Annotated in this window: 35 protein-coding genes; 17 read left to right on the plus strand and 18 right to left on the minus strand. The window is 63.2% G+C overall.

All coding sequences use genetic code 11. The features are described from left to right. Together BLQ10_RS21105 and BLQ10_RS21110 are read left to right on the plus strand one after the other, a co-directional pair. The coding region (locus tag BLQ10_RS21105) for an NAD-dependent succinate-semialdehyde dehydrogenase (RefSeq protein WP_139164304.1) at positions 1–1,437 on the plus strand (1,437 nt) is incomplete at its 5' end. Between the two features lie 192 nt (positions 1,438–1,629). Beyond that, the gene (locus BLQ10_RS21110; RefSeq protein ID WP_091564952.1) at positions 1,630–2,262 is read left to right on the plus strand and encodes a flavin reductase family protein; all 633 of its coding nucleotides are present in this window, start codon (positions 1,630–1,632) and stop codon (positions 2,260–2,262) included. A gap of 54 nt (positions 2,263–2,316) precedes the next feature. Here BLQ10_RS21110 and BLQ10_RS21115 read toward each other — a convergent pair whose 3' ends face one another. Beyond that, the gene (locus tag BLQ10_RS21115) at positions 2,317–3,699 is read right to left on the minus strand and encodes an SLC13 family permease (protein ID WP_091564953.1); all 1,383 of its coding nucleotides are present in this window, start codon (positions 3,697–3,699) and stop codon (positions 2,317–2,319) included. A 12-nt stretch (positions 3,700–3,711) separates the two neighbouring features. Beyond that, positions 3,712–4,530 (minus strand): maleate cis-trans isomerase family protein, encoded by an 819-nt coding sequence (locus tag BLQ10_RS21120; protein ID WP_091564954.1) that lies wholly within the window; start codon positions 4,528–4,530, stop codon positions 3,712–3,714. A 187-nt stretch (positions 4,531–4,717) separates the two neighbouring features. On the opposite strand from BLQ10_RS21120, the gene BLQ10_RS21125 reads away from it, so the two are divergent. Continuing rightward, complete coding sequence (locus tag BLQ10_RS21125) at positions 4,718–5,497, plus strand: IclR family transcriptional regulator (RefSeq protein WP_091564955.1); 780 nt, start codon at positions 4,718–4,720, stop codon at positions 5,495–5,497. A 554-nt stretch (positions 5,498–6,051) separates the two neighbouring features. Here BLQ10_RS21125 and BLQ10_RS23000 read toward each other — a convergent pair. Beyond that, the gene (locus BLQ10_RS23000) at positions 6,052–6,186 is read right to left on the minus strand and encodes a hypothetical protein (RefSeq protein ID WP_302847342.1); all 135 of its coding nucleotides are present in this window, start codon (positions 6,184–6,186) and stop codon (positions 6,052–6,054) included. A 586-nt stretch (positions 6,187–6,772) separates the two neighbouring features. On the opposite strand from BLQ10_RS23000, the gene BLQ10_RS21135 reads away from it, so the two are divergent. From BLQ10_RS21135 to BLQ10_RS21145, 3 genes are all read left to right on the plus strand, one after another. Then, on the plus strand, positions 6,773–6,991 hold the full coding sequence (locus tag BLQ10_RS21135) for a hypothetical protein (RefSeq protein ID WP_091564957.1): 219 nt from the start codon (positions 6,773–6,775) through the stop codon (positions 6,989–6,991). 401 nt (positions 6,992–7,392) lie between these two features. Continuing rightward, positions 7,393–8,625 carry a sensor domain-containing phosphodiesterase gene (locus tag BLQ10_RS21140; RefSeq protein WP_175558719.1) on the plus strand — a complete coding sequence of 411 codons (1,233 nt, stop codon included), beginning with the start codon at positions 7,393–7,395 and terminating at the stop codon, positions 8,623–8,625. A gap of 111 nt (positions 8,626–8,736) precedes the next feature. After that, positions 8,737–9,486 (plus strand): PH domain-containing protein, encoded by a 750-nt coding sequence (locus tag BLQ10_RS21145; protein ID WP_091564959.1) that lies wholly within the window; start codon positions 8,737–8,739, stop codon positions 9,484–9,486. 77 nt (positions 9,487–9,563) lie between these two features. On the opposite strand, the gene BLQ10_RS21150 is transcribed toward BLQ10_RS21145, so the two are convergent. The 10 genes from BLQ10_RS21150 to BLQ10_RS21195 all read right to left on the minus strand — a co-directional run bounded on the left by BLQ10_RS21150 (position 9,564) and on the right by BLQ10_RS21195 (position 19,785). After that, positions 9,564–10,610 carry a helix-turn-helix domain-containing protein gene (locus BLQ10_RS21150; protein ID WP_091564960.1) on the minus strand — a complete coding sequence of 349 codons (1,047 nt, stop codon included), beginning with the start codon at positions 10,608–10,610 and terminating at the stop codon, positions 9,564–9,566. Positions 10,611–10,720: 110 nt separating this feature from the next. After that, positions 10,721–11,701 (minus strand): ROK family protein, encoded by a 981-nt coding sequence (locus BLQ10_RS23170; RefSeq protein WP_091564961.1) that lies wholly within the window; start codon positions 11,699–11,701, stop codon positions 10,721–10,723. Beyond that, positions 11,587–12,582: a sugar phosphate isomerase/epimerase family protein gene (locus tag BLQ10_RS21160; RefSeq protein ID WP_091564962.1), complete on the minus strand. Its 996-nt coding sequence runs from the start codon at positions 12,580–12,582 to the stop codon at positions 11,587–11,589. The genes BLQ10_RS23170 and BLQ10_RS21160 overlap by 115 nt, the downstream gene beginning before the upstream one ends. Position 12,583: 1 nt before the next feature. Continuing rightward, entirely contained in the window at positions 12,584–13,762 is a 1,179-nt protein-coding gene (locus BLQ10_RS21165; protein ID WP_091564963.1) for a Gfo/Idh/MocA family protein, read from the minus strand. A gap of 135 nt (positions 13,763–13,897) precedes the next feature. Next, positions 13,898–14,767, minus strand: a complete 870-nt coding sequence (locus BLQ10_RS21170) for a sugar phosphate isomerase/epimerase family protein (protein ID WP_091564964.1) — start codon at positions 14,765–14,767, stop codon at positions 13,898–13,900. Beyond that, on the minus strand, positions 14,768–15,607 hold the full coding sequence (locus BLQ10_RS21175; RefSeq protein ID WP_091564965.1) for a sugar phosphate isomerase/epimerase family protein: 840 nt from the start codon (positions 15,605–15,607) through the stop codon (positions 14,768–14,770). It abuts the gene before it with no gap. 40 nt (positions 15,608–15,647) lie between these two features. Next, a complete protein-coding gene (locus tag BLQ10_RS21180; RefSeq protein ID WP_091564966.1) occupies positions 15,648–16,484 on the minus strand; it encodes a carbohydrate ABC transporter permease in 837 nt (278 codons plus the stop codon). A gap of 11 nt (positions 16,485–16,495) precedes the next feature. Continuing rightward, positions 16,496–17,425 carry a carbohydrate ABC transporter permease gene (locus tag BLQ10_RS21185; RefSeq protein ID WP_091564967.1) on the minus strand — a complete coding sequence of 310 codons (930 nt, stop codon included), beginning with the start codon at positions 17,423–17,425 and terminating at the stop codon, positions 16,496–16,498. Beyond that, positions 17,425–18,777, minus strand: coding sequence for an ABC transporter substrate-binding protein (locus BLQ10_RS21190; RefSeq protein WP_091564968.1), 1,353 nt, complete (start codon positions 18,775–18,777; stop codon positions 17,425–17,427). The genes BLQ10_RS21185 and BLQ10_RS21190 overlap by 1 nt, the downstream gene beginning before the upstream one ends. A gap of 45 nt (positions 18,778–18,822) precedes the next feature. Then, on the minus strand, positions 18,823–19,785 hold the full coding sequence (locus BLQ10_RS21195; protein WP_175558721.1) for a zinc-binding dehydrogenase: 963 nt from the start codon (positions 19,783–19,785) through the stop codon (positions 18,823–18,825). 646 nt (positions 19,786–20,431) lie between these two features. Between BLQ10_RS21195 and BLQ10_RS21200 the strand changes: the two genes are divergently transcribed. Together BLQ10_RS21200 and BLQ10_RS21205 are read left to right on the plus strand one after the other, a co-directional pair. Next, positions 20,432–21,676, plus strand: a complete 1,245-nt coding sequence (locus BLQ10_RS21200; protein ID WP_091564970.1) for an ROK family transcriptional regulator — start codon at positions 20,432–20,434, stop codon at positions 21,674–21,676. A 339-nt stretch (positions 21,677–22,015) separates the two neighbouring features. Further along, entirely contained in the window at positions 22,016–23,038 is a 1,023-nt protein-coding gene (locus BLQ10_RS21205) for a helix-turn-helix domain-containing protein (RefSeq protein WP_091564971.1), read from the plus strand. A gap of 307 nt (positions 23,039–23,345) precedes the next feature. Here BLQ10_RS21205 and BLQ10_RS21210 read toward each other — a convergent pair whose 3' ends face one another. The 4 genes from BLQ10_RS21210 to BLQ10_RS21225 all read right to left on the minus strand — a co-directional run bounded on the left by BLQ10_RS21210 (position 23,346) and on the right by BLQ10_RS21225 (position 29,082). After that, entirely contained in the window at positions 23,346–24,455 is a 1,110-nt protein-coding gene (locus BLQ10_RS21210; protein WP_091564972.1) for a hypothetical protein, read from the minus strand. A 296-nt stretch (positions 24,456–24,751) separates the two neighbouring features. Further along, the gene (locus BLQ10_RS21215; RefSeq protein ID WP_091564973.1) at positions 24,752–26,380 is read right to left on the minus strand and encodes a PucR family transcriptional regulator; all 1,629 of its coding nucleotides are present in this window, start codon (positions 26,378–26,380) and stop codon (positions 24,752–24,754) included. Between the two features lie 644 nt (positions 26,381–27,024). Then, positions 27,025–28,794 carry an FAD-dependent oxidoreductase gene (locus tag BLQ10_RS21220; protein ID WP_091564974.1) on the minus strand — a complete coding sequence of 590 codons (1,770 nt, stop codon included), beginning with the start codon at positions 28,792–28,794 and terminating at the stop codon, positions 27,025–27,027. A gap of 24 nt (positions 28,795–28,818) precedes the next feature. Beyond that, on the minus strand, positions 28,819–29,082 hold the full coding sequence (locus BLQ10_RS21225; RefSeq protein ID WP_091564975.1) for a UBP-type zinc finger domain-containing protein: 264 nt from the start codon (positions 29,080–29,082) through the stop codon (positions 28,819–28,821). A gap of 485 nt (positions 29,083–29,567) precedes the next feature. Here BLQ10_RS21225 and dnaK point away from each other — a divergent pair, with 485 nt between their 5' ends. From dnaK to trxA, 6 genes are read left to right on the plus strand one after another with little or no spacing between them, the layout of a single operon-like run. Next, a complete protein-coding gene (gene dnaK, locus BLQ10_RS21230) occupies positions 29,568–31,466 on the plus strand; it encodes a molecular chaperone DnaK (RefSeq protein ID WP_091564976.1) in 1,899 nt (632 codons plus the stop codon). An 8-nt stretch (positions 31,467–31,474) separates the two neighbouring features. After that, entirely contained in the window at positions 31,475–32,017 is a 543-nt protein-coding gene (locus tag BLQ10_RS21235; RefSeq protein WP_091564977.1) for a nucleotide exchange factor GrpE, read from the plus strand. Continuing rightward, the gene (locus tag BLQ10_RS21240) at positions 32,010–32,951 is read left to right on the plus strand and encodes a DnaJ C-terminal domain-containing protein (protein ID WP_091564978.1); all 942 of its coding nucleotides are present in this window, start codon (positions 32,010–32,012) and stop codon (positions 32,949–32,951) included. Before BLQ10_RS21235 ends, BLQ10_RS21240 begins: the two co-directional genes overlap by 8 nt. Further along, positions 32,948–33,262, plus strand: a complete 315-nt coding sequence (locus BLQ10_RS21245) for a chaperone modulator CbpM (protein WP_091564979.1) — start codon at positions 32,948–32,950, stop codon at positions 33,260–33,262. Before BLQ10_RS21240 ends, BLQ10_RS21245 begins: the two co-directional genes overlap by 4 nt. Next, positions 33,259–35,895: an ATP-dependent chaperone ClpB gene (clpB, locus tag BLQ10_RS21250; RefSeq protein WP_091564980.1), complete on the plus strand. Its 2,637-nt coding sequence runs from the start codon at positions 33,259–33,261 to the stop codon at positions 35,893–35,895. The genes BLQ10_RS21245 and clpB overlap by 4 nt, the downstream gene beginning before the upstream one ends. After that, a complete protein-coding gene (gene trxA / locus BLQ10_RS21255; RefSeq protein ID WP_091564981.1) occupies positions 35,892–36,320 on the plus strand; it encodes a thioredoxin in 429 nt (142 codons plus the stop codon). The genes clpB and trxA overlap by 4 nt, the downstream gene beginning before the upstream one ends. A gap of 57 nt (positions 36,321–36,377) precedes the next feature. Here trxA and BLQ10_RS21260 read toward each other — a convergent pair whose 3' ends face one another. Next, positions 36,378–37,340: a LysR family transcriptional regulator gene (locus BLQ10_RS21260; protein ID WP_091564982.1), complete on the minus strand. Its 963-nt coding sequence runs from the start codon at positions 37,338–37,340 to the stop codon at positions 36,378–36,380. A 216-nt stretch (positions 37,341–37,556) separates the two neighbouring features. On the opposite strand from BLQ10_RS21260, the gene BLQ10_RS21265 reads away from it, so the two are divergent. The 3 genes from BLQ10_RS21265 (at position 37,557) to BLQ10_RS21275 (ending at position 40,513) form a co-directional block, all read left to right on the plus strand. Next, complete coding sequence (locus tag BLQ10_RS21265; protein WP_026536895.1) at positions 37,557–37,964, plus strand: hypothetical protein; 408 nt, start codon at positions 37,557–37,559, stop codon at positions 37,962–37,964. Between the two features lie 18 nt (positions 37,965–37,982). Then, positions 37,983–38,843 (plus strand): alpha/beta fold hydrolase, encoded by an 861-nt coding sequence (locus tag BLQ10_RS21270; protein ID WP_091564983.1) that lies wholly within the window; start codon positions 37,983–37,985, stop codon positions 38,841–38,843. Between the two features lie 188 nt (positions 38,844–39,031). Further along, positions 39,032–40,513: an NAD-dependent succinate-semialdehyde dehydrogenase gene (locus tag BLQ10_RS21275; RefSeq protein WP_091564984.1), complete on the plus strand. Its 1,482-nt coding sequence runs from the start codon at positions 39,032–39,034 to the stop codon at positions 40,511–40,513. Positions 40,514–40,515 lie beyond the last annotated feature (2 nt).

Genomic DNA, 40,515 nt, shown 5'->3' on the forward strand with positions numbered 1-40,515 from the left:
CCGACGGGCCTGCTGATCAACGGTGAGTGGCGTCCGGCCGCTTCCGGCAAGACCTTCGACGTCGAGGACCCGGCCACCGGAAAGGTCCTGCTCAGCATCGCCGACGCCGGTCCCGAAGACGGCGCCGCCGCCCTGGACGCGGCCGCGGCCGCGCAGGAGTCCTGGGCGAAGGTCCCGCCCCGGGAGCGCGGCGAGATCCTGCGCCGGGCCTTCGAGATGGTCACGGCCCGCGCGGAGGACTTCGCGCTGCTGATGACTTTGGAGATGGGCAAGCCGTTGGCCGAGGCCCGCGGCGAGGTCACCTATGGTGCGGAGTTCCTGCGCTGGTTCTCCGAGGAGGCCGTGCGCGCCTTCGGCCGGTACTCGGTGTCCCCGGACGGGAAGTCCCGGCTGCTGGTGACCAAGAAGCCGGTGGGCCCGTGCCTGTTGATCACGCCGTGGAACTTCCCGCTCGCGATGGCGACCCGCAAGATCGCCCCCGCGGTCGCGGCCGGCTGCACCATGGTGCTGAAGTCCGCGAACCTGACCCCGCTGACCTCCCAGCTGTTCGCGGCCGTGATGGTCGAGGCCGGGCTGCCCGCCGGTGTCCTGAACGTCATCCCGACCTCCACCGCCGGCGCCACGACCGGTCCGCTGATCAAGGATCAGCGGCTGCGGAAGCTGTCCTTCACCGGTTCCACCGAGGTCGGCCGCCGGCTGCTCGCGGACGCCTCCGAGACCGTGCTGCGGACCTCGATGGAGCTCGGCGGGAACGCCCCGTTCGTGGTGTTCGAGGACGCCGACGTCGATGCCGCCGTGGCCGGGGCGATGCTGGCGAAGCTGCGGAACATGGGCGAGGCCTGCACCGCGGCGAACCGGTTCATCGTGCACGAGTCCGTCGCCGGGGAGTTCGCGGAGAAGTTCGCCGCGAAGATGAAGGGCATGACGACCGCCCGCGGGACCGAGGCCGGGTCCAAGGTGGGCCCGCTGATCGATGCCAAGAGCCGGGACAAGGTCCACGAGCTCGTCACTGACGCCGTCGCCGCCGGCGCGGTCGCGGTGACCGGCGGCTCCGCGGTGGAGGGCCCGGGCTACTTCTACCAGCCCACCATCCTCACCGGCGTCACCGAGGGCACCCGGATCCTGTCCGAGGAAATCTTCGGACCCGTCGCCCCGATCATCACCTTCGGCACCGAGGACGAGGCCATCCGGCTCGCGAACAACACCGAATACGGGCTGGTGGCCTACGTCTTCACCCGGGACCTGAACCGCGGCATCCGGATGGGCGAACGCCTGGAGACCGGCATGCTGGGCCTGAACGCAGGCGTCGTCTCCAACGCCGCCGCCCCGTTCGGCGGCGTCAAGCAGTCCGGCCTGGGCCGCGAAGGCGGCCTCGAGGGCATCGAGGAATACCTCTACACCCAGTACATCGGCATCGCCGACCCCTACGCCGGCTAACCATCGCGCGACCCCAGCCAGCCGGCGCGGGGCAAAGCCTCCGACAGAGGCGATTCAACAATCGTTTGCTTTCGGCCAGTAGCCCTAAAGAGCGTGGGCTGGTGATGGGAAGACGAATGCTCTCGCAACCAGAGGGATGCGGAACGCCATACGATTGCCTTCGCCGTCATGTTGCCCGCGTAGGCTGAAGTCATGCGAAAAAACTTTGATCCCGGCGAACTGCCTTCACGGGATTTTTACCGGCTGTTGACGGCCGTTGTCGTTCCCCGTCCGATTGCGTGGGTGTCGAGCAGGTCGGCCGAGGGCGTGGACAATCTTGCTCCGCATTCGTTTTTTACTGTTGCATCAGTAAATCCTCCGATCGTCCAGTTCACGTCGGTAGGCGAGAAGGATTCGCTGCGGAATATCCGCACGCGGGGAGAGTTTGTGGTGAACCTGGCGCCTGCCGGGCTGATCGCCGAGGTCAATGCGACGGGCACGAACTTCCCCCCGGACGTGAGTGAGTTCGACGCGACCGGCTTGACGCGCGAAACAGGTCGCACCGTGGGGGTGCCCAGGGTTGCAGAGTCCCCTGTGGCCTTGGAGTGCCGGCTGCACACTACGCTGCCGATCGGTGACTGCGTTCTGGTCTTCGGGGAGGTCACCCATGCCGTGGTTGATTCAGACATTCTCGATGGCAGCCACCCGCGGATCGACCTGCTGGAACCGCTGGCACGGTTGGGGCTTGATGAATGGGGCACCACGGGGTCTGTCACGGAGCTGAAGCGAATCCGCAGGGCCGATTGGCCTGGCGGGTTCCGCCGGAAGAACCGCTCCGAGGGCTGAGCCGTTGCGGGGTTCCCGGATGGTCCCGGGCACCCCGCAACGGGGGCTTGTTGGTTAGCCGAGGCCGAGCTGGACGAAGATGAGCCAGACGAGGAGCGGCACGATACCGATCATCGCGATCGCCCAGAGAAGCAAAGCCCGGAAGAACATCCGCTCATCCTTCGGCTGGGCGCTGGCCATGAGAAGCGCTCCGCTGGTGGACATCGGACTGACATCCACGACGGAGGAACTGATGGCGATGGCTGTGATCACGCCGATGGGGGAGAGCATCGGGTCCATTGCGATGGGGGTGACAATCGGGCTGACCACGCCAAGAGTGCCGGTAGTGGATGCGAAGGCGGAGACAACCGCCACCACGTAGCTGGCGATCAGGGCGGCTAGGGAACTGTCACCCAAGCCCGCGATACCTGCCTCCAGTTCCTTCAGGGCTCCCATTTCTTCAAGCAAGCCCACGTAGGTGACGATGCCGGTGACCAGGATGATGGCGGACCAGGGCATGCTCTCCACGGCAGGCTTCTGCTCGCCGGGGTTCACGCAGATCAGCACCAAGGCGACGACGAGGGACGCCACTCCGACGTCGATGCCCAGAACTGTCGTCAATACCAGCAGCGCTGCCAGACCGATCAGGGTCAGGATCCGCATCGGTGTTGCCGCCACCTTGACAGGGCCCTTGTGCAAGGCGGGGTCCGTTGCCACCTGTGCCGGAGCTGCAACGGTGAGCACCGAGCTCCCCGACTCACCGGCCAGGCTCCCGGCTGACCCGGAATTTACGGAGCCAGAGTTGGAGTCGGCTCCGGCGGCGCCTGTCTCACTGCCGCTCCCACGTGTAATGCGGCGTTTCATGATCCACTGAATCAGGACGTAGGCGATGACTGCCAGGATTGCGTTGAAGACGAAGCAGTAGACATACAGCTTCAAGGAATCCGCGGATGCTCCTGCATCATCGAGCATGACATTGGCGAGCACGCCGAAGGGGTTGACCGGAGAGAACGCGCCGGCGTTTGCGCCCTGGACGATGACCAGGCCCATGGCCAGGGTGCTGATGCCGAACCGCAGACCGAGCGCCAGAGCCACTGGAGCGACGATCGCGATGGCGGCCGGCGTGAATGCCCCGGCCGACGCGAGAGCAGCAGTCAGGAGGAACATCAGGATGGGAACGAGCACCTTGCGGTCGCCGGCGAGACGTTCGGCCCAGTAGGCGAGCAGGTCAATGGTGCCGTTGATCCTCACGATGGCGAAGAGTAGTGTGGCGCCGACGAGGATGAAGAACAGGCCCGCCGGGAACTGGCCGATGACGTCCTTGATGGGCATGCCCACCAGAAGAGTACCGACGCCGAATGCGGCGACGAGGGCGATGAGTCCGGCGTTGATCCTGGTGAACGAACCGATGGCAAAGGCTGCTACAAGGATGAAGAACGCGATTAGGGATAGTGACATGGCGGCGTTCGCTTAGATGGTCGCGTCGGTCAGGACGCGTGTTCCTGAAAGAAGGCTGCCGGCACCGGTGATGGCCGGAGTGTGCCCGAGTGCTTTCAGGATTTCGTACGTCGTGGCCGTCGCCGCAGTGACGACGGGCAGTCCGAGTTCATCTTCAACGGCCTGGACCGCTGGAAGTGACGGCATCTGGACGCAGGCGGAAAGAATAATGGCCTCGGCGCCTTCGCGCTTGAGGTTACGCGCAATGCCAGGAAGGTTCTGTGGGTCAAGGCAACCGACGGCCAAGTTGTCGGCAACTTCGAGACTGGTTGCATCCAGGACGGTGATTCCGGCGCCCTCGATGTACTCGACCACCATCTGGGTCAGCGGTTTCATGTACGGGGTGATCATGGCAACCTTGCGGACGCCCATCTCCTGCAAGGTTCGTACCAGCGCTCCAGCACTGCTTGTGACAGGTGCCGGATGCCCGTTTCGGGCGGCAGCAGCGGCGATGACCTCTTCGGATCTGGCATGGGCTCCCGGCCCCTGCGCCATGACGGCGACGAGGCAGGCGTAGGCGATGACGTCCACGTCGGCGTCCGACACGGCTTCGGCGCAGCCGGCCGCTTTGCCCACCATCGCGAGAAGTTCTTCACGATTGACGTTTTTCATACCCGCCCTGGCGGAGTGGAAGGTGTACTTGTGCCCGGTGGCCTCGGACTGGCGGCGGAAGAGCTCGGGAAGCTCGGTTTCCATGGTGGTGTTGGAACTGGGAACGATCAGGCCGACGCGGGACGCGCCGGGGCGCTTGGGCTCGGCGGCAGTTTCACGGATGACTTCAGGGGTGCTCATGGCTACTCCACGACGTTGTGTTGACGGGTAATCCCATAATCTGGGTTGCGATCCCATGATGTGGGTCTCATTGGTGGAATGTCAAACAGAACACATCCGTTCACGGGAGGCGCCCGGGGAGTCCGCTTCTAGCTTGTCTAGGATGGGATCCGCGCAAGATCGGGAATAACAGCAGAAAGGACCCTCCGTGACATCCGAACAGGGCTCAGGCTCCTCACCACTACTGGTGCTCCACAAGGTCGCCGAGATACTTGACTGTTTCACTATCGCCGAACCGGAGCCGACTCTCCAGCAGATCATCCGGCGGACGGGACTGCCCTCCAGTACCTGCCAAAGGCTCGTTCAGAACATGGTCCGGGAAGGATTCCTGGACCGGGAGGGAGACCGGTACCGGATCGGAATCGGCATGGTCCGCTGGGCCGCACCCGGAACCCTGGGACTCGACCTCGTCAAGCTGGTAAAACCCGTGCTGCAGCAGCTCCGCGATGAAACAGGCGAAAGCGCATGTCTTTACGTCAGAGACGGAGCGTTCCGTACAGTGGTCGCAGTCGCAGAAACGCGCCATGTGGTGATGCGGCCCTTCATGGTCGGAATGGTGATGCCTCTCCACGCAGGAGCTCCGGGCAAGATCTTCCTGGCGCATGACCCGGATGCCTGGAGTCCGTTGTCCGAATCGGAGATGAGCCGCTACACCCCTGCAACTCCGGGCACCCTCGAGCTTCTCCGGCAGCAGGCGCAGGCAGCCAGGGAGCAGGGCTACTATGCGGCCTTCGGCGAACGCAACGAAGACGTCGGATCGGTCAGCGCACCCGTTTTTGACCACACCGGTCGGCTGGCCGGTGTTCTGGGCCTCGGGTTTCCCACCCAGCGCATAACGCCCGCTGACGTGCCGAGGCTCGGCCCCATCGTGGCACGGGCCGCCGCCGCAGCGAGTAAAGCGCTGGCCTATCAGGATGTGAAGGCATAAAGGACTAGAGAACATTGCCGCGGGCCACGGCCGTTTCCTGTCTCCCTCCGATACTAAGGAAGTCGGCCGTCTGAGAACGGCTCGTACCGCTGGACAGACCGAGGTTTCAGCGGCCATGCAGACGAGGGTTCGAAATCACAAGCGCCACGCAACGACCGCTGGCACGTACGACTCGCGCCGGGCAACACGTAGTCTGCGCGAACATCGCCGGATTCGCCCGACGTAGCCCTAGATGATGCCTGCTCAAGGACGGGTCCAGTCATGCGTCCAGTTCCGTGCGCTTCGGGTCCGAGACCTACTGGATCGTCTTGTAAGCCGGGGGTTGTGCGATAGCGAAGTGCGGCCACGACGGCTCCTGGAACTTCGGTACGCAGGTGCCCCGTGACCGTGCCTCGCGAGTTCCATTGACTGCGGTCCATCGCTGTTAGGAGACGCAAGATACGCACATGCAGACATTCCACTCTTCAGCATCAGCATGCGCTCCATCCATCCCCAACGGTAGCTGCCGCCGGTCACCTGCCGCTTTACCAGCCTCGTCTACCGGAAATCCACAGCTAAAGACCAAGCGGCTGCATCGTCGAGTTCGAGGGACGGGTGTGGTAGGCGATCCCGCGCGGGGACAGGACCTGCTCGATGCCGGAGATCATTCCGCCAATTAGGCCGGCCTCGTTTCCGAGCGTGCTGTGCACCAACGAGAGATTGCGTGTCGCCAGAGGTTGGCCCTGTTGGTAGACGACGCTACGGACCTGGGGCAAGAATCTATTCGGTGCATTGTGTGACGGCACCAGCCAGGACGATCCGGGCCGGATTGCTGAAGTTCACCAGACCTGCGACAACTGCAACGTCTGGGTCATCCGCGTCGGCTCTGTGGCGTGTTGTCAGGGCACCGTCCAGTTTGCGATCAGAATCTCGAAGTGGCGGGGGCCAGAGGCCCCGGACTCAGGAGACTTTCCCTGAGATCGAATCCAGGGCCTAGGACGCGCACTGACTCCAGGCTCGGTTGACGGGACTGCTGCACGAAGTGATCGGTCCGGGATCAAAGAATGCACGCTTTGGAACAAAGCCCACCTTCTTGGCACGACTAACAACCGTAGGATTTTTTGAAAGCGGTCACACAGCTTTCGACGGGGCAACTCCGGCCAGAGGGGCCGTTCGTGCCGCCAGAGCCAGGCCCCGATCCATAAAGACCTTTCCGTGCCGCACGAGTGGCTCCGTTCCGGGATACCGGCTGCGTGAGCGAACTGCCTTTGAGTGCTACCAGAACAGGAACGACCCATGATCACCGCCGCCACCGGGCCTACTTATCACGTCACAGCAGACGAGCCCCAGCTGATCGCCGAACGCCTCGATGCCGCTGAGAAATTGGCTCGGGAGCGGGCTCTCAGGGAAGGCAGTCACGGAATTCTCGTGACCCGCCATGGACCGACCTCGTTCACAGTAAATCTGAGCCCAGACGTTCCCTACGGAATCACTCAGGAACGCGATCTCGCCTAAGACCGGGACAATGCCGGCAAGAACGATGTCCGGCCAGCCTGATCATGCACATACCCTGCCGCGTCACGGCATGCCTTAGACGGACATCTGCCGATGCTGACCCCAGCTAGCTGACCAATACCCGAATTGAGCACGGAAGAAGACTCGTATGTCACCAGACACGATGCATCAGCACATTGCCCTCACGACTGAGGCGGCATAACGCGCTCTTGGAAACATCACTTTGTCGACGTCCGTCGTTCATGTCCCCAGAGCCGACTGACTTCCGCCAACCTCGAACACCACCGGGCGGTCGATGGTTGCTGGTCGTTCTGTCTCTCGAGTTGGTATCGGCGTCGTCAATACTCCTGCCTCTCCTGTTTGGTCTTGAGCCTTGGAGCGGGCGCGAGGTCCCCGCCAGATTGTCCATCCTCGCCTCGATCCTGCTCCTTCCCGTTCTCCTTCATGCGGCCTGGCGCCTCATCCGGCAGCAGCGCCGCGATCGGATCGAGGCGTCAACTACCGCCGGTCTCCTGGTCACGGTCCTGGGCGCAACCCGGGTATGGCTTTGGGCTGTAGGAGCAGACGGCCGGTTCACCTTCTCCAGCCTGGCAAGTCGGGAACTGCTCGGCTATGAGCCCTCCGACCTGGTGGGACGCCCGTGCAGTCTCATCATCGACCTTGCTGACCTCAAGACCGCACGGAAACCAGATGCACGTGCGGGCCGAGAAGGGCTCTTGCTTTCCGCCCGCCACCGTGATGGGCGGCGACTGAGCGTCGAGGTCGTCGGAAGGCCCCGGTCCGAGGGGGGCGGCGGGAGATCAGGGTTCGAGGGAATCGCGCACCCGCTGGCTGACCACGCGGCGCACAGCCCGGCGGACCAGGAAGTCAGGGCGCGCCTCGGTCGCCTGTTCGCCACCCGGACATTGATAACGGCGTTTCAGCCGATCCGTGTCTTGGGAACCGGCGAGATTGTCGGTGCCGAAGCGCTCACTCGGTTCGTCAGCTCTCCCTTCAGGTCTCCGGATCAATGGTTCGACGAGGCGGATTCAATCGGGCGGGGCCTCGAACTCGAATTCCTTGCCTTGGAAACTGCGTTGCTTGCTGCAGTGGAGCTGCCTTCCCATCTCTATATTGCTGTCAATCTCTCGCCGGCGGCCTGCCTAGATCCGAGGCTAAGTGACATCGTGAGGGATTCCGGTCTGAAACCCGTGCGGATCGTCGTGGAGCTGACTGAGCGCTCAGCCGTAGCTGACTATGCACGTCTCGCAGCAGCACTGGCCCCGCTTAGAAGCGTTGGGTTACGCATAGCTATCGACGACGTCGGCGCCGGGTTCTCGTCCATGCGCCACATCCTTAGGCTCGGCCCAGAACTGATCAAACTTGACCGGACAATCGTTGCGGGAATCGACAACAACCCCAACCAGAAAGCCCTGTGCGCGGCGATGGTCAGCTTCTCGTCACAAATCGGGGCAAGTCTGGTCGTCGAGGGAATCGAAACCCACGCAGAACTAACCGCAATTACCGAGCTGGGCGTCAACACCGGGCAAGGCTACCTCTTGGGACGACCATCTGTGCTTCCGTCGGACTGGTCCCTTTGGAGACAGCGGAACCGGTCGTCAACGAGTGGAAATGACGATAGTCATGATACCTAGGGCCGATGCCTCGGAGCCGGCCAGTCTCCCGACCAATGTTCATACCGGGGCGGATTGCGCGCTTTGCCCTGCCCGGAGAACCAACGCCACGACTATGCGGAAAGTATTCAGATGACATCAGCTCCCGAAACCGTCCTTTGGACGATGCTCACAGGTGTAGACGCCGCCCGGGACCACATCCGCAGTGCCGCGGTTGAATCAGGTTTCAGGGCTGCGTCCTTCGATGAGGACTGTATCAATATCGAGGTACCATTTTCCCTCCGCAAGCGACGCCGAGCCGCGAGGCTTACCGCCACCGTATGGCCATCCGCACGCGGGGCAGGCGTAGCCTGGACAGCAGATCCGGGGGCGCTGAACCACGAATATCTGGCCCACATCGAGGAAACGCTGCCCGAGGGTGTCATGTATTACCACGGTCTCAAGGACGCCGCGTTGAGGGCAGGGCTCTCCTTGGGCGGGCGGACCGAGTTACGTGCCGTCGTCCGTGCGCTGGCTCGAGACGAAACCGTCCGGGCTATCGGGAAGGGGCACCTGAACGAGACCGCAGGGTACATCGTCCTTACGACCAGGCGCCTCCTCGTGATCGAAGCGTCCGGCCTCGGATCGCGAACACTCCTCGATGCCCCGCACGGATCCATCGAAGCACTTTCGCTGGGTAAGAGAATCACCGGAGAGACCCTACGGGTTGCCCTGCCCCCAGGCCCGATCGTAATTTCACGACTCGGCCACGGCGAAGGCCACGGCATCGTCAAGAGTTACAGGGAAGAAAAGAAGGATCGGGCCCGCTTCGTACCCTCCTCTGTGGGGCACCGTTCGGCCCCGGACCCCGAAATCCATGACAGCGAAGTCACCTGCGATTAATCGCTGGCCCGGCGAACTGGAGGACCGGCGAAAGCGTGGCACGGACTACCTGCCGGGCGAGACTTTGTCCGACCGGTTCACAGCTCTGTCCGTTTTCTTAGTTCGGCGGATCGAATCCGCAGAAGATCCGGTTTCTCCTGCGCGTCCCTGAGCGAGAGACCCGTAAATTCCCTGATGGCACGTCGCATGGCTTGGAGGCTTGTGAACCCGCTGGCGCCCGCTATGTCGGTCAGAGAGCGTTTCCAGGCGGTTGCTTCGGCGAGGAGCTCGAGGGCTTCCAAGGTCCTCAGGGCGCGGATGTGTCCGCTGACCTGGAGCCCTTCATCTTCGAAGAGGTAGTAAAGGGCCCGGCGTGAAAGAAATGAGTAGGCCACGACCTCGTCAACAGTGAGGGCACGGTTTCTGAAGTTCTTGCGCACGAACTTCTTGATCGCTGCGATGCGGGCCAGTTTAAGGTCGGCGGGATCGGCCGTGGTTTCGAGCAACGAACTGACCAGGGCCGTCATCATCGACCGGACGACCGGTTGGAGACGCTGCATCTCCTGCGCTATGCCTCTCCGCTGCCATCCGGACAAGGCTGGAAGAATCAGCCCACACATAATCGGGTTTTCTCTGATGTCGGCCAACCCCTGCAGCCGTCTAACTGATCTGTCGTCCAGGCCGAGCAGCCCTCGGTCGAAATGCACCCGCACCGCGCTTAAGCCAGCTGGCGCATAGAAGTTGCCCGGCAAAGAAAGATCAAAGAACCTGACTGTACCGGGAGAGACGGCCTCGGAGCGCCCCGAGAAGCTGAACTTGTCACACGAAGTCCTGAAATACACGAGCCAGTCGCTGGGATGCGGATCCCCGTTCCAGTAGCAACTGGCGGGTTCATTCGTGACATCAACCAGGCTGAACCCGGGACCGTCGAGGCTCAGTGCGGTCGGATTGAAACCCGGTCGCACTAGCTTTTCGGTCTTTTCCAACCGCACAGGAGCATCAATCGCGCTGCCATACCAGCTCCGCCAATGTTCGAATTTTTCTTCGGGGCTCAACCCGGCCGGAATACTGTAGCGTCTGATCTGGTCCTGCGGTGACCCGGCCGGCCCGCCGGCAACGACGTTTTCGCGAGATATATTTTCCATGGGCTTGGGACCTTCCGGCTTAACCGAGATTCAATGTGCCCAGTCTGCAACAGCAAGAGTTTTCGTGTTGTACGGGTTGTCGATCGCCAATAGATTCTACCCTCGGCCGGTCAGCTGGGGCGTCCGCTGGCGGTCGGTGGAATGCATTGCGCCGGCCGACGGATCTGTTGTCCGCTGAGGCTAGGCGGAGCCGACAGCAAGTGGTCCACTGGTTCCACCGCGAGTCCGGCGTCCATGGCTCGAAGTGCAATCCCGGTAGCGGGAGACCCGGTTCTGGAACTGGCCAAGACCAGATTCTCTGTCACAGCGGGTGCGCCGCCGGCGTGCACTGCTTCCTTCAAGCCGGCCAGCAGCAAGTCAGTGGCACCCGGCCACCGGGTTCTGACAGTGATGACCTCAGGTCGAAGGAGGTGGATGCTCCCTAAGAGGGTCTCGCCTATGTCCCGACCTGCCTGTCGCAGGGCACTGACTGCAGCCGGATCGGTCCGCCAGGCAGCGTCGCTGATCGCGTCCGGTTCGTCTTTAGAGTCCGCTGACAGGCTCGCAATTATTGCCTCTTCTCCTGCGATGGCCTGCAGGCAATTCATGATGCCGCAGGTGCAGGCCAGCACCGACGTGCTCTTCGCCGAGGTGCCCTTCACGGGCGTGTGCCCGAAAGCCCCCTTGGACGTCCTGAGAACCCCCGGCGTCCCACCGTGAACGAGCACGGCACAGTCAATGGTCTTGACGCTCATGACCGCTACGCCGTTCGTCATGAGGCGATACTGATTGGCTGGCCGGCCACCCGTCGAGGGCGCCTCGTTAGTGGGACCAATGAGTCCCCGCGACGCTAAGGACCTAATCCTGTCCGTTGCGGCGGCGCGCGAAAGGCCTGTCAGGACTGAAAGCCGGGCCCGGGCCAACGGTGGTGAGCCACGAAAATGTTGGAAGACCTCTCCCGCCGAAACGCGAGGGGGAACGGTCATGGCCTCAGTCCTTACTGCTTGAAGGCGGCGTCGAAGGAGGTGTTCGATGGCGGGAAGTCGAACTTCTTCAGGGCGGCGAGGGCTTCGGGGGCGCCGTGGAGCCGGTCCATGCCGGCGTCCTCCCATTCGATGGAGATGGGGCCGTCGTAGCCGATCGCGGCCAGGGCGCGGAACGACGATTCCCACGGCACGTCCCCGCGGCCGGCGGAGACGAAGTCCCAGCCGCGGCGCGGGTCGCCCCAGGGCAGGTGCGAGCCCATCACGGTGTTCCGGCCGGTGGGCCGGAGCTTGGTGTCCTTGCAGTCCACGTGGTAGATCCGGTCCTTGAAATCCCAGATGAAGGAGACCGGGTCGATGCCCTGCCACATGAAGTGGGACGGGTCCCAGTTCAGCCCGAACGCCTCCCGGTGCCCGATCGCCTCGAGGGTCCGGACGGTGGTCCAGTAGTCGTACGCGATCTCGGAGGGGTGGACCTCGTGGGCGAAGCGGACCCCGCATTCGTCGAAGACGTCCAGGATGGGGTTCCAGCGGTCGGCGAAGTCCTGGTAGCCGGCCTCGATCACCTTCTCCGGGACGGGCGGGAACATCGCGACGTACTGCCAGATGGAGGAGCCGGTGAATCCGACCACGGTGTCCACGCCGAGGGCCTTGGCGAGCCGGGCGGTGTGTTTCATTTCCTCGGCGGCGCGGGTGCGGACGCCTTCGGGGTCGCCGTCGCCCCAGACCCTGGCCCCGACGATCGCCTCGTGCCGGAAGTCGATCGGGGCATCGCACACGGCCTGGCCCTTGAGGTGGTTGGAGATGGCCCAGACCTTGAGGTTGTACTTCTCCAGCACGGCGAGTTTGGATTCGACGTAGCCGGGCTCGTCCCAGCGCCAGGCGTCGAGGTGGTCGCCGGAGACGGCGATTTCCAGGCCGTCGTAGCCCCAGCCGGAGGCCAGGCGGGCGACTTCCTCGAAGGGCAGATCGGCCCACTGGCCGGTGAACAGTGTGTACGGGCGGGGCATGTCAGGCTCCTGTAGTGGCGGGGACGGCTGCGGTTGTGAGCTGGATGAGGGCGGATTTGGCGTTGGCGGATTCCTCGATCGCGGCCAGTACCCCCTGCACGGCCAGGCCCTCTTCGAACGACGGCGACGGCGGGGTGCCGCCGTCGATTGCGGCGAGGAAGTCCCGGATCTCGTGTGTGAAGGTGTGTTCCCAGCCGAGCACGTGGCCCTGGGGCCACCATGCACTTATGTAAGGATGCTCGGGCTCGTTCACCAGAATCCGCCGGAATCCCTGTTCTCGGACCGGGAGGGTAGCGTCCAGGAACTGGAGCTCGTTGAGGTTTTCCAGGTCGAATACGATGGCGCCCTTGTCCCCGTAAATCTCCAGCTTCAGGCTGTTCTTCTGCCCGGTGGCCATCCGCGAGGCTTCCACTGAGGCGGTTGCTCCTGAAGCGAGGCCCAGCGTTGCCCAAGCGGTGTCGTCCACCGTGACGTCTTCCAGTCCGTTGGCACCGGGCCGCTGGTTCACAAACGTCTGCAGGCGGCCCGAGGCTTCCGTGACCTGGTCGCCGAGCAGGAAGAGGACCTGATCGATGGCGTGGGATGCGATGTCACCCAATGCCCCGGAACCGGCCGTCTCCTTCTTCAGCCGCCAAGTCATGGGGGAGGATTCGTCGGCGAGCCAGTCCTGCAGGTAGGCGGCGCGGACATGCCGGACCGTCCCCACTCTGCCTTCACTGATGAGTTCCTTCGCGAGGGCCAGGGCCGGGACACGGCGGTAGTTGAAGCCCACCATCGACTGCACGCCCTTTGCCCTGGCGGCCCGGGCGGCAGCGGTCATGGCTTCGGCCTCGGCCAGGGTATTGGCCAGCGGCTTCTCCAGCAGCACGTGCTTGCCGGCCTCAAGAGCCGCGACGGCGATTTCGGCATGCATCCAGCCCGGAGCGCAGATGTCCACCACATGGATATCGTCGCGGTCCAGCACCGTGCGCCAGTCCGTGGCCGTTTCCTTCCAGCCGTACTTCGCGGCGGCCTCCGAAACGGCGTCGACGTCCCGGCCAACGAGGACCTTTTGCTCGAACGCCGGGACGTCAAAGTAGCTGGCCACGTTCCGCCAGGCATTGGAGTGTGCTTTGCCCATAAAGGCGTAGCCAATCATCGCTACGCCCAGGGTTCTGGGAGGGTTGTTTGGGGGGGACATCGTTTTGTCCATTCTCTTGCGAGTTCGCGAGGGCAGTGTGTGCAACGCTGACAGGATCTGACTGAGGCTATCGACGGGTTTCTTGACCGCTTGAGCTGACTATGCCCCCGCCGATGATCCCTGCGGCCATTGCTGTCATCGCTCGGACCTTTCTCTCAGCATGCTTTTGACAAAAGCCAAACCGTCTTCCGAGAGGCTTTCCATCGATGGGGCCACGGGACGCCACAGGGAGACGGCTCGGGCGATCTCCTTCACTGTGGGCAGGAATGACTCGACCACAATCTGACCTGAGTAATTGATGTCCTTCAGCGAATCGAAAAAGCTGTCCCACGGGACGTGGCCCGATCCAGGGGTACCCCTGTCATTCTCTGACACCTGCACGTGGAAGATCCGCGATCCGGCCTTCCGGACCGCATCGGCGATGTCTTTTTCTTCGATGTTCATGTGGAACGTGTCGACAAGAAGTCCGACGTTTTGCCTGCCGATGTCATCGCACAGGTTCAGCCCCTGCTCGATGGTGTTGACCATGTCTGTTTCGAAGCGGTTGAGCGGCTCGATGGCGAGACGCACGCCGCGGTCGCCGGCGTAGTCGGCTACGGCGCGGAGGCTTTCCACGGCGTTTTGCCACCGGGCCTGGCGCTCACCGGGCTCCAAGAGCTCCGCCCGGCCCGTCGCCGAGAACATGGGCCCAGCAACATGGGGGGAACCGACTACTGCTGCTACGTCAACGCAGCCGCGGAGGTAGGCCATGCCGTTGTCACGTCGGCGGGGATCGGGATCCGACACGTCGCGGTCCGGGCCAAACGCGCCGCAGATTCCGACGTCAGTCCCTGTCCTCTGGGATTCGTGGACGAGCCATTCTGACGTGATCCTCTGCGGATCTTCGATACACACTTCAATGACGTCGTAGCCGAGCTCCGCCACGCGGTCGAAGGCCCACGCGTCCTCGAAGGAGAAGGGTGAGGCGAGGATGAAGGTGCTGAGCCCAATGGGATTGGCCGGCATTTACAGACCTCCCAACCGACGTTCAACCGCCCGCGTGTGCTGGATTGCCGCTGCTGTGTATTCGTCTTTGAACTCCGGCGCTCCGGCACCGCTCAGCACTCCCCAGACATCTCCCGCTGCGGGCAGCAGCTCATAGGAGATCCAGCCCTTGTAGTCGGCGTCGACGATGGCCTGGATGATGGGCTCGAAGTCCAAGTGCCCGTATCCTGGAGCGGCCCGGTTGCTGTCGGCGAGGTGCACGTGCGCCAAGCGATTTCCGGCTTTGCGGATGGACTCCGCGATGTCCCGTTCTTCAATGGACATGTGGAAGGTGTCGACCATGTAACCGATATGGGGGCTGCCAACTTCGTCCAAGAACTGCAGAGCCTGTTCGGTCCGGTTGATGAGGTACGTCTCGTAGCGGTTCCACGGCTCGAGGGCCAGGCGAACGCCGTTCTCCCCGGCGTATGCCGCGAGTTCGCCCGCGGCGTCAACGGCCCAAGCCCATTCTTGTTTGATGTCTGCTTCCGGCACGATCTTCATGCACGCTGTGGGGGTGAACGTTACGACTTCCGCACCCAGCCTTGCTGCGTAATCGATGTTTCCCTTGACGTATTTGATGGCGTTCGCGCGGACCTCCGGGGACGAACTGACGATGTCACGTTCCGGCGTGTAGATGCTGACGATTGACGAGGCAGCTACCTGGTGCTGGTTGAGGGCAGAACGGAGAGCGGCTTCGTCCTGTTGTTCTGGTTCTCCGACCAGTTCGACGCCGCTATAGCCAGCGTTGGCGATGCGCTCAATGCCGGTCTCGATGGCTTCGCCGCCGTAGACAAGGGTGTTGTACGTGTAGCGGAACATGATTGAACTGCCTTTCGGGGCTGGATTTAGAGTGGGCACGTTACTTGACCGCACCGAGGGAGAGGCCGCGGACGAGGTATTTCTGGGCAGCCAGGGCTGCCAGCCATACGGGCACCGCAACTACGGTGCCCGCCGCCATGATCAACGTCCACTCCGTCCCCACCGGGGTCACATACTGGGTCAGGGCCACTGTGACGGTTTGGCTGCCGGCGTTGGACAGGACGCTTGCGAAGAGGAACTCGTTCCACGAGAAGACGAAGCACAGCAGTGCGGTCGAGGCGACGCCGGGCATGGCCAGCGGAAGGACCATCCGGAAGAAGATCCCGATGCTACCCAAGCCGTCGATAGCCCCTGCTTCCTCGATTTCCTTGGGAACGTCTTCGTAGAAGCCCCGCAACAGCCAGACAGCCAGCGGCAGATTCATGAAGACGTGAAGAATAATGATGGACAGCAGCGAACCGTTCAGGCCGATCGTCCGCATTAGTAGGAAGAGCGGGATGATAGTCACAATGGGAGGCACGATACGCAGTGACAAAATTGTTCCCGCGATGTGGTCCCGTCCCCTGAACTCGTATCGGGCCAGCGGGTACGCGATGCCGGAGGCGAGCAAGATCGCCACGATGGAGGAGATCACTGATACCTGCAGGCTGTTGATCAACGCGTAGGTGAGCCTGGTACCACCAAGCACTTCGGCAAAGTTCTCAAGGGTGGGCGTGAAAAACCACTGGATTTCTCCGGAGAATGCTTGGTTTCCGGTCTTGAAGGCCGTAGTGACCATCCACAGGACCGGGGCGATGAAGAGAAACGTGCAGATGACGGCCACCACAGCACGCACTCCCACGTTCCAGTTGATGCTGCGACCTTTCGCTACGGACATGACTAAACCCTTCAAGAGCGTGCGACCATTCGCCGGATGAGCGAATTGACCGCTAGTAGGACGAGGAGGAGCAGCAGCCACGAGAACGCGGCAGCATACGAGATGTTAAAAGCGCGGAACCCAACGTTATAGATCTGCCAGGACATGGTGGAAGTTGCATCGACCGGTCCGCCACGGGTCGTCATGTAGACGATGTCGTAGACACGGAATGAATCAATGAGCCGTAGGAGCACGCCGACAAGGATCGGGTAGCGCAGGAGCGGAAGGAACTGATGCCAGATGATGCGGGGCCACGAAGCGCCGTCGATCTTGGATGCCTCGATGACCTCCTCCGGGATGCCCTGCATGGCGGCGAGAAGGATGAGGAACAGGAAGGGGGACCACTGCCAAACATCGATTGCTATCAGCGTTGGGAGCGCCAGGTCGACGTTCCCAAGGAATTCTGTGGTTGGAAGACCGATGCTGCGCATAAGTTGATTGACGATCCCGTACGTGGGTTCAAGGCTGAAGCGGGCAAGCAGGCCCACGACCACCGGCGCGCAGAGCATGGGCATCATGATCAGGGCCCGGAGCAACTTATCCCCCGGAAAGCCGCGGAAGAAGAGGAGAGCCAGCCCGAAGGTGAGAACGAGCTCTATGAGAACCGAGAAGAAAACAAACACCAGGGTTACGCGAACCGAGTTCCAGAACAGCCCGTCGGTCAGCAGGCCGACAAAGTTGTCCAAGCCGACGAAGCGAGCGGCTTCACCGCTCGACAGGTTCCACCGCATGAAGGAGACGACGAGAGAGTAAAGCGTGGGGTAAATGGAGATCGCGGCCAAAAAGAGCAGGCCGGGAGACATTGCGAGGTAGCGTCCGAGCTTTTTGGGCCGGCGCCCCTTGGGGGCCCCGGAAGGCCGAATGGCCTTCCGGGCCCGAGATTCTGTGAGTGTGGTGGTCATCACTGCGACAGGTTCTTGTCTACGGCTTCATCAGCGCGTGAGAGACCCTCTTGCACCCCGCGCTGCCCCAGCGAAATGGCGCTGAGTTCGGTGCTCAGGGTCGTTTCCCAGGTTTCTTCGCCGGGGAAGAACGGCCTGGGCTGTGCCGTCTTCATGGCCTCCAAAGTTACGGGCAAACGCCGGAAGCGCGCTGCTCCGTTGCCCTCGAGCTTCTGCTCAGTCAGGGTCGGAGCGGAGTAGCTGGAGGCGCGCACGGGATCGCCGCCGCCATTGGCTGCCTGCAGGACGTCGTTCTTCTTCGACTCGAGCCACACCGCGAACTTCGTGGCCTCCTCAGTGTTCTTGGAGTACTTGGACACGGAGATCACCCATTCGGCAAGATGAGCCGAACTGAGCCCGGTCGGGCCCGCGGGAATCGTCGTCATCTGCCAGTCCCCGACGGTCTTGGACGCGGATGGATTGTCGGTGGCGAACTGGCCCCAGGACCACTGGATGGCTGTAGCGATCGAACCCTGCTGGGCCGCTGTGGTAACGCTGTCGTACGTGAAGTCGTTGGCTCCCGCGGGCATGTACTTCATCATCTCGGACCACCGCTCGGTAGCCCCGATGCACTCAGACGTCGTCAACGTCGATTTCGTGAAATCGTCGTTGAACGGCTTGCAACCGTACGAATAGGCGAAGCTCAGCCACGTGTGCACGTTCCCAAAGCCTTTGGCGGCCTGGGCGGCCCAGCCCGAAAGCTTCTGGCCCTTGAACGTCTTGCCGTTGAAGAACTTTACCTGGGTCAGCCATTCGTCCATCGTCTTCGGCACAGTGAGCGCGGTACCGGTCGCCGCTTGGTACTGGTCTTTCATGGTCTGGTCGTTATAAAGCGCGCCGTTGTACCAGAGCGTCGCCGGGTGGACCGTCTGTGGGATTCCCAAAAGCTTGTTGTCCCAAGTGGCGACCTTGAGGCTCAGCGGCAGAAAGTCCTCTTTGTCTGGGAGGGCATTGTCCAGGGGGACCAGGTGGCCGCCCTTGCCGAATTCAGGGATCCAGTTGTAGTCAACGTTGAAGATGTCGTAACTGGAGTCCTGTCCTGCGAACAGGGTGGCCATTTTTTCGTGGATCGCATCACGGCCCACGAGTTCGACATTCACCTTCACCCCGGTTTCCTTCTCATACTCGGGGGCGAGTTTCTCCTGGACCACCTTGCCCCAGTCGGCAGGGAGGAAAATGGCATTCAGCGTCTTCTGGCCGGAGTCGGCCTGGGGTGCGCCGGCTGCGCAGCCGCTCAACGCTACCGCCGCAGCAGTAATCACGCCAAGAGCCCCGATCCGCAGCTTTGCGGTTCGCTTCTGGCTATCTTTCATGTTGTTCTCTTTCTTCGTCGAAATAGGACGGGTTGATGTGACGCGTTAGGAGGAAGAAGCGCTCGAGGGCATCTGGATGTGGACCTTGACAATCGACTTGTCCGTCTCCAGGCCCCGGATGGCTTCAATGGCTTCGCTGAGCGGTCGGACGGAGTCGACGATCAAGGCCGGGTCGAATCGTCCTGAAGCCAGCAGCTCGATAGCCCGGGGCCAGGTGTCGTAGGTGCCCGCGTAAGAGCCAACGATGGTGAGCTCTTTGGAATAGATATCGAAGGGCCGCAGGGACATGGATGCCGATTGAGGCGCCGCACCGTAGGCAAGCACCCGGCCACCGCGACGTACGAGGGAAATCGCCGCTTCGTAGGTGGGGATGGAGCCGACAGCTTCGACGACCACGTCGGGTCCTACGCCATCCGTCATATTGGCGATCTTGTCGGCGAAGCCGCTGTCGAAAGGGCTGACAACGTTGTCGGCGCCGAGTCGTTCGGCGATCGCTCGACGGTCCGGATCCGGTTCTGAGACGATCACATTGCTCGCCCCGCCGAGTTTGGCCAAGGCAATGTGAGCGAGCCCCATTGGGCCGCCACCGATGATGAGCACGCGCTCGCCGGACTTGATTCCGATCCGGTCCTGGCCATGAATTGCGCAGGCAAGGGGTTCAACGTATGCAGCCGTGTCCAGGCTCAGGGATGCCGGCAAAACGTAGACGTTTGATACAGGTACGACGACGTATTCCGCGAGTCCGCCCGAGGAATGGACTCCGAGTTGCGAGACCGCCGGGCAGAAGAGTTTTTGGCCCCGTCGGCAGAAAAAACATTGGCCACAAGCGATGTTGATGTCGACGACCACGTTGTCATGCACTGCCAGAGAACCGGTGTTAAAGCCGAGGGCTGCAATGGTTCCAGAAAATTCATGTCCCAGGGTCAGCGGCAGGTTGGGCGCGGGGAATGTGCCTTTGGCGATGTGCAGGTCGGTGCCGCAGATTCCGCTACGCCAAACCTTGACCAAAACTTCACCCGAGCGAGGCTCGGGTATAGGGACTTCGTCAAGTCGGAGGTCTCCTGGCGCGTGAAGTCGCACTGCAGTCATTGTCTCTCTCATAGGAATTGCTTTCTCGTTTCGCCGTGTTGCTTGCCAATGGGGGAGGGTATCTGCTGCTGGCTCTCGGATGGCCTCACGAGAGGCCGTCGGTAACGTCGGTCATGTCGTCCTCGACGCCGTCTGGATGGTCACTTCTAAGACGGCCGAGCGGTTGCGCGGGCGGCACTGGCGTGGCTGACTGACGCGCTGCCGGTATTTCCGATTTGGCTGCCGCACGGCTCTGCTACGAACCTGAGCCACGAAGTCGACATCGACGGACCGACCCGTGATGGAAGGGGCTACCTTGACTCCGTTGATTTCCATGCCGAAACAGTGACACGCACCAGGCGGCTTTAGTTGCCAGTCAGCAAAAGTCTGCACCTTTTGACGCTGTTGGCGATGGAATGCGCACGGAAGTTGCACTTTTTGATGCTGTGGGCAGCGTCGAGTGGACGGGAACGAGTGGGCGCCTTGACACTGAGTGGAGATAGGTCCCCTCGGGGTCCTGCGAGCGTGATATGTCAAAACCTCACGCTCCCCATTCACCTCTTTTGAGCCCCCGAAACGGAGAGACATGAACAACGGCGGCGCCGGCGAACTTTTGCGTATCCTGCGGGACGGACGCCCGCGAACCAGGGCGGACCTGGCCGGGATAACGGGCTTGGGGCGGGCTGCCATCAGTTCTCGCCTCGAGGCGCTCCTGGAACTCGGACTAGTTGCACCGGTGTCGGATGCGCCTTCCACTGGAGGCCGCCCCTCGGCGCGACTAGCCTTCAACCCCGGTGCAAGGCTGGCCGCTGCCGCCGACGTCGGCGCCACACACGCGACCGTGGCGCTCACGGACCTGTCGGGAAGGATTCTCCTGGAAACCACTGAACGGCTTGAGATTTCCTGCGGACCGGAAGCTGTTCTGGACTGGCTAGCGATGACGCTGCAGGGTCATTTGAAAACGATGAAGCGTCCGGCAACGGACATCATCGCTGTCGGCATCGGGCTGCCCGGTCCCGTTGAACACTCCACCGGAAAGCCGACCAGCCCCCCGATCATGCCGGGATGGGACGGATTCGATGTCCCCGCTTACGTTCAGCGGACCTTTGACGTTCCCGTCCTCGTCGACAACGATGTCAACATTATGGCCCTCGGCGAGCGGGCGACGCGCTGGCCCACTGAGGACAACATGATCTTCCTTAAAGTGGCCACCGGCATCGGCTCGGGCGTTATTAGTGGAGGAATATTGCAGCGAGGCGCGGCAGGAGTCGCAGGAGACGTCGGTCACATTGCCGTTTCCAAGGCGGCAGGAATCCAATGCCGCTGCGGCAAGACTGCCTGCCTGGAGGCGATCGCAGGCGCTCCGGCCGTCGCCGCCCAGCTCCGCGAAAACGGACTCGAAGCAACGACCGCAAACGACGTCGTCTCACTCGTCCGTTCCGGCGATTTGGCTGCAATTCAAGCCGTCCGGCAGGCTGGCCGCGACATCGGAGAAATGCTCAACATGTGTGTGTGCCTCATCAACCCTTCCCTGATTGTCGTCGGTGGATCGCTTGCACAATCCGGAGAACATCTGATCGCCGGAATCCGTGAAACCGTCTATGCACGTTCAACACCGTTGGCGACCCAGCATCTGAATATCACCCAATCCGAAACCGGCCCGGAAGCTGGAGTCGTTGGGGCCAGCATCTTGGCTGTCGAACATGCCCTCGCCCCTGAACGAGTCAATGATCTCGCAGCCACGCTGGATCCCGGCGGACATCAAAATACCGATCGGCAGAATGTGGAACACGTCGCCCAAGCATCACTCCGTGACTCCGTGGCCATTTAATTGCACCGCGCATTTCCTTGGCCACGTCTCCAAACGAAGATGTGGAGTGCCCGGGTGCCGTGGCGAACAGCTCCTCGTGTGGAGCGGAGCATACCGCCCGAGCCGGTGCCCTACCAACGGCATGCTCGCCCCAGCCAGGGCGGCGACAAAACCGGTCGTGTTGGGGCGCCGGGACTAAAACCATCAACGCCCCGATTAAAGATGTACCCAGGTAAAATGGGCCTTACAGTTGAGGTTTTTCTCGCGGGCCTGGTGTGCCCCGCAACCGCTGCCTCAAGACGTCGTGGCCATTCCAGGGGAGCGCCATGAAGGTTCGCGTTTGTGAATAAGGAGGATGGCATGCCTCAATCTGCTTCCGAGAACAGCGGTCACCTGCGACGATATGCAGTGCCGGAGGGGCTTACTGCCGAACAAAGGTTTGAACATTGGCGAACGTGGTACGGCAGCGCTGTCGAAACTCCGATGCGGTTGGAAAAGTCGGCACATGCATCTCCCGTGCCTTTCACTCCTTCGGCCATTAGTCTTGCCGGCCCAGGTTTCAGCCTCATAGAGATCTACAACGCTCCCGCATTGGGCTCGTGGGCGCCGAATCCCGACACTAGGGATCTTCGGCTGGCCTACTTTAGGAAAGCACCGGCCCTAACCCTCGCTCTCAACGGCGTGCCTGAGCCAGTATTACCGGGCTCAGTCAGGTTCATTGATACCTCGCTGGGCGGCAGTTTCGATGCGCCCGAGGGCTTTCACGCCTTGCAGATTAACATCGACCGCAGCAGCCTGGATGTGAGCGACGCCGCGTTAGGTTCCCTACTTCGCCTGCCTGACCTCGCGAAGCATCCAATTGTGGGCACTTTCGTGATTCCTGCGCTGTTGAGTTGGAAGCGGCCGGGCATCGACCGGGAGGCGTCGGGAACCGGCGACATCTTCCGATCCGTGATGGCGACCCTGGTGGGCTCCCTGCTTGAAACGCCGGTCGACGATGAGGCGCAGAAACCGGCCCTAAGTCGGGCGGTAAAGAAATACCTTGATGCCAGCTATGACAACCCCAATCTGGACGTGGCAATGGTCGCCGAAAGGTTCAATCTCTCCCGTCGCTCTCTGTTCTATTTTTTCGAGAATGAAGAGCTCCATTTGGGTGAGCGTATACGCGCCTTGAGAACGCGCAGAGCGCTGGAGCTCCTCCTTCAGGCCGACGCCCAAAGGGTATCCTACTCAGAAATTGCGGCATCGTGCGGATTCACCAACGTGCAAAGCATGCGCCGCGCGGTGAAAGAGTTTACCGGGATGAATGTGAGGGAGATCCACCGATCCGAGCCCGTAGTTCGTGTTGCGCTGCAACAGTTGAGGGAGTCGCTGATCACCTAGCGCCTGACCGAGTTGGCGGGGGGAGCTAAAGAACTCCCTCGCCATCGTCTGAAACGGATCATTTGCTCCGGCTGGACCAAGCCTTCACTCAGCCACGTCTTGCGCAGTGATCGTTGACCGCCTCACGTAGGGCGCAACGTCATCTAGACCGGCACCGACCGACTCCTACCGCCTCGCCCACACCCGCAACCGACTCGGGGAGGGATCGGGAGACCGGGCCGGCAGCGAAACGCCCCGGCGCCGCGGTTAAGGCGACGGTGGGAGAAACGAAACAAGGATAGGGTGGGCCGCCTCCGGCAACGCCGCATTATTCGCCTTCGTCGACCGACTGGCGACGATGACGTTCTCGTTGGCCGTACGCCGCCCGAAGAATGTCGTCCTTTGACTCGAATCCCGAGCCCAACGCACCACCGATGAGCGCCGCCGATGTCGTCATCCAGGCGACTTCCACAAAGTCCCAAACGTTCACCGGGTGTTGCAGGGTCTGCGCCAATAAGACATCGTCGATAGTGAACGCCGCGGCCAGCAGCACGGCCACGAACAGCAGGACGTAGCTGATCACGACGCCGATCATCAACGACCACACTGTAGACGTGTTATACAAGGAAGCCTTGTATCGTTCGAGGCGATCGTCGCGCCGGGGGCTTTCCCACAGATCGTGTTGGGTGATGATCCAGAACACCATCGAACTGATCGAAAGGACCATCAGCAACGTCAGTCTCGGCGCCCCCAGCAGGTCTGCGAGTTGCCAGATTGTGTTCGTGACAAGCGCGAAGGCGCCTGTGGCGATCGCGGCGGCCATTGCGCTTTTCAATCCGAAGACCAGCCGCCACGGACGGTTCGCACGCAACATGCCCGCCAGCAACCGTCCGCGACCGAGGCGGGTTGCTGAGACGTAGCGGAACCCAATCGGCCCGTCGACAAGAACAGCAGTCTCGATGTGCCGCGATTGGTGCAGCGAGGGCGGACCGAATTCCCCGGCGTCATCCTCGGGATCGAAGTGTCGGTGCATCGCCCAGCCGAGGTCGGCGACGGCAGTGCGGACCCGGCGATCGATGTTGACGGCACCGAGCGCGGGCAAGGAAACCAGGGAGATCGGCTCCCCAAGCGCAACTTCCGCGACCACAGTCCGGCCCTCGAAACGAATCGGAAGATCGGTCAGGCAGACCATGACATCCCATGCGCGGCGGATCCGGTGCTTCGCCATGGAGTCCAGCATCGGCGCCAACCCATTGCCAGCCGTAAAATCCTGGTACTCGATCACCACGGACCAGTCGTGGCTTTCATCGGCAAGGTTGAGCAGATGGCCCACTTCGCGGCCGTTGCGCTCGGCAAACTCGGCGGTGACCTCCGGTTCGGCGAGCACGCCCAGGGTACGGGCACTGATGCGGTTTACCTCGCCCGAACTGTCCGGCACGCCCGGCCTCCTAAGGTTCAGTGTCTATGACCAGCGAACTGGATGTCACCGTTGACGTGGACACAGGTTCCCGATGCCTGACTCCGTCGGGTGTGCTCCGGGCCGCCGCGGTTCGTGGTGCTGCCGGCTTCCCGTGCTCGCTCGGTCATGGCCTACCGGCCGCGGCGTCACTTGAGAGTTCCTCTGCCCGCCATGGATGCCGCATTGCCCCGTCTGTCCGGATGCTGCCCGAATTCGAATCCGGGGGGTCAACTGACACCGCGCTGACCGCGGCTATTCGGCCGATTGAGGCCTGGCTATGGGACGTGAAAAGGGGCGCCGTGCGGACGAAGGCGCCATGCGCGCGTTGCGACGTGCAGGTTTAGTCGGGTCTCGGGATCGGCAAGGTCGAAGCCGGTGATCTGCCGGATGGACTTCAAGCGGTAACGCAGAGTGCTTCGATGGATGGCCAGGCTCTGGGCTGTACTGTCATAGTTGCCCCCGTGGTCCAGGTACTGGGCCAGGGTCTGCACCAGGTCAGACCCCCGGCTGTCGTCGGCACGTTGAAGGGTACCGAGCCACTCGTCGATATAGCCGGCCAGATCCGGTTCGCCCCCAGCTGGGTCCAAGATGCGGTAGATCCCCAGTTGATCAAAGCGGGTGACACCGTAGCGATCGATTGAACCGGCCCGGATGTGCAGCGCGTGCAGGGCTTCCGAGAAGGAGCGCGGAATGTGGGCGACATCCAGGCTTGGACCGCCGATGCCCACGGCGCCGGTGGCACTTCGCAGGGTCTTGGCGACAACGGAAAAGACCTCGGCACCCAACGGATCTCCACGCACCACGGCAACAGCCATGTCCGCGCGCCGTGAAACGAGCGCGGATGAACGGAGTTCCAGGAACGTCCTGCGCAGTGCGACCACCACAGTGTCGTCAGTTCTCGGCGGCTGCCACTCCGCCACGATGACGTGCTGCGGACCACTGATGTCATATCCCAATGCCTCGGTACGAACGCCTGCGGTCGCGCCATCCATTCCGGACACGAGTTCGTCCACGAGGTCGCGCCCCAGCCTTAGTTCCAGCCGGGCCAGGCTGCGGCGGTGCGACAACTCGACCTCCAAGAGCCGCGTTGCGTACTTCAAAGCGAAGACGTTGCCGGCTGTGATCGGCCTGTCGGTTTCCAGCATGCAAATAGCCCCCAACACCTCCCCGTGCGATAGGGCAAGGGCAACGAGCCTTCGCGGTTCGCTGACTGGTGAGCCGGAGGCAAGCCAGAGCTGCGCATTCCGCGACCTGGCCGCCGCGCCAAGCCTGGGGTAGGGTCGTTTGGACCCGGTCCCAGCCGCCGCGCTGATATGCCCGAACGCGTCCTCAATACAGATGGGCCGCCCCGTCAGCCGTGAAAGGACCTCCGCCAGGAGTCCCTCCCTGGAGTCACTGTCCCCGAGGTTGGGGGTCGCGCCCTGGTCCAAGGCATCACGGATCCTGGCGTGTTCTTCAAGCTCAAGTACCGTCGCCGAGAGGGACAGGAGGCGCTGGTCCATGTCGTCACGGCGGAGCAGCTGACCGGTTGCGCCATTCGGGGGTTCCCGGGGGGATCCCCTGGCGTGAATCGTTCTCGTTGTCCCCGCGGTTGTCCGGAGCCGCATCAGCTGGGGGAGATCCGGAGGGTCGGAGGCGGAAAGCACCAGACACCCGTTCAGCTCGGCATCGTCGCCCACGGTGAACAACGCATATCGCCAACCCGGCCTGGCGCACGGGAGAACGGAGTCCCTGCCATTGAGGCGCCGGACGTCCTGGTCCTGAGGCAACGCCGCGCGTTCGGGCACGGGGTTCAACTGGCCATTTACTGCGAGGTAACGGTCCTTGACCTCACAGAACGACATGTCCGACACCGCCTGTGCGGCCGTGTTGAGGATTCCCTCTGCCACACGTCGATCGAACATATTGATCCTCGTCTCCGTCCACAGCAAGAGGTATCAGACAGGGGATACAAGCCTGGGCAGACCGTAATCCGTTGCCCTCTGTGATCGAGACTCGGCTCAAGCCGTTTGTCCCCATCACGGAGTTTAGAATCGACCATTTTCGGGTCCCACGGTATGCCGACCTGAATATGAACCCTCGACGCAGGCTATCCAACGCCGTACTTGGCCGGGATACCGGCGAGTCGTCTTCGGCCGGCCCGGCCAACTCTGCGGCCGATGCGGCAACGCCGAGATCGGCATACCAACACCATCAAAACTACGCCCGTATGTCGCCGTTGTTAAGCTCTTGTCATGTCCCTGCGGATTGCCTTCAGCGGTGGTCGCTCAACGGCATTTCGGGACGTAATCGATGCTTCCCCGGCATGGTCAGGTTCCGCGGCCGCCGGCCGGCGTGCGCGCAATAGGGACGGCTGAGGCCCTCTTCGGTCGACGGGCCCTGGCACCGTATCTGGCGGGAGGCACGCGAGACAGATATCAGCGCCAGACAAGGGCTTTCTTGGCCTCCAGCCGCATCTGCGTTTCGGGCGTCCATATGAACGAGGCACAACTTAATGGCCCGCGACGACTTGACTGAAGATCGCGAAATTGGTGCCGGGCGTCGTCCGTCACAGCCTGGAGGACCCTCCTGCTGGACTTTCACCGTCCCTCACTCCAACGCGCGCCGGTCCGTTCCGGAGGAGGCGAAGGTGCTCGTGGATCATTGCAACGGCTGTTGAGCCTTCGCCGGCGGCAGCCGTTACGCGTTTCACCGATCCATGTCGAACGTCGCCGGCCGCGAAGATTCCGGGAACGCTGGTTTCCAGGGGCAGCCGTCTGCGCCCCAAATGGCTGAACTCAGGAGGAAGGTCCTCGAGATCAGCCCCGGTGAGAACAAAGCCGTGATCATCCAAGGCGAGGGTACCCTCCAGCCATTCTGTGTGCGGCTTGGCCCCGATGAAAATGAAGAGGTATCGGGAGTCGAAGATGCGCTGTTCGCCTGTGGCTCGCAGATCAACGACGATCCGTTCGAGGGCGCCTGAACCGTCTAGGCCCACGATGTTGGCCCCTAACAGTACCTCTATGCCCTGTTGCTCTTCGATCCGCTCCGCGAGGTACTTCGACATATCCGCGCGGAGGTCCGCCCCGCGGACCACCAGCCGCACTGGTGATCCCGTGCCAACCAGGAAAAGCGCAGCCTGCCCCGCGGAGTTTCCACCGCCGACGACGGTCACTGGCTGCAATCCGCAGAGCCTGGCTTCATGGACGGTGGCGGCGTAGAAAACACTGATTCCCTCGAATTCCTCCAGCCCGGGGACCGGCAACCGGCGGTAGCGGACCCCGGTTGCCAGCAGCGCGGCCCGTGAGGATGCGGGGTCCCTCTCGTTGAACTCCGCGCGGAACTCGCCGTCCCTCAACTCGATGGTGCGTGCCCGGCAGGCGACGTTGATCTGGACTCTGAACTTGCGGGCCTGAAGGATCGCTCTTTCAGTGAGTTCCCCGCCGGAGATTCCGGCGGGGAAGCCGAGAAAGTTCTCGATCCGCGGCGACGTGCCGGCCTGCCCACCTAACCCGAAGCCTTCCTTAAGGACGACCGACAACCCGTCGGACGCTGCGTAGACGGCGGCCGCCAGGCCGGCCGGACCGGCTCCGATCACCATGAGATCGTACGTGGCTGAATGCTCTTTCACTGCCCGCAGGCCCATGGCGAGGGCCAGGTCTGCGTTGGATGGGTTTCTGAGGACCTGCGAAACGTTGAGCACCACTGCGGGCAGGTCACTTTCGAGGATCCCGGCCCGGTCCAGGATCGCCTGCGCCTGCTCGTCATCCTCCAGATCGACCAGCCGGTGAGGCAGGCGGTTGGCGGCTGCAAATTCCAGGAGGCGAAGGGTGTCACGGCTGAAGCGGGATCCAACGATGCGGATGCCCGCGCCCGCGCTGATCAGCAGGATTCGGCGCTGAAGATATGCCCGCAGGATGGTCTCGCCCACCGCGGCGTCCGTCAGAACCACACGGCGCAGATCGTCCCCGCTGATCTGGAGCACTTCACACGCCTCGGCGCACACAGTGCTGACAAAGGCCGGTTGCCCCTCGACCAGGCCCAATTCCCCGAGGAACCGTCCCGGACCGTGAACCTCTAGGATCCGCGTGCCGGGGCCCAGTCCAGCAGGCTGTCTGCTACCGGCGTCATGCGGCCCCTCCACGACCAGTACCGTGCCCTGCAGTATGACGAAGAAGTCACTGTCGAAGTTTCCCTCCTGTATGAGGACTTCTCCGGCGGAGGTAGCCCGGCTGGTGCCGGCACGACCCAACAAATCGATCTGGGCTTGGCTGAGCCGTGGATAGGCGCCGGAGACATCCGGCGTTTCGATCAGCGTCGAGTCTGCAAGAGGTTCCATCAGCTGGTTGCGCCCGCCGATACCCTAGACGAATGCCTCATGGGGATAGCACCAGCGCCAGTCCTCGCCGGGCTCCAAGGAACGAACGATTGGATGCAACTCGGTGGCGTGGGCTCGGGCGTGCCGCATGGGTGAGGAATCACAACACCCGACATGGCCGCAGGAGAGACACGAACGCAAATGAACCCACGGAGTGCCCAAAGACAGACATTCCTCGCAGCCCTGCGGCGTGCGCACCCGCACCGGACGAATCTGCGCGAGATGCGGATCAGGAATTCCAGGATTCATGTTCGCTCCTATCTCGGTCTGGCCATGGAGCCGGCCACGCCGCGGCAGACGGCACTAAGGGTAGCGTCGGCACTGACCGGCGGCATGGGCATCATCATGGGGCGGGGCGATTGGGTGCACGGGTTAAAGCACAGTACTAGACCCGGGTCATTGGCCTGTCAAGTGGTGCATCCGGAGATCCGCGTCGAGCAGGGAAGTCGACGACGGCGGGACCCTCCCGCGGTGCCGCCCCATCCCCAAACTATCTCAGCGTCTTCGAGGACACGCCTGTGGACCCTTGTCCTGGCAGGTCAATTCCCTGGAGCATATTTGACCCTCGAGGGTCATGCCGTCGCTCCCCTCAAGGGGGCAGACTCAACCCTATAAGGCCCCATGACAACGCCCTTGAGCCTCGTGGCCCAGCAGCACGGGCGTGCGTCATGCGGTGCAACCTCGGGCGGACGTCGCCACAGGACCGGTCGCGCCCTCTAGGACCGGAGTGAGTCATGGCCAAAGCAGTAGGAATTGATCTCGGAACAACCAACTCTGTGATCGCCGTCTGGGAAGGCGGGGAAGCCCGCGTCATACCCAACGCAGAAGGAGCCCGGACCACTCCGTCAGTTGTGGCGTACACGGACACCGGGGAACGGCTTGTGGGGCAACTGGCCCGCCGGCAGGCGATTCTCAACCCTAAGGGGACCATTACGTCGGCCAAGCGGTTTATCGGCCGACACTATGATGAGATCACGGATGAGGCCAAGGCTGTGAGTTTCGACGTCGTAGCGGACGACAACGGCGTGGCGCGTTTTCAAGTTCAGGGCAAGAAAGTCGCGCCCGAAGAGGTGAGTGCGCTCGTTCTCCGCAAGCTGGTGGACGACGCCGCGAAGCAACTGGGCGAAAAGGTGACGGAGGCCGTCATTACGGTGCCCGCGTACTTTAACGACGCACAGCGCACCGCGACCAAGGACGCGGGCAAGATTGCCGGGCTGGAAGTCCTGCGCATCATCAACGAACCAACTGCAGCAGCCCTGGCCTACGGCATAGACAAACGTCAGCATGAGACGGTGTTGGTTTTCGACCTTGGCGGCGGAACTTTTGATGTGAGCCTGTTGGACGTGGGGGACGGGGTTGTGGAGGTCCGCTCCACGGCGGGTGACACGCACCTCGGCGGAGACGATTTTGACCGCCGGCTTGTCGATTACTTGGCTGACGACTTCCAGAAGGAGGCGGGCATCGACCTCCGGTCGGACCCCCAGGCGTTGCAACGCCTGTTCGAGGCGGCCGAGAAAGCGAAGGTCGAGCTGAGTTCTGTGACCCAGACCCAGGTCAACCTTCCCTTTATCACTGCCGACGCCACGGGACCCAAGCATCTGACGACCACCGTTCGGCGCTCCGTTTTTGAAGACATCACCCACGACCTGGTGGAACGCACCATGGGTCCGGTCAAGCAGGCGATGACGGACGCCAAGGTTACCGCCAACGACATCGATGAAGTGATTTTGGTCGGCGGCTCTACCCGCATTCCCGCGGTACAGAACGTCGTTCGGCGTCTGACCGGCGGCAAAGATCCCAACATGAGCGTCAATCCAGACGAAGTCGTGGCTATCGGTGCGGCGATCCAGGCCGGTGTGCTCAAGGGAGAAGTCTCGGACGTCCTGCTGCTAGACGTTGTGCCGCTTTCCCTGGGTGTGGAAACTCGCGGCGGCGTGATGACAAAGATTATCGAGCGCAACACGACCATCCCCGCAAGGCGCAGCGAAGTGTTCTCCACCGCCGACGACAACCAGCCCGCCGTTGACGTGGTGGTCTTGCAGGGGGAGCGGGAACTGGCGGCGGATAATCGGGTGCTGGGTCGGTTCCAGCTGAGCGATATCCGTCCAGCGCCCCGCGGAGAACCGCAGGTCGAGGTCACGTTCGACGTGGACGCAAACGGCATTCTGAACGTCACCGCCCGCGACAAGGACACGGGTAAGGAACAGGGCATCACCATCAGCGAAGGCTCCAACCTCGACGCCAAGGAAGTCGAGCGCATGATTGCCGAGGCTGAGTCCCACAGAAGCGAGGACGTGCAGAACCGGGAGCGGATTGACACCCTCAACGAACTCGATGCGGTGGCCTACCGCGTTGAGCGGGCCGTCAATGAGCTTGGTAGCGCAGTCCCAGTGCATGATAAGGCCCGAGCGGAACTGCTGGTTGGCCAGGCGCGCGACGCCGTCAGCAACCAGGCGGACGTTGGCGCCGCGAGGGAACTGATTTCCGAGCTTCAGCAGTTGCAGTCGGCGCTGAGCGCCTCGGCTGCCACGGCGGCCACTGCAGGGGCGGGCCAGGGATCCGCATCTGGGCCCGGAGCGTCCGAGGACGCAAATGACGATGACATCGTCGATGCAGAATTCGATCGGGGCTAGGAACGGCCATGAGCGACCCGGCAGGGCCGGCTGGACAGGCCCATCCAGGAAGTGACGAGGCAGAGGCCGCCCCACCCGATGAAAGGGAAACCGAAGCGGCGGCACAGGCGGAAGCGCTGGCCAAAATGGAGGATCTGTGGCGCCGTGCGCTGGCTGACGCGGATAACGTCCGAAAGCGCGCCGCTCGGGACGGCGCCCAGCTAAGGGCACAGGAACGCGCAGCGGTCTCTTTGGCGTGGCTACCCGTCCTGGACAACCTGGAACTGGCCTTGGCTCACGCCCCGTCTGCGGGGGATCCGCTCGTCGACGGCATAGCCGCTATCCGATCCCAGGCCATCGATACCCTGGCCCGTCTGGGCTACCCGCGGATCGACGCCGAGAACGTCGCCTTCGATCCGCGGATTCACGAGGTGGTCAGTGTGTCGGAAACGGACGAGGCTCCCCCCGGGACTGTGCTGACCGTCCTGCGCCCGGGCTACGGCGGCACGGACACCATCCTCAGGCCAGCCGCCGTCGTTGTGAGCCGGGCGGTGAACGCTGACCGTGGCTAAGGACCCATATTCCGTTCTCGGCGTCTCCCGGACGGCGGACGCCGACGAGATCCAGCGCGCTTACCGCAAGCTGGCGCGAAAACATCATCCGGACGTCAGCCGCGATCCGGACGCCGCTGACCGGTTCAAGGAAATCGGCGAGGCCTACAGCACTCTTTCGGATGCCGAAACGAAGGCGCGCTATGACCGCTTCGGCGCCGATTTCCGGCAGTACGCCGGCAGCGGTGCCGGTCCGGCTGGAGGCACTCCGCGATGGGGGTCCGGCGGCCCCCGGCCAGGTCCGCGGCCGGGGCGCGGCGGGTACGGCGACGTCGACGTCAATAGGGGTGGCGACGTCGATTGGGAGGACCTGCTCGGTGGCTGGTTCCGACAGCAGGGAGCAGGCCCGGCCCAGGGGGCGGACCACGAAGCTGAGCTTCGGCTGACACTCGAAGAAGCGATCCGTGGCGGACGGCGCACCGTCCGCTTGGCCCAGCCGGGTGGCGAAACCCGGAACTATGACGTCGACGTGCCCGCCGGTGTCCTGGACGGTCAGCGCATCCGCCTCGCGGGGGAGGGCGCCGAGGGCCGCGACGGGGGTCCTTCGGGGGATCTGTTCCTGACCGTACGCATCCAGCCGGACCACCGATACCGGCTCAAGGGCCGGGACATTCACTTCGACCTTCCCGTCACGCCGTCGGAAGCCGCTCTCGGGGCCAAGATCAAGGTCAACGCGCCAGCCGGCCCGGTCACCATCACCGTACCCGAGGGGTCTTCCAGCGGGCGCAGACTTCGGCTTCGCGGACAGGGCCTGCCCAACCCCAAGGGCCAGGCGGGGAACCTCTACGCGGAGATCCGCGTCATGGTGCCCCCGCGGCTGAGCAGTGAGGTGCGCAAGCTATACGAGGAACTTGCCGCTGTGTCCGACTTTCACCCGAGGGAGGGGCTTCTATGAGCCGAGAATATCCGCTCGCCTATCCGTGGCGCCTGAATCTCGAGGCGGTGGCCCGGAGCAGCGGCGTCCACCCCGACGTCGTCATGCGGTTCGTAGATCTGGATCTGATCCGGCCGCTGGGCGATGCGCCGGGCGGCCCCTGGTTCAGTCCGCGGGCCCCGGAACTCATAGCTCGCGTCTTGAGGCTCCATTCGGAGCTGTCGCTGAACTACGCGGCAATCCCCTTGGTACTCGATCTGCTGGTGCGGGTCGACTCGCTTGAACGACGACTGGTTGAAATCACGCAGGTGGAAGGGACTACGTCACGATGAACATGGAGAGTTTGACGCAAAAGTCGCAGGAGGCGTTGGCAGAGGCTCAACGGATAGCCCAACGCAATGGGCATACTGAGACCGACGGCGAACACCTGCTGTTGGCCCTGCTGGAGCAGGAAAGTGGCCTTGTCCCGCGCCTGCTCGTGGGCATGCAGGTGGATGTGGATGAGTTGAGGGGTGCCGTCGAAGCCGAGCTGAGGCGCAAGCCAAAGGTCACGGGCCCGGGTGCGGCTCCGGGCCAGGTGTATGTGAGCCGCAGGCTGGGGGCACTCTTGGACGCCGCCGAACGTGAAGCCAAACGGCTCAAAGACGAGTATGTTTCGGTGGAGCACCTGCTGGTGGCCTTGGCGGAGGAAGGACGGTCCACTGCGGCCGGACGGGTGCTGGCTGATCACCGGGTCACCCGTGAGGCATTCCTGTCGGTCCTGACCCAGGTACGCGGAAATCAGCGCGTCACCTCGGCAACACCGGAGCAGACCTACGAGGCGCTGGAGAAGTACGGCCGCGATCTGGTGGCGGACGCCCGCACTGGCAAGCTGGATCCGGTCATCGGCCGCGACGCGGAAATCCGGCGGGTCGTCCAGATACTTTCACGCAAGACCAAAAACAATCCGGTGCTGATCGGCGAGCCTGGAGTCGGCAAGACCGCCATTGTGGAGGGACTGGCCCAGCGGATCGTCCGGCAGGATGTGCCGGAAGGGCTGAAGAACAAGACCATCTTCTCGCTTGACATGAGCTCGCTCGTGGCCGGTGCCAAGTACCGTGGCGAGTTCGAGGAGCGGCTGAAGGCGGTGCTGGCCGAGGTGCTGGCGGCAGAAGGCAGGATCCTGCTCTTCGTAGACGAGCTGCACACCGTCGTCGGGGCAGGCGCGTCCGAGGGGTCGATGGACGCCGGGAACATGCTCAAGCCAATGCTGGCCCGCGGGGAGCTGCACATGATCGGCGCCACCACCCTCGCCGAATACCGCAAACACATTGAGTCGGATGCGGCTTTGGAACGCCGCTTCCAGCCGGTCCTGGTTGAGGAACCCGACGTCGAGGACGCCATTTCCATTCTTCGCGGGCTGCGGGAGCGGCTTGAGGTCTTCCACGGCGTACGGATCCAGGATAGCGCTCTGGTGGCTGCGGCCACCCTTTCCCACCGGTACATCACTGACCGGTTCCTCCCGGACAAGGCCATTGACCTCGTGGATGAGGCGTGCGCCCGGCTGCGGACGGAAATTGATTCGATGCCGGCGGAACTGGATGAGCTCACCCGGAAGGTCACGCGGCTCGAAATAGAAGAGGCGGCACTCTCCAAGGAGACCGACCCGGCCAGCAAGACCCGGCTCGAGGAGCTGAGGCGTGAATTGGCAGATCTGCGCGCCGAGGCCGACGCGAAGAGGGCCCAATGGGAAGCCGAGCGCCAGGCGATCCACAAACTGCAGGAAATCCGCAGTGAACTGGAGCGGGTGCGGCAGGAGGCTGAGGAAGCCGAGCGGAACTACGACCTCAACCGGGCGGCGGAGCTCCGCTACGGCAGACTTGCCGACCTCGAACGGCGGCTGGCCTCCGAGGAGGAACGGCTGACCGCGAAACAGGGTGAAAAACGCCTGCTCCGCGAGGTAGTGACGGAGGACGAGATCGCCGACATCGTCGCGGCCTGGACAGGCATACCGGTCGCACGGCTGAAGCAGGGCGAACGTGAAAAAGTCCTGCACCTGGACGAAATCCTGCGCGCCCGCGTCGTGGGGCAGGAAGAAGCGATTAGCGCGGTGTCAGACGCGATCATCCGCGCCCGCTCCGGTATCCGGGATCCCCGCCGGCCCATCGGCTCCTTCATCTTCCTCGGCCCGACCGGCGTAGGAAAGACCGAGCTTGCAAAGGCTCTGGCTGCGGCGCTCTTCGATAGCGAGAACGCAATGATCCGGCTGGACATGAGCGAGTACCAGGAGCGCCACACCGTGAGCCGCCTGCTAGGGGCGCCTCCTGGCTACATCGGTTACGACGAAGGAGGACAGCTCACGGAAGCGGTACGCCGGAAGCCGTACTCGGTGGTGCTGTTCGATGAGGTGGAAAAGGCCCATCCGGACATTTTCAACACCTTGCTGCAGGTGCTCGACGACGGACGGATTACGGACTCCCAGGGCCGGACCGTCGATTTCCGCAACACGGTCATCATCATGACCTCCAATATCGGCTCCCAGTATCTTCTGGAGGGTTCGGCCGAAGGCGGAGCGATCACCGAGGAGGCGCGCGGCATGGTGATGGGTGAGCTCCGGGCGCATTTCCGCCCCGAGTTCCTCAACCGCGTGGACGATACGGTCCTGTTCGCACCCCTGGGACTGCCGCAAATCGAACGCATCGTTGATCTGCAGTTCCAGCAGCTGCGGCAGCGGCTGGCCGAGCAGCAAATAGAGCTGCACCTGACCGAGGAGGCGCGCCTTCTGATAGCCGAACGCGGCTTCGATCCGGTCTACGGAGCCCGCCCCCTGCGCCGCTATATCTCCCATGTGGTGGAAACGCAGGTGGGCCGGGCCTTGCTGCGTGGAAGCATCGCGGAAGGCGGAGTGGTCACGGTGACCGCATCCGCAGGGGAACTAGTGGTTGACTACAGCACGACGGAGCTGGAAGGGGCCGGAACCGCATGAACAAGGCCATCATCAAATGTCCCCATTGCGGCAAATCCAACCGCGTTCCGGCTGTCGCCGACGGCCGGCCACGCTGCGGGAGTTGCCACCGGGAGCTTCCCTGGGTGGTTGAAGCGGGCGACGAGGACTTCGGCGAGATCGCCGAACGGTCTGGCGTTCCGGCGCTGGTGGACTTTTGGGCGGTGTGGTGCGGACCCTGCCGGATGGTGAGCCCCGTGCTGGACCAGTTGGCACACGAACGCGCGGGGCGGATCAAACTTGTGAAGGTCGATGTGGACCACTCGCCGCAGCTCTCCGCCAGATTCGCCATTCAGGCAGTGCCAACGTTGATGGTCATCATCGACGGCAAGATCGTCGCGAGGCAGGCCGGCGCAGCTCCCGCGCCGGTGCTGAGGTCCTGGTTGGAGGAGGCACTCACGAAGTAGCTCAAGAACAGCGGACGACGGCGGCATTTCTTGGCTGCGGTGCGACCGTCAGTGGCGCTAAATGGACTGGAGCGAAGAGGACAGCGAGGCAGGCCGACGGGAGTCGACGAGGTTCGGGACGCCTCCGAAGGAGGCCAAGGTCCGGGCGGTCTCCACGAACTCGCGTGCCAGCTCGTCATTGACGTCAGTGCGCCATGCAATCGACAGCGGAGAGGGCGGGACGTCTCTGACCGGGATGAAAGACAGCCCCGGACGGTCATAGAAACGCTGCGTGGAGGCTTGAGTGAACGCAATGCCCCGCTCACCCATGATGGCTTCGAAACACTCGTCGACGGTGGCTACCTGAGTGCCCAGACGGACCGGCTGCCCGCCGCGGGCCTGGGTTGCGAGCCAGAAATCCCTCCATTTATCCGGAGCCTTGCGGGCGACGAAGGGCTCATCAACGACCTGTTCCACCGAGACCTCGGACAGACCGGCAAAGCGGGAACTGCTGGCAACTACGAGGACTCGCGGCTCAATGAACAGTGTCTCAATGGCGAGCCAGTCAGCCGCCGGCAGGGGCGGCCGCACAAATGCCACGTCAGCGCTTCCGTCGGCAAGACCCGCTGTGGGGTCGGCGAAATCGAAGGACCGCATCTGGACGTGGATTTCCGGGTGGTTGTTCTTGAACGCGGCGAGGATTCGCGGGGTCAGCTCAGCAGCCGCGTTGGCCTGGAAGCCGACTATCAGGGTGCCCCGCACGCCGCTGGCGACCTCACGCGTCAGCGAAACGGCGCGCTCGGCGGCGGATAAGAGGCGCTTAGCTTCACCCAGCAGGACATCCCCTGCGCTGGTCAGGGAGACGCTGCGGCTGGTCCGGATCAGCAGGGGAGTGCCGAGCGAGTGTTCAAGCTTCCGTATTTGGACGCTGAGGGATGGTTGCGCGATATGAAGTCGGGCAGCGGCTCGCCCGAAATGCAGTTCTTCCGCAACGGCGACGAAGTACTGCAGGACGCGCAGGTCTAGCTGTGGCTGCTGCATCGTTCAACTGTAAGCTCCGCCACAATCGGGGTCCAATAGTTTCAGGCTATCGGTGGATAGGGGACAGGTATTGGACCGTTCGGGGTCACGGGGGCTGCAATGGAAACAGCGAAGGGTTGCCATCGGAGACAGCCGCAAGGCACTCCAGAAACCCCGCTTTCGAGGCTCGGACAGAGAAGTCCGACCCTCCGCGAGTCCAACGAGAGGAACAACGAAATGACGGTCGCAACACGTGCCCCTTCTGTAGAATCCTGGGTTCAGAGCTTCACCGAGGCCAACAACCAGGACCCGGAAATCCAGGCGCACGGAAAGTACTTCACCTGCTCCTACCTGCTGGACATGGAGGCGCACACCTTTGTTGTCCGGGTGGTGTCCGGCACCATCGCCCAGATTTCCGTGGACCCGGGACCCATCGAGGTGCCCTACCAGTTCGCCATCCGGGCCAGTGCCCACACCTGGGGTGAATTCGGCAAGCCCGTCCCGGCTCCCATGTACCACGGCATCTGGGCCGCCACTTTCCAGCGCGACATGAAGCTGGAGGGCGATGTCCTGGTCCTGATGCAGAACCTGCGCTGCCTCACCCGCCAGATCGAACTGCTGCGCTCCACCGGCGCACCCGTCTAGACCATAGGAGTTCCTGACATGAGCAAAATTTCCCCCGTCACCGGCCACTACGTCACCGTCGACGTGGACGGCCTCGAATACAAGGTTTTCTACCTCGAAAACGGCCAGGGCCAGCCCCTGGTCTGCCAGCACACCGCCGGAGCCCACAACCACCAGTGGCGCGGCCTGCTGGAGGACCCGGAGATCACCGCCAACTACCGCGTCATCGCCTACGACCTCCCCCGCCACGGCAAATCAGACCCGCCTGAAAACACCGAGTGGTGGACCGAGGAGTACCAGCTCAGCGCGGACCACTTCGCCAACTTCATCGTCGCCCTCGTCGATGCACTGGAACTGGTCGACCCCATCTTCATGGGATCCTCCTTCGGCGGGAACGTAGCGCTGCAGCTCGCCCACCGCTTCCCGGAGAGGTTCGACGCCGTCATCCCCGTAGAGGGGGCGGATTACTCACCGGGGTTCTACCTCGACTGGTGGCAGCACCCCCATGCCAATGCCGCTCAGGTGTGCGGCAGCGGCACCTGGGATCTTATGGCCCCGCAATCGCCGGAGGCTGACCGTTGGAAGACCTGGTTCTACTACACACAGGGTTCCGAGGCGTTCAAGGGTGATCTGTACTTCTACTCGGTGGACCACGATCTGCGCGGCAAACTGGGCGAAATCCAGACGAACAAATGCGCGGTGGTCCTGATGACCGGCGAGTACGACTACCTCACCACGCCTGAAGACGGAGCCCGCACGGCCAGCCAGATCCCGGGTGCCGAGTTCATCGAGATGAAGGCTATCGGGCACTTCCCGATGAGCGAGAACTACCCGGTCTTCAAGGGATACCTCGTTCAGGCTCTGGACCTGATCCGCACCAAGACAACGGTCGGAGCCTAGCCGATTCTCACCTAAGGCGTCGGTGCCGACCCCAGCGGGTCGGCACCGACCCTGCCACCTCAATGGTGAAGACACACAGAAGATTTAACCTCCTCATGCCCTGCCGCTGGCAGCCGGACCGCACGAAACTGCTGAAGGTCGGGCTGCACACCGCTACGACTTCCTTAACACCTCTTGGAGATACAACGATGTCAATAAACGCCCAGCGTGAAGCCGCGCTGCTGGCCTCCGTGCCGACGGGCCTGCTGATCAACGGTGAGTGGCGTCCGGCCGCTTCCGGCAAGACCTTCGACGTCGAGGACCCGGCCACCGGAAAGGTCCTGCTCAGCATCGCCGACGCCGGTCCCGAAGACGGCGCCGCCGCCCTGGACGCGGCCGCGGCCGCGCAGGAGTCCTGGGCGAAGGTCCCGCCCCGGGAGCGCGGCGAGATCCTGCGCCGGGCCTTCGAGATGGTCACGGCCCGCGCGGAGGACTTCGCGCTGCTGATGACTTTGGAGATGGGCAAGCCGTTGGCCGAGGCCCGCGGCGAGGTCACCTATGGTGCGGAGTTCCTGCGCTGGTTCTCCGAGGAGGCCGTGCGCGCCTTCGGCCGGTACTCGGTGTCCCCGGACGGGAAGTCCCGGCTGCTGGTGACCAAGAAGCCGGTGGGCCCGTGCCTGTTGATCACGCCGTGGAACTTCCCGCTCGCGATGGCGACCCGCAAGATCGCCCCCGCGGTCGCGGCCGGCTGCACCATGGTGCTGAAGTCCGCGAACCTGACCCCGCTGACCTCCCAGCTGTTCGCGGCCGTGATGGTCGAGGCCGGGCTGCCCGCCGGTGTCCTGAACGTCATCCCGACCTCCACCGCCGGCGCCACGACCGGTCCGCTGATCAAGGATCAGCGGCTGCGGAAGCTGTCCTTCACCGGTTCCACCGAGGTCGGCCGCCGGCTGCTCGCGGACGCCTCCGAGACCGTGCTGCGGACCTCGATGGAGCTCGGCGGGAACGCCCCGTTCGTGGTGTTCGAGGACGCCGACGTCGATGCCGCCGTGGCCGGGGCGATGCTGGCGAAGCTGCGGAACATGGGCGAGGCCTGCACCGCGGCGAACCGGTTCATCGTGCACGAGTCCGTCGCCGGGGAGTTCGCGGAGAAGTTCGCCGCGAAGATGAAGGGCATGACGACCGCCCGCGGGACCGAGGCCGGGTCCAAGGTGGGCCCGCTGATCGATGCCAAGAGCCGGGACAAGGTCCACGAGCTCGTCACTGACGCCGTCGCCGCCGGCGCGGTCGCGGTGACCGGCGGCTCCGCGGTGGAGGGCCCGGGCTACTTCTACCAGCCCACCATCCTCACCGGCGTCACCGAGGGCACCCGGATCCTGTCCGAGGAAATCTTCGGACCCGTCGCCCCGATCATCACCTTCGGCACCGAGGACGAGGCCATCCGGCTCGCGAACAACACCGAATACGGGCTGGTGGCCTACGTCTTCACCCGGGACCTGAACCGCGGCATCCGGATGGGCGAACGCCTGGAGACCGGCATGCTGGGCCTGAACGCAGGCGTCGTCTCCAACGCCGCCGCCCCGTTCGGCGGCGTCAAGCAGTCCGGCCTGGGCCGCGAAGGCGGCCTCGAGGGCATCGAGGAATACCTCTACACCCAGTACATCGGCATCGCCGACCCCTACGCCGGCTAACC

Source organism: Arthrobacter sp. ok362 (assembly GCF_900102785.1).
Lineage (GTDB): Bacteria > Actinomycetota > Actinomycetes > Actinomycetales > Micrococcaceae > Arthrobacter.

What these genes read in the sequence shown, in the direction of transcription:
- BLQ10_RS21110 (WP_091564952.1), top strand. Translation starts at nt 1,630, where the DNA reads ATGCGAAAAAACTTTGATCCCGGCGAACTGCCTTCACGGGATTTTTAC.
- BLQ10_RS21115 (WP_091564953.1), bottom strand. Translation starts at nt 3,699, where the DNA reads ATGTCACTATCCCTAATCGCGTTCTTCATCCTTGTAGCAGCCTTTGCC.
- BLQ10_RS21120 (WP_091564954.1), bottom strand. Translation starts at nt 4,530, where the DNA reads ATGAGCACCCCTGAAGTCATCCGTGAAACTGCCGCCGAGCCCAAGCGC.
- BLQ10_RS21135 (WP_091564957.1), top strand. Translation starts at nt 6,773, where the DNA reads ATGATCACCGCCGCCACCGGGCCTACTTATCACGTCACAGCAGACGAG.
- BLQ10_RS21145 (WP_091564959.1), top strand. Translation starts at nt 8,737, where the DNA reads ATGACATCAGCTCCCGAAACCGTCCTTTGGACGATGCTCACAGGTGTA.
- BLQ10_RS21150 (WP_091564960.1), bottom strand. Translation starts at nt 10,610, where the DNA reads ATGGAAAATATATCTCGCGAAAACGTCGTTGCCGGCGGGCCGGCCGGG.
- BLQ10_RS23170 (WP_091564961.1), bottom strand. Translation starts at nt 11,701, where the DNA reads ATGGGAGGACGCCGGCATGGACCGGCTCCACGGCGCCCCCGAAGCCCT.
- BLQ10_RS21160 (WP_091564962.1), bottom strand. Translation starts at nt 12,582, where the DNA reads ATGCCCCGCCCGTACACACTGTTCACCGGCCAGTGGGCCGATCTGCCC.
- BLQ10_RS21165 (WP_091564963.1), bottom strand. Translation starts at nt 13,762, where the DNA reads ATGTCCCCCCCAAACAACCCTCCCAGAACCCTGGGCGTAGCGATGATT.
- BLQ10_RS21170 (WP_091564964.1), bottom strand. Translation starts at nt 14,767, where the DNA reads ATGCCGGCCAATCCCATTGGGCTCAGCACCTTCATCCTCGCCTCACCC.
- BLQ10_RS21175 (WP_091564965.1), bottom strand. Translation starts at nt 15,607, where the DNA reads ATGTTCCGCTACACGTACAACACCCTTGTCTACGGCGGCGAAGCCATC.
- BLQ10_RS21180 (WP_091564966.1), bottom strand. Translation starts at nt 16,484, where the DNA reads ATGTCCGTAGCGAAAGGTCGCAGCATCAACTGGAACGTGGGAGTGCGT.
- BLQ10_RS21185 (WP_091564967.1), bottom strand. Translation starts at nt 17,425, where the DNA reads ATGACCACCACACTCACAGAATCTCGGGCCCGGAAGGCCATTCGGCCT.
- BLQ10_RS21190 (WP_091564968.1), bottom strand. Translation starts at nt 18,777, where the DNA reads ATGAAAGATAGCCAGAAGCGAACCGCAAAGCTGCGGATCGGGGCTCTT.
- BLQ10_RS21200 (WP_091564970.1), top strand. Translation starts at nt 20,432, where the DNA reads ATGAACAACGGCGGCGCCGGCGAACTTTTGCGTATCCTGCGGGACGGA.
- BLQ10_RS21205 (WP_091564971.1), top strand. Translation starts at nt 22,016, where the DNA reads ATGCCTCAATCTGCTTCCGAGAACAGCGGTCACCTGCGACGATATGCA.
- BLQ10_RS21215 (WP_091564973.1), bottom strand. Translation starts at nt 26,380, where the DNA reads ATGTTCGATCGACGTGTGGCAGAGGGAATCCTCAACACGGCCGCACAG.
- BLQ10_RS21220 (WP_091564974.1), bottom strand. Translation starts at nt 28,794, where the DNA reads ATGGAACCTCTTGCAGACTCGACGCTGATCGAAACGCCGGATGTCTCC.
- BLQ10_RS21225 (WP_091564975.1), bottom strand. Translation starts at nt 29,082, where the DNA reads ATGAATCCTGGAATTCCTGATCCGCATCTCGCGCAGATTCGTCCGGTG.
- dnaK (WP_091564976.1), top strand. Translation starts at nt 29,568, where the DNA reads ATGGCCAAAGCAGTAGGAATTGATCTCGGAACAACCAACTCTGTGATC.
- BLQ10_RS21235 (WP_091564977.1), top strand. Translation starts at nt 31,475, where the DNA reads ATGAGCGACCCGGCAGGGCCGGCTGGACAGGCCCATCCAGGAAGTGAC.
- BLQ10_RS21245 (WP_091564979.1), top strand. Translation starts at nt 32,948, where the DNA reads ATGAGCCGAGAATATCCGCTCGCCTATCCGTGGCGCCTGAATCTCGAG.
- clpB (WP_091564980.1), top strand. Translation starts at nt 33,259, where the DNA reads ATGAACATGGAGAGTTTGACGCAAAAGTCGCAGGAGGCGTTGGCAGAG.
- trxA (WP_091564981.1), top strand. Translation starts at nt 35,892, where the DNA reads ATGAACAAGGCCATCATCAAATGTCCCCATTGCGGCAAATCCAACCGC.
- BLQ10_RS21260 (WP_091564982.1), bottom strand. Translation starts at nt 37,340, where the DNA reads ATGCAGCAGCCACAGCTAGACCTGCGCGTCCTGCAGTACTTCGTCGCC.
- BLQ10_RS21265 (WP_026536895.1), top strand. Translation starts at nt 37,557, where the DNA reads ATGACGGTCGCAACACGTGCCCCTTCTGTAGAATCCTGGGTTCAGAGC.
- BLQ10_RS21270 (WP_091564983.1), top strand. Translation starts at nt 37,983, where the DNA reads ATGAGCAAAATTTCCCCCGTCACCGGCCACTACGTCACCGTCGACGTG.
- BLQ10_RS21275 (WP_091564984.1), top strand. Translation starts at nt 39,032, where the DNA reads ATGTCAATAAACGCCCAGCGTGAAGCCGCGCTGCTGGCCTCCGTGCCG.